We start from the raw sequence: 57,171 nt of genomic DNA on the forward strand, positions 1-57,171 counted from the left end.
ATCGGGTCATCCAGCTCCAGCTTGTCTGGATAGACGTAGCTGTCGTAAGTATCTCCGCCACAACCGGCAACCAGCGCCAGCAGGCTAGCGAGCGCCAGAAATCTCAATGCATTCTTCAAGAACATCATAGGATTGCTTTATCGAATGGTAAGCATGAATTTTAGCTGCTAATGGATAACTCGACAGGCGGGCTGACAATTATCGGCTGCATTCGAGGGGCAACTCCTGCTCTCTGCCCAGTCCAAATTCCACTAGGGATTGCAGTACGCACAATGCGCCGGATCTGCCAGCGAGCGCTCTGCCAGGGGGATGATGTCCCGATGATCACAGCGCAGGCAGGCCCAAACCTCGCTATGCGCGAGTGAAGTCGGCCATTGGCAGGCTGCACACGGCAAACCCGGCAGGCGCTCGCTGATCCAGAAGCCGGGCGTATCGCATGCCGGGCATAGGGATTGCAGGCGGCGCAGCAGGTCGGCTGTTGCTTCCTGTATGCGTTGCATGCGGGTCGGGTTGGCAAAGGCGCGCAGGTCGCGCTCGACAAAAACCTGGCCGCTGGCAGATTGCGCCAGGCAGTGCTCAAAGGCTTGTTGCAGGCTCGCCCAGTCTGTAATGGATTTGTGGATGCGAGGATCATCCTGACCATCGGGCCGTAATACCAAATGTTGTTTGGGAAAGCCTTCGCGCTCGGCAAAGGTGGCGATGTCCTGCCAATGGCCGCTCAGTATGTGTCCCTTGCGGTCCGCGCCCTGCGCGATGCCTGTCACTTCAATGCCTAGCGCGTCGTCTATCCAGGTCACCAGCTCCACATTCCACGGCAGCATGCCGGAAAACGGATCAGCAGCGAAACTTCCCTCACTGGCGATGCCCAGACTGGTGCTCGCCAGCTCCATGCCTTTGCGCGCCTTTTGTCTTGCCGCCTGCAGTTGGGTGCCAGTGCGCGGCGTTTCGCGGGTAAAGGTGCCCAGCTGGTCGGTATCAAACCCCGTCACCAGTTCGATGCGGCATCCCAGCGCGGGCTCCAGCATGGGGGCGATCACCTTTTCCTTGCCGTGCTGGGTGAGCAGGGCGACCCGGCAGCCGTCATAACGCGATCGCCCTGCCATCAAGCCTGTTCCAGCTCCACTGTGCACCACGTGCCATGGTCGTAACGTTGCAGATGCGATGATTCAACATGCCACAGGTGGAGCCAGCCATTGTCCACCAGCTGCTTCACCACCGCGTGTTTGGCAATGACCGCTTCAATGGCGGCTTGAGGGGCCTCGATCACCACGGTGAGGCGCAAAGGCTCATGAATCCAGCGCTTGCCATCGTGCAGCGATTGCCGCGAAAGGCCTATCCGCAAATCGCCGCCATTACCTTCAAATACCCCAAGGTTGCCACCTACCACGTTGTGCAGCAGCTTGTTGCCACTGCCCAGCCGCTGCGGATCGCAGGTGGAGGCGTGGTATTGCCAGTTGATCCAGTGCGTGACCAGCATGGGCGCCGTCATCAAGAGCTCCAGCACGCTACCGTCTGGGTCCTGGCTGGCATCGTAGTCATGCAGAAAACTGCGACCTTCCAGCCCGATGCCCAGGCTGCGTTGCCGTGGCGCGATGATAAAGGCCGCGTTGCCAGCAAGCCCCCATTCGGGGCGGGTTTGGGCGCCATCGTTGGCGCGGCGACGCAATTGCTCCAGCAATGCATCATCTGAAGCTTGCGCATCCAGCTGCAAGCCGGGCGCACGTTCGCGGCGCACCTGGTCGCCTGCCTGCGCAAACACCTGCTGCAGCGTTTGCCAGCGGGCACGGGCTTCTTCTGGCAGCAGGTCCAGATCAAAGCCCTCTATCTCATCGGTGGTGGTGTTATGCAGCGCCGCGACAAATACCGTATGTGAGGGAACGGCGATGCCTTTCGCCTGCAAGCCTTGGCGCACTTCGGGTTCATTCAGCAGCAAGGCCAGGCTGCGTGCGTTGACTTCGCCGGTCTGCCCGCAACATGCGCCGCAATCCAGCCCAGCGGCATGGGCATTGTTGGCAGACTGGCTGCCATGCCCCACCAGTAGCACCATGGGCGCAAGCTCGCGGGTCAATCCCATGCCTTGCAGCACCCGGGCGGCCAGATCAATCTTGGCTTCCAGCCCCACGCCGATGAGGTGCGGGCGGCAAATGGATTGGTGACGCGCAGGCAAGCCTGCCAGATCATCCCGCGAGCGGGGCTGCAAGCCTGGCCATAGCCACTGGCCGATCTTGCCCAGATAACCCAGGCCTGCCGCTTCCACGAAGGAGAAGGCGGCACCCGGCCAGCGGCTGCCTGCTTTCCACTGATCCGTCACGGCAAAGCGGTATTGCCGACTGCGGACAGAGGCGCGTTGCAGGGCGGCATCGGCATCGCGTTTTTCCGGCTCTGCGCTGATGATGCTATCGACCACTTCCATCGCGGGTGCCAGCAAGCCAGGCAACTGCGGGCGCCGCGCTTGTGTCGCCAGCGGCGTGTAGGCCACGGGCAGACCAAAGAAACCAGCGAACCCCAGCGTCTGAATGCCCGGCCATGCGGTTTCCAGCGCCCGGCGCAAGGGTTCGCTCCGCACATCAATACAAAAGGCGGCTTGCACTTCAATGGCTTGCGAGCCAGGCGCAGTTTTGCCAGCCGAGATCAGCTTGGCCGCCAGTTCGCGCTGATAACCTATCTCCAGCGCCACTTGCCACACTTCATCCACCAGCAAGGCCCGCTCGGCGGCCAGCAGGAGCAGTGGCGCATGCTCCCAGGCGCGTTGCAATGTTACAAAAGCCTGATCATTGGCCTTGTCATCCTTGCATTCCAGCAACAGGGCGCCCCACGCCAGCCGGATCGCCAGCAGTTCGCTCAGGTGGGCATCTTCGCCATTTTCAAGCTTGGCCTGCCAGCCGAGATAGGCGCACCACGAGGCCCAGCCATTCACGGTCAGCAGCACCGATTCCAGATAATCTGCCCATACCGCCTGCGGCAGGCCCAGCCGTTCCAGCACCCAGTGTTCTGCATCCTGGGCGGTGACGGGCAGCGCATCGATGGCTTGACCGATGTGCGGCAGGCCCATCAGCAAGCCGATGCCATGGTCATGCTGCAGGGTCTCGCGCCAGAAGGCATACAGGCCCTGCGTACGCTCCGGGTGCCAATCCGCCTGATGCTCGTCAAAATACGCGGCGCAGGTCTGGCTCACCTGATGCGTAATCGCTTGCCGCCAGGACAAGCGAGTATGGCGATTCGGGTCGTTATCCAGCACATCAATCAGCAGGGGCAAATGTTCCAGCGCTGGCTCGCTGTGCAGCGCAGCGATGCAATCGCTAGGGCTGAGGCCCGCTGCTTGCGCCTCGGGCAGTTGCTGCAGCGCCTGTGCCAGGTCAGCCTCGCTAATGCGCCCCTCGTCCCAGGCTTGCCGTTGCAAGTTGCGCGGCGGGAACACCTGAATCCCCCCCAGCACCGCCATGCGGGCGGCCACTTTTCTCACTGGCATGCCGATGCGCGACCAATGCGGGTTAACGGCAATGGCGCGGTCCAGCGGCCAGGTGGGCGCGATAGCCTGGCAAGCCTGTTCGCAGGCCTGGGCAATCTGCGTATGCAATATGTCTTTGTCGGCTTTGGCTTTTGAGGTGCTCGGATGCGCGACTGCTGTATTCATCATGGTTTCCTCAGAGTTAGCGTGAGACATCAGTGATTGCCTCCTGCTTGATATGGGTGCCCGCATGCGGTATCCACCGGGTGGGCCACAGCTGCAAGGCCAGACGCGTGTAGGCCTCGTCAACATAAAAGCCGGCATAACTCCACCGCCGCCAGCGGGAGAGCAGGTGCGGCCAGCGCTGCAACATGGCCTGGCAGAGATACAAGGTGGCCATGCCGGTGAGCGCGATCAACCCCAGCAACGGGTGCGGCGCATTATGCAAACCCAGGGGCAGGGCATGGGCGAGCATGGCGGCCATGGCAAGGCCAAATACCATCAATAAGCCAGTCAGCAGCTGACTCGCGCGAAAAGCAAACCCGGCAGGTGCCGCTGGCTGCCAGATCATGGGTGCCCAGGCCAGGCCCAGCACCGCACTCCACCACCATGGCCAGGCCTCATGTGCCGAGAGGCCCGTGGTCAGCTGCACGGCAGAAATCGTCAGCAAGGGCGCCCAGAGCAGGCTAAGCGCATTCGGCTTGCTGTCGCCATGCAATGCCTGCAGACGGGTCTGCCGCACAATGCCCGATGCCGAAAGAAACGCATGCGCCTTATAAAGTGAATGCCCCAGCAGATGCAGGGCCGCCAGCGTGTAAAGGCCAAGCGCGCATTCCATTAGCAGAAAGCCCATCTGCGCGACCGTGGACCATGCCAGCCGTACCTTGATGCTGATGCGGGTGAGCATCACCATGCCCGCCAGCACCGCGGTGGCAAGGCCTACTACCAACAGCAGCAGGCGCGCCGGTGTTGCCTGCTCAAGCAAAGGCGCAAACTGGATCAGCACCACGCCACCAAGATTCACCACCCCGGCATGCAGCAGGGCGGAGACGGGCGTGGGGGCTTCCATCACCTGTATCAGCCAGCCATGCACAGGCAACAAAGCCGTGCGCAGGATAACGGCAAGCACCAGCGCCACGGCGCTGACCTGCAATGCCGGTGAGATGGTGTGCTGGCTCAGGTGCGCCATCAGCGCGGAGAGCGAGCCGCTGCCCACTTCCACCCATGCCAGCGCAGCCGCGACGATCAGCATGACATCGGCCAGGCGATCCGCGATGCGTTTCTTATGGGCGGCGAGCAGGGCAAACGGCCGGTCAGGATAAAAGCACAGCAGCGACTGCAACGCCACGCCGACGAAGGCCCAGGCGCCTATCAGCAGCACCCAGTGATCTGCCAGCACCAGCAGATGCACGGCCGCCAGCACCGCCGCCAGGGCAGCGACATAACGTGCCTGACCGGACTCCCCCTGCAGATAGCGGCTGGAAAACCCGCCAATCACCGTGCCCAGCATTTGCACCAGCGCGGCCATCACCATGCTCAGGCCCGTGGCCTTGATCACGCCCGGCCACAGCATGCCCTGAGAGCTCGTGACGATGGCAAGCCCCGTCATCGCCAGCGCGGCAAACGAGCCCACGCGCAATATTCGCCACAATGTGGCATCTGAAAAGCGCCCCAGCCATGCCAGCAGCGCCACTCCAGCCATTAGCACCAGTGGCGCCAATGCACTGACCTTGTATAACACCTGGAAAAATCCCATCCCATAAACCTTCAAAGTTGATGGGGCGTATCATGCTTGACACTGCGTGTTCTGTTAAATACATTGATAAGAACGATTTGATATTAAAAATAAAACAATGAAGCTCGACCAACTCAATTTTCATCATCTGTTGTATTTCTGGCGGGTGGCAAAACTCGGGCACCTCACCCGCGCCGCTGAGGAACTGCATACCTCGCAATCCGCCGTCTCGGCACAGATTCGTCAATTGGAAGAGCGCTTTGGCGATGATCTCTTCACGCGCAAAGGCCGCAAGCTGATCCTCACCGATACCGGGCAGCTGGTGCTTGCCTATGCCGACAATATTTTTGGGCTGGGGGAAGAAATGCTCGGGCGCCTGCAAGGCCGCACCGCCGGGCTCACCCGCCTGCGCGTGGGCAGCGTGGGTACCCTATCGCGCAACTATCAGGAAAACTGGATACGCCCGCTACTCGCCGACCCCGACGTAGTACTCACCCTGGAGTCCGGCCTGCTGAATGACTTGGTCGCCCGCCTCGTGCAACACCAGCTCGATGTGGTGCTGAGTAATGAAACCGTGCCCGCCGACCCGGACCGCCCCATGCATTGCCTGTTCCTGGGCAGCCAATCCATCTCGCTGGTCGGCCCCGCCAGTCGCTGGGCATCGCAGAGTTTGCGCATCCCCGAAGATCTGGATGGCGTCGATATCGCCCTGCCTGGCCCCCGCCACGCCCTGCGCGCCCAGTTCGACGCCCTGTGCGCCACCGCAGGCATCGCCCCCCGACTAAGAGCCGAAGTCGACGACATGGCCATGCTGCGCCTGATCGCCCGTGATAGCGGATGGCTGACATTGCTGCCAGAAGTGGTGGTGCAGGATGAATTGCGCGCAGGGGTGCTAGTTACCGTAGGCCACTCTGCGGCATTGCAAGAGCGGTTTTATGCGATTACGACAACCCATCGGCATCGGATTGAGGCGTTGGAGAAGTTGTTGGCGGGGAGGCCGGAGTATTTGACTCCGGACTGAGCTTGCGGCGCAGCGGCTATCCGTGATTTGGGAATCATGGGCATAAGCGGAATATGGGATATTCATGACACTGATTGCCACGAGACCCCAAGCAGCTTATGGCAGCGTTAAGGGACTTATATGAACGGTATATACTAAGAAGGTTTAAAGAGAGGCTGCTTTATAGGTCATAAGCGCCCAGTTGGCGCTCGTCTTGCTCCGGGTTTGATGCTTTCACACAAGTCGGTGTAGTGGGAGATTCTCTATTGCCAGAGCCAAGCCTCCCGTAAAATAAAAAAGCGTTACAACGTCTTAAATTACCGCTCCCTTGTAATTACGTATTGATATTGGAAAGAAACAAATGACAAGTGCCCAACAACGCGCAGCACTGCAGCGCCAGATTTGGCAAATCGCCAACGATGTGCGTGGCGCAGTCGATGGCTGGGATTTCAAACAATATGTTCTCGGTACACTGTTTTACCGCTTTATCAGCGAAAACTTTGCTAACTACATTGAAGCCGATGACGACAGCATCCAATATGCTGAGCTGCCCGATAGTGTCATCACCCCCGAAATCAAAGACGATGCCATCAAAACCAAGGGCTATTTCATCTACCCCAGCCAGCTGTTCGTCAACGTGGTTGCCAATGCTAATACCAACGAGAAACTGAATACTGACCTCGCCACCATTTTTGCAGCCATCGAAAGCTCAGCCAACGGCTACCCTTCTGAGCTGGACATTAAAGGTTTGTTTGCCGATTTTGACACCACCAGTAACCGCCTGGGCAATACCGTCAAGGACAAAAACACTCGCTTGGCGGCTGTGCTCAAAGGCGTTGCTGGCCTGAATTTTGGTGATTTTCATGGCAACAAGATTGACTTGTTTGGCGATGCTTACGAATTTCTCATCTCTAACTACGCCGCTAATGCCGGTAAATCGGGTGGCGAGTTTTTTACCCCGCAGCATGTCTCCAGCTTGATAGCCCAGCTTGCCATGCACAAGCAAACCAGCGTTAACAAGATTTACGATCCCGCGTGTGGCTCAGGCTCCCTACTGTTGCAAGCTAAAAAGCACTTTGATTCGCATATTATTGAAGATGGTTTTTTTGGTCAGGAACTCAACCACACCACCTACAACCTGGCGCGGATGAACATGTTCTTGCATAACATCAACTATGACAAGTTCAACATCCAGCTAGGCGATACCCTCACAAATCCACACTTTCAGGATGATCAACCCTTCGATGCCATCGTCTCCAATCCGCCATACTCGGTGAAATGGAAAGGCTCAGACGACCCCACCCTGATCAATGATGAGCGCTTTGCACCCGCTGGCGTGCTAGCACCGAAATCGAAAGCTGACTTTGCCTTTGTGTTGCACGCACTCAGCTATCTTTCCAGCAAAGGCCGTGCTGCGATTGTCTGCTTCCCAGGTATTTTTTACCGGGGCGGTGCCGAGCAGAAAATTCGCCAATACCTGGTAGATAACAACTACGTCGAAACCGTGATTTCGCTGGCGCCCAATCTGTTCTACGGCACCACCATTGCTGTGAATATTCTGGTGCTGTCCAAACACAAAACCGACACCACCACCCAGTTCATTGACGCCAGCGGCTTATTCAAAAAAGAAACCAACAACAACGTGCTGCTGGACGCACACATTGAACAGATCATGGCAGCGTTTGACAGCAAGCAGAGTATTGAGCACTTTGCCAAGTCAGTGCCATTTGAGCAGGTTGCTGCCAACGACTACAACCTGTCAGTCAGCAGCTACATAGAGGCAGAGGACAAACGTGAAGTCGTGGACATTGCAAAGCTGAATGCGGAGCTGAAAACCACGGTCGCCAAGATCGACCAGTTGCGCAAAGACATAGATGCCATTGTGGCGGAAATCGAAGGCGAGGAGCTGGACGCATGAGTGATCAACCCATCGCCCTGACACCAACCCCTGCAGGGTATACTGACTGGCTGGTTGAGCTAAAAGCACGCATACACAGCGCCCAACAGCGGGCCACATTGGTCGTCAACCGCGAGCTGGTGCTGCTGTACTGGCAGATTGGCCGCGATATTCTGGCGCGGCAGGCCGAGCAAGGGTGGGGCGCCAAGGTTATAGAGCGCTTGGCACATGACTTGCGCACGGCCTTTCCCGAGATGAAAGGCTTCTCGCGTGCCAACCTGATGTATATGCGCGCTTTTGCCGCAAGCTGGCCAGATGCTGAAATTGTCCAACAGGCTGTTGGACAATTGCCCTGGGGTCATAATCTGGTGCTACTGACCAAGCTGAAAACCCAAGCAGAGCGCGAGTGGTATGCCGCCAAGGCGATTGAAAACAACTGGTCGCGCAATGTACTGGTCATGCAGATCGAAACCGGCTTGCACGAGCGCAGCGGCACCGCCGTCACCAACTTTGAAGCTAGCCTGCCCAAGCCACAGTCAGACCTTGCGCTGGAGTCCATCAAAGACCCCTACCGCTTTGACTTTTTGGGGCTGACCGAGGAGGCGCAAGAGCGCGAGGTTGAGCATGCTCTGGTCAAGCATGTCACTGAGTTTTTGCTAGAGCTGGGGGCGGGGTTTGCTTTTGTCGGGCGGCAGGTGCTGCTGGATGTGGGCGGCGATGAGTTCTTCATCGACCTTCTGTTCTATCACCTCAAACTGCGCTGCTATGTGGTGATCGAGCTCAAGGCCGGCAAGTTCAAGCCTGAGCATCTGGGCCAGCTTGGGTTTTACCTCACGGCAGTGGATCGCCAGGTCAAAAGTGAGCACGACAACCCCACCATAGGCCTGCTGCTGTGCAAGAGCAAAAACAAGGTGGTGGCTGAATACGCGCTGGGCGACAAAACCCAGCCCATGGGCATTGCTGAATATAAATTGGCCGAATCGCTGCCAGCGGGACTGCAGACCTGCTTGCCCAGCATTGAACAGATTGAGCGGGAACTGCAGGGAGACGAGGCATGAGTGGCGTACGCTTTTTGGAAAAGTTGCTGGATGGGGTGGCAGTGGAGTGGCTGCCACTTGGCGACCTCACGAACTATGAACAGCCAACCAAATACATTGTGACTGCAAAAAACTACAATGACGACTTCGAGACTCCTGTTCTGACGGCTGGCAAGACATTCGTTCTTGGGTATACGGACGAAGTTGATGGCATCTATAAGGCTTCAGAAAGTCCCGTAATCATCTTTGATGACTTCACGACGGCCAATAAATGGGTTGACTTTGACTTTAAGGTCAAATCATCAGCCATGAAGATGATCACATCCAGCGATAAAGGTAAGGCCCTACTTAAATATATTTATTATTGGCTGAACACATTGCCAAGCGAATTGGTTGATGGCGACCACAAACGTCAGTGGATCGGTAGCTACACAAGCAAAAAGGTTCCCATCCCTTGCCCACAAAACCAAAAAAAATCGCTTGAAATCCAAGCCGAAATTGTCCGTATTCTGGACAATTTCACGGAGCTTACAGCGGAGCTTACAGCGGAGCTTACAGCGGAGCTTACAGCGCGTAAAAAACAATACAACTACTATCGCGATCAGGTGCTGAGTTTTGAAGACGATGAGGTGGAGTGGAAGACGCTTGGGGTTCTTGCAGAGAATCTCGATTCAATGCGAAAGCCAATCACTGGTGGACTAAGAGAGCCAGGTGATATTCCGTATTACGGAGCCTCGGGGATCGTTGACTATGTTAAAGACTACATCTTTGATGGCGACCTTTTACTTGTTTCCGAGGATGGGGCGAATTTGTTGGCGCGAAACACGCCAATCGCATTTAGCATTAGCGGAAAGAGTTGGGTGAATAATCACGCTCACGTACTGAAATTCAAAACATATGCTGAGCGCAAGTACGTTGAATATTACTTGAACAGTATCGACTTGACGCCCTACATATCGGGAGCAGCGCAGCCAAAGTTGAATAAGAAGAGCCTCGAAAGCATTCGCATTCCGAATCCATCTCCAGAAGATAAGAAGCGAATCGTCGATATCTTGGATAAATTCGATGCCTTGACTAGCTCCATCAGCGACGGCTTGCCGCGCGAAATAGAACTGCGCCAGAAACAATACGAGCATTACCGCGATCTGCTGCTGACCTTCTCGAAACCGGACGAGGTAGAGGCATAACATGGGCAATACGCTACCTGAAATCGCCGAGCAGCTGAAAGGCGCCAACAAAAAGGTGCAGCTGATCTACGCCTTCAATGGCACAGGTAAAACCCGCCTTTCACGAGAGTTTAAGCAGCTTTTCGTTTCCGAGAGTGATGGCAATGAAGAGTATCCGCCGGAGTTGTCGCGCAACAAAATCCTGTATTACAACGCTTTTACCGACGACTTGTTTTATTGGGACAACGACTTGGCGAATGACGCAGAGCCTAAGCTTAAAATTCAGCCTAATACCTTTACGGATTGGGTACTGAAGGATCAAGGTCAAGATATCAACGTCATCACGACTTTTCAGCGTTATGCCGACAATAAGTTGACGCCTCACTTTAACGTTGAGCGCACAGAAAAAGGTGAAGGTGAAAAACAGATAACGATAAAGGCCTTCTCTGAAGTCACATTTACAATGGAGCGGGGCGATGCGAACAAATCGGGAAGTCTGAAAATTTCCAAAGGCGAAGAGAGCAACTTCATCTGGAGCATTTTTTACACTCTGATTGAGCTGGCGATTTCTACGCTTAACGATGTGCAACCTGATTATCCTGAATCAACCTCATTTGATAATTTAGAGTATGTGTTCATTGACGATCCTGTTAGTTCACTAGATGACAATCATCTAATCGAGTTGGCTGTGGATTTGGCGCAGTTGGTAAAATCAAACAAATCTGATGTCAAGTTCATCATTACAACGCACAACCCACTTTTCTTTAATGTGCTCTGCAACGAGTTTGGTAGTGATGAAAAAACCGAACGCTACAGCTGGAAATCAAAATGGTTTAGCAAGTCACGCTTGGAGAAAAGTGGTGATGGGAGTTTCAGTTTAGTCGAGCAACCAAATGATTCACCATTTGCATATCACCTTCACTTGATCGCGCAGCTTAAACAGGCAATAACAAACGATCAGATTGAAAAATATCATTTCAATCTGCTCCGAAATATCTTGGAAAAGACAGCAACATTTCTTGGATACAAAAGGTGGGAGCATCTTCTACCAGAAACTGACGATGGTTTGCCTAATTCATATGCAAAGCGAATTGTGAACTTTTCAAGTCACTCTAAGCATGCAGCAGAAGAAGTAGAACCTCTTAAGCCAGAGGAAAAACAGCTTCTGGATAAGTTGGTAAAGCACCTTATCAATCGTCATCAATTTTGGCAGGAATAAAATATATGATCGAATACACCCCCATCGCGGAGTCGAAAAACTTTATCGTGCTGGATAGGTACGCTCCAGAATGGAAGGTCGCAGAAAGTTACCAGAGTGAGGGTGATCTAGAGCGTGAGTTTATTCAGGATTTGGTTAATCAGGGTTATGAGCAGCCTAGCCTGAACACGCCTGAAGCCCTGCTGGGTAATGTGCGTATGCAGCTGCAATTGCTCAATAATGTGCAGTTTGCGGATGGCGAATGGTTGCGCTTTGTGGAAACGTTTCTGGACAAGCCCAGCGATGGCATAGTCGAAAAAACGCGAAAAATACACGATGACTACATTCACGACTTTGTGTTTGACGATGGTCGCATCCAGAACATCTATCTTCTAGACAAGAAAAATATCGCCCGCAACAAGGTGCAGGTGATCAAGCAGTTTGAGCAGGCCGGTAGCCATGCCAATCGCTATGACGTGACAATACTGGTAAATGGTTTGCCGCTGGTGCAAGTGGAGCTGAAAAAGCGCGGTGTAGCCATTCGTGAGGCGTTCAACCAAGTGCATCGCTACAGCAAGGAAAGCTTTAACAGCGAGAATTCTTTGTTCAAGTATTTGCAGTTGTTTGTAATATCCAATGGCACCGATACCCGTTACTTTGCCAACACCACGCAGCGCAATAAAAACAGCTTTGACTTCACCATGAACTGGGCCAAGGCGGACAATAATCTGATCAAAGACCTGAAAGACTTTACCGCCACCTTCTTCCAGAAAAACACGCTGCTGAATGTGTTGCTGCATTATTCGGTGTTTGATGCTAGCGACACCTTGCTGGTAATGCGTCCTTATCAAATCGCGGCCACCGAGCGCATTCTGTGGAAAATCAACAGTGCTTTCCAAGCCAAAAACTGGAGCAATACGGAAAGTGGTGGATTCATTTGGCACACCACCGGCAGCGGCAAGACGCTGACCAGCTTCAAGGCCGCGCGCTTGGCCACCGAGTTGGATTTCATCGACAAGGTGTTTTTCGTGGTGGACCGCAAGGATCTGGACTACCAGACCATGAAGGAATACCAACGGTTCTCGCCGGACAGCGTGAATGGCTCTGACAGCACCGCTGGACTTAAGCGCAATCTGGATAAGGATGACAATAAGATCATTGTCACGACCATTCAGAAGCTAAATAACCTGATGAAAAGTGAAAACGACTTGGCTGTTTTCAACCAGCAAGTCGTGTTTATTTTCGATGAGTGCCATCGCAGCCAGTTTGGTGAAGCGCAGAAAAACCTGAAGAAAAAATTTAAGAAGTTCTACCAATTTGGCTTTACCGGTACGCCTATCTTCCCCGAGAACGCACTGGGCGCCGAAACTACCGCCAGCGTGTTTGGCCGTAAATTGCATTCGTATGTGATTACCGATGCGATTCGAGATGAAAAAGTGCTCAAGTTCAAGGTGGATTACAACGATGTGCGTCCTCGGTTCAAGGCCATTGAAACTGAGCAGGATATTAAAAAGCTCAGCGCGGCGGAAAATAAGCAGGCCTTGTTGCACCCTGACCGCATCCGTGAGATTACCCAGTACATCTTGAACAGCTTCCAGCAGAAGACCCACCGTCTGCAAGCAGGCAACAAGGGGTTTAACGCTATGTTTGCAGTTAGCAGTGTGGACGCTGCCAAGCTGTATTACGAGTCGTTCAAGGAGTTGCAAAAGGATAGCGACAAGCCTTTGAGAGTTGCCACCATCTTCTCGTTTGCCGCAAACGAGGAGCAGGATGCCATTGGTGATATTCAGGATGAAAGTTTTGATGTTTCTGCCATGAGCAGCAGCGCCAAGGAGTTTTTGAGTGCGGCCATTGAAGACTACAACGCACTTTTTAAATCCAACTTCAGCGTGGATAGCAATGGCTTTCAAAACTATTACCGCGATTTAGCCAGACAAGTAAAAGCTAAAGAAATCGACCTGCTAATTGTCGTGGGCATGTTCCTCACGGGCTTTGATGCCCCCACGCTGAATACCTTGTTTGTCGACAAAAACTTGCGCTACCACGGATTGATGCAGGCCTATTCACGTACTAATCGTATTTATGATGCGACAAAAACCTTCGGCAATATTGTCACCTTCCGCGACCTGGAGCAGGCGACTATTGATGCCATTACCTTGTTTGGTGATACGAACACCAAGAATTTGGTGCTGGAAAAGAGCTACAAGGAATACATGGAGGGCTTCACCGATGTGGCCACCGGTGAAGCTAGACGCGGTTTTGTAGAGGTGGTAAATGAGCTGGAACGACGCTTTCCTGATCCCGCCTCCATTGAACGGGAAGCTGATAAAAAGGCTTTCGCCAAGCTGTTCGGCGAGTATTTGCGCGTGGAAAATGTGCTGCAGAACTATGACGAGTTTGCCAGTCTGAAGGCTTTGCAAAACCTTGATATGAGCGATCTTGCAGCAGTTGAAGCATTCAAGGCCAAGCACTATTTGAGTGATGACGATATTGCAGCGCTGCAGGAGGTCAAGATTCCGTCTGAGCGGAAAATTCAAGACTATCGTTCAACTTACAACGATGTTCGCGATTGGCTGCGTCGGGAAAAAGCGTCTGCCGAGAAGGAAAAGTCCACTATTGACTGGGATGATGTGGTCTTTGAGGTGGACTTGCTTAAGTCCCAGGAAATTAACCTGGATTACATTCTGGAGCTGATTTTTGAGCACAATAAGAAAACCAAAAATAAATCAGACCTTGTAGATGAAGTTCGCCGGGTGATTCGTGCCAGCTTGGGGAGCCGTGCCAAAGAAGGCTTGTTGGTTGATTTTATAAATCAAACTGACTTGGACCAGATTGGCGATAAGGCCAGCGTGATTGACGCATTCTTTACCTTCGCGCAAGCGGAGCAACAACGTGAGGCAGAGGAACTTATCAGCAGCGAAAGCCTGAATGCAGAGGCTGCCAAGCGTTATATTGCGACCTCGCTAAAGCGCGAGTTTGCCAGCGAGAACGGGACAGAGTTAAATGGCATTCTGCCGAAAATGAGCCCTTTGAATCCGCAATACCTGACTAAAAAGCAGAGCGTGTTTCAAAAGATAGCTGCATTCGTTGAGAAGTTTAAAGGGGTGGGTGGCCAGTTCTGATATGTAAACCACACGCTAGTCGATAATGAAAAAGGCCTCCCGATTGGGAGGCCTTTTTCTTTATTTGGTGGTGATGGGGGGACTTGAACCCTCGACCCCAGGATTATGAATCCTGTGCTCTAACCAGCTGAGCTACATCACCGGGTACTGTTGAAACAAGCCCGCTATTGTATTTTCTGAGCGGGTCTTTGTCAAAGCCAAACTGCGCTTTTTTATTGGCCTGGCGGCGAATTACACGTTAAAGCGGAAGTGGACGACGTCGCCATCCTGCATGATGTATTCCTTGCCTTCCAGGCGCATTTTTCCGGCTTCCTTGGCGCCTTGCTCGCCTTTGTTTTTCACAAACTCTTCGTAGGCGATGACTTCGGCGCGGATGAAGCCGCGTTCGAAGTCGGTGTGGATGACGCCTGCGGCTTGCGGGGCGGTGGAGCCGCGTTTTACGGTCCAGGCGCGCACTTCTTTCACACCGGCGGTGAAGTAGGTTTGCAGGCCGAGGAGGCTGTAGGCGGCGCGGATAACGCGATCCAGGCCGGGCTCTTCCAGGCCGAGTTCGGTGAGGAACATGGCTTTGTCTTCGTCTTCCAGATCGGCGATTTCGGATTCGATCTTGGCGCAGATGGCGACCACGGGGGCGTTTTCTGCTTTACCGAGGTTCACAACCTTGTCCAGCAGCGGGTTGTTCTCAAAGCCGCTTTCGTCCACGTTTGCCAGATACATGACTGGCTTGACGGTGATCAGGCACAGAGGCTTGATCAGTTGCAGCTGGTCGGCATCCAGGCCCAGGGTGCGCACGGGCTTGCTTTGGTCCAGCCATTTCTGGATTTTTTCGAGTACGGCGCACAGGGCGATGGCTTCTTTGTCGCCAGATTTGGCTTTTTTGCCTTCGCGCTGCAGGGTTTTCTCTACGGTTTCCATGTCGGAAAGGGCGAGCTCGGTGTTGATGGTTTCGATGTCGTCCAGCGGGTCTACCTTGCCTGCGACGTGCACGACGTTGCCATCGTCAAAGCAGCGCACCACGTGAGCAATGGCGTCGGTTTCGCGGATGTTGGCGAGGAACTTGTTGCCCAGGCCTTCGCCTTTGGAGGCGCCTGCCACCAGACCGGCGATGTCGACGAACTCGACAATGGCGGGTTGTACTTTTTGCGGGTTGACGATGTCGATCAGCGGTTTGAGGCGCGGATCGGGTACTTCCACAATGCCGACATTGGGCTCAATGGTACAGAAGGGGTAGTTTTCCGCAGCAATACCGGCACGGGTAATGGCATTGAACAGGGTGGATTTACCAACGTTGGGTAGACCGACAATTCCGCATTTCATATGGCTCGCCTTTTTTGCTTAAACTGCTTTGGGTTTGGTGTGTAACTTGAGCATGGCTTGTTCAAAACTGCCGGCCAGCAGCTGGTCGAGCAGGGCCACGCTATCTTCTATGGTGGTTTCTATCAGGCTCATTTCGGCCTTGGCTGGCGCATGCAGCACAAAGTTGACCACGGCTGCGCGTTCGCCGGGGTGACCAATGCCCAGGCGCAAACGCCAGAATTCATTGGTGCCGAGGTGTGCGGCAATATCCTTGAGGCCATTGTGCCCGCCGTGGCCGCCGCCTTTTTTCATTTTGACCTGGCCGGGCGGGATATCCAGCTCGTCATGGATCACCAGGATCTCATGCGGCTCTATTTTGTAAAACTTGGCCAGCGCGCCTACCGAGCGGCCGCTGGCGTTCATGAATGTGGTGGGCTTGAGCAGCCAGGCTTCTGTGCCGCTGTGCTTGAGTTTGCCTGCCAACCCGTGAAACTTGGCTTCATTGGCGAGCTTGCTGCCGGATAATGCCGCCACGCGGTCTATCCACCAGAAACCGGCATTGTGGCGCGTGTCTTCATACTCGCTACCGGGGTTGCCGAGGCCAACAAAGAGTTTGATGCCGTTCATGGGTTAAATCAGCTTGGGTTGTCTGTGCAGCAGTATAAATAAAGACGCGCGGTCCGAGTGTGCCAGTGATGGGCTCGGAACGCGCGCTTTAAGCCGCTTGCAGAAAAAACTTATTCTGCTGCTGGTGCGTCAGCGGTTTCTTCTTCAGCAGCTGCACCGCCACGTGGCACGGAGATGGATGCAACAGCTGCATCGTTTTCGTGTGCCAGTTGTACAAATTCAACGCCCTTAGGCAGCTTGATTTGTGACAGGTGGATGCTGTGGCCGGCTTCCAGGGTTGCCAGGTCAACTTCGATGAACTCTGGCAGGTCTTTTGGCAGGCAGCTTACGTCAGCTTCGGTCAGGATGTGGGTTACCACACCGCCAGACAGCTTCACGCCAGGAGCGATGTCCTGGTTGATGAAGTGCAATGGCACCTTCACGTGCAGCTTTTCAGTAGCGCTTACGCGTTGGAAGTCGATGTGCTGAATGGTGTTGCGTACGGGGTGCATCTGGTAGTCACGCAGAACTACTTGTTCCTTCTTGCCATCCAGGTTCAGAGTCAGGATGGAAGCGTGGAAAGCTTCGTGACGGAATTCCAGGAACAGCGCCTTGTGGTCAAACTCAACGCTAACTGCGTCTTTGCTTGCACCGTAGACGATGCCAGGCACCTTGCCTGCGCGACGAAGGCGGCGGCTCGCACCCGTACCTTGGTTTTCGCGCTTAACGGCGGTAATTTCGATTTGCATGGTACTACTCCTTAATTAACTGCTATCCGCGACCAGATAACAGGGTTGTGAGTGCAGGGCCTTGTGGGCTCTGCGCTCGAAACTTAATCCATAAACAGCGAGCTGACCGAGTCTTCGCGGCTAATGCGGCGGATGGTTTCGGCAAACAGCTCAGCGGTTGAAAGCTGGCGAATCTTGTGACATGCAGCGGCATCGGCGCGCAATGGAATGGTGTCGGTGACAACCAGTTCATCGAGTTGCGAGCTGGTGATGCGCTCTACAGCCGGGCCGGACAATACCGGGTGGGTGCTGTAGGCGACCACTTTGGATGCGCCTTGCTCTTTCAGGGCAATGGCGGCTTCGCACAGGGTGTTGGCGGTGTCGACCATGTCGTCCATCAGCACACAGGTACGGCCGGCAACATCGCCGATAATGTTCATGACCTTGGCCACATTGGGCTTGGGGCGGCGCTTGTCGATAATCGCCAGGTCGGAACCCAGCTGCTTGGCGGCCGCACGGGCACGCACCACACCGCCAACATCGGGCGATACCACGACCAGATTTTCGTGCTTTTGCTTCAGCAGATCATCCAGCAGGATAGGGGTCGCGTAAATATTGTCGACGGGAATATCGAAGAAGCCTTGAATCTGGTCAGAGTGCAAATCCATGGTCAGCAGGCGGTTAACACCTACGCTGGTGAGCATGTTGGCAACGACCTTGGCGGTAATGGCAACACGTGCGGAACGCGGACGGCGATCCTGACGTGAGTAACCGAGATAAGGAATCGCTGCGGTGATGCGGCCAGCAGAGGAGCGACGCAGCGCGTCGACCATCACCATGACTTCCATGAGGTTGTCGTTGGTGGGCATGCAGGTGGATTGCAGAACGAAGACATCCTTGCCGCGCACATTGTCGAGCAGTTCAATCATGACTTCGCCATCGCTAAAGCGATCTACCGTGGCACGGCCAAGGCCGATACCCAGGTGGCTGACTACTGCTTCGGCTAGCTTGGGATTGGCTGTGCCGGTAAATACCATCATGTCGCCATTGGCCACAGTCGGGATTCCTTGTAGGTCAAAAAAATAAAAAAGCGTGTATAGCTACACGCTTTTAATGCATTCTGGCTGGGGAAGAAGGATTCGAACCTTCGCATGCCGGAATCAAAATCCGGTGCCTTAACCAGCTTGGCGACTCCCCATTTGATCTTAAATCTACACGTTTTTTACAAGGTCATAAAGTGGATGCTTTTCCAACCCTTTTGCCACACATGAAAACACCGGAAGACCCGCTATTTTCGATGGCACCTGAGCAAGAATTGCTTCTGCTTCTGCCTGGCTATCAACGCTGATGAATACTGAAGCGCCTGATCCGCTCATGCGTGCCGGTGAGAATTGATTTAACCAACTCAGACTGGCGCCGACTGCGGGATGCTGCTGGCAAACTACAGTTTCAAGGTCGTTGTGAACCATGCCCCTTGAAAAGTCCGCTATTGTCGTGAGTTTTGTATCCCTTGTCAATTCCTTCGACGCAAAAACTTCAGCAGTCGAGACGTTGACTTGTGGCGTCAACAGCACATACCACGCTGGATTCAAGGAGATAGGTGATAATTTTTCTCCTACACCTTCTGCCCAGGCATTCTCTCCAAAAACAAATACCGGCACATCGGCGCCGAGTTGCAGGCCGAGGGTGATCAGGGTCTGGCGATCGAGCTGCAAATCCCATAGGTGGTTGAGCGCCAGCAGCATGGTGGCGGCATCCGAGCTGCCACCGCCGAGACCGCCGCCCATGGGGATGCGCTTTTCAATCTTGATATCGACACCGCGCTTGCAGCCGGTGTGCTGTTGCAGCAGGCGGGCGGCGCGCACGCACAGATCGCGCTCTGCCGGCACGCCGGGGACGTCGGTAATGCGGTTTACCTCGCCATCTTCGCGCACGCGCAGTTGCAGCGTGTCGGAAAAATCCAGCAGGCGGAATACGGTCTGCAGCAAATGGTAGCCATCAGCGCGCTGACCGGTAATGTGCAGGAAGAGATTGATTTTGGCCGGGGCCGGATAGGTGTGAAAGTCGGTCATGGCGTTATGGATTGGATTGCAATGCACTGTTGTCATTGCTGTCATCGATATTCCAGCGCTCGACGATCAGCTTGAGATTCAGTTGCAGGCTTTTCATGTAAATTTTGTGGGGCAGGTCGTACTGGCCAACGCGCTGATACTGGCTGTATTCAATGTCCCAGCCATCCTGCTTCAGGCGGGTGAGGCGGCCCTGTTCATCCCATATCGCTTCATGGGGCGCGGCGGTGGGGCGGCCCAGCGCCCAGTCATGCAAACCTTGCATGGGCAGGCGCCAGCCCAGGTTTTGTTCGGTCAGGGTTTCGGCATCCTGCGCGCGCAGGGTTTTCTGGTCGCTGGTCACCAGCGTGACGCCGCCTGGGTTTTTATCTATGGTCGCGACTTGCGATCCCAGTGGCGAGAATAGCGCCACCTGGTCAGTGGCGGGCTGGTGATTCCAGGTAAAGCCGCCGGAGAAGCCCTGCTTTTGCGTCTGCACGCCTATGCGGCCTTTCAGGTCGAACGCTTGCAGGGTTTGCAGGCTGGCAAGGTGCAGGCGATGCACCTCTTCATTGGCCACCGGGCGCGATGGCGTGGTGGTACAGGCAGAAATCAAGAGGGCCGCCATAAAGAGCGGCCCCCGCAAAAGGACAGGCACGTTCATTTAGTTTTTAAATTTCTGCGCCGTCTTGATCAGGACTTCATTATCGGGAAATACCTTGAGGGCAGATTCCCAGGTTTGCACGGCTTCGTCCTTCTTGCCCTGGTGCCACAACACTTCGCCCAAGTGCGCGGCAATTTCGGGGTCAGGCTGCTGCGAGTAGGCCTGGCGCAGGTAATTGCTTGCAGCATCCAGCTTGCCCATGCGGTATTGCACCCAGCCCATGCTGTCGAGGATGTAATGATCATCCGGGCTCAAGGCGAGGGCTTGCTGGATCAGCTTGTGGGCTTCATCCAGCTTGAGGTTGCGATCTGCCAGGCTGTAGCCAAGTGCGTTGTAGGCTTGGGCAAAATCCGGCTTCAGCTTGATCAGCTTGCGCAGTTCTTTTTCAGCAATATCAAACTGACCGATGCGCTCGGCGGCCATGGCGTAGTCGTAAATGATCTCGGGGGTGTTAGGCAGCGTTGCAACGGTTTGCCCCAGAAGATCGTAAGCTTCCTGATAGCGTTTCATCTTGCCGAGCAGGCTGGCCTGCATCTGCATGGAAAGCGCTTCCTGCTCGTTGGTCAACTCGGGAATATTGCGCAGTACCTGCAAGGCGGCATCAATGCCCTGAGTGCGAGCCACAATGCCGGCAATGTTGAATTGCGCATCCAGATAGCGATCACCCGGCTTCACGCGGTTGTACCAGGCCAGCGCCAGCTTGTCGTCATTCTGTTTCTCGGCGATTTGGCCCAGGTAGATAAACACCTGATCCGGGTTTTTGAAACCAGCGGCCAGCGCATCCTGAAAGTATTTTTCCGCATCGGCCAGTTCATTGGCCTGAATCGACAGCAGACCAACAACAACCATGATTTCAGGATTGTTCTTGGACGCGGAAATCAGCTTGATGAACTCAGGTTTGGCTTCGTCAAAGCGTTTCTGGTTGATCAGCAGGCGTGCCATGGTCAGCCGGACTTCGTTGGCATTTTCATTGGCGCTGAGGAATTGCTTGTAGAAATTGATGGCAGCGTCTGGCGACTGCAAATACAGGATCTGGCCTTTGAGCAGCGCGCTCATTTCCCAGCCTGGGCTCAGCTTTTCTGCGGTATCAAGCTCGCTCATGGCAAGCTCTACCTTGCCAGCAGCAAGTGCCGAATTGGCAATAGTGAAATGGGCTTCGGGCAGGTCAGGGTAGGGCGCTGCCAGCTCTTGCACCAGCGTCAGCACCGCGTTTTTGTCGGTCTGCTTTGCCAGGAGGCTGTTCAGGTAAAGAAAGCCATTGGCGCGGGTGTCTTCTTTCGCCAGCAGTTTCTGCAAGAAAGGCTTGGCTTCATTGAGCTTGCCCGCATTCACGAATAATTCGGTGCTGGCTTGCTGCGCTTCGGTTGAACTGGGGTCCAGCTCGCTCCACAGGCTCACCGCTTGTGTGACCAGGCGCGGCTTGTTGCCGTACACGGCGGCTTTGGCAGCGCGCTCAGCCAGGCGCGGGTCGCGGCTGGATTTGGCCAGATCGAGAAAAATCGAGCTGGCAAGTTCGAGATCGCCCCGTTGCCCGGCGACTTCGCCAATCAGATACTTATAAACAAAGGCGCCCGTCAGCTCGGTTTGTGGAGCGGGGGCAGGCTTGGACTTGGCAGATTCTGATTTGGATGGCTCGGCTGCCTGAGCAGAGAGGCTGGCAATGGAGGCCAGACTTAACAAAACAGCTAGCGTGAGTTTGCGGGGATTAGGCATGAGTGAAAAGTGTTCTCGATACTCGGTGTGGTTGCGATAAATTCTGGCTGATGGCTTAAATGCTTAGTCCGTGACAGTGTTTGCAAGTTCATCCATAATGATTTCTGACTATAGCTTTTTGGATAGAACTTTCCAATAGAATTTAATTCTATTTGCATGTACTTTGACTATATGACCCCTAACGCTTGACAGTTGTCAGGCGTTTTTTTAATTTAGCAGCCCTTCACCCGGAGTGTATCAACTTCAATTATGACTACTGTAACCGTTGAGGCCCGCGAGCTTACGCGCATTTATGGGGGGCGCGAAGCAGTTCGCGATGTGAGTTTTACCCTGAACAAAGGGGAAGTCTTGGGTTTTCTCGGGCCGAATGGTGCGGGCAAGTCCACTTCCATGAAAATGCTGACAGGCAACCTGGCACCGAGCAAGGGTAGCGTCAAGATCTGTGGTATCGACATGATCGAGAACCCCAAGGAAGCCAAGGCGCTGATTGGGTATTTGCCAGAGCAGCCACCGCTTTATCGCGAGCTGACCGTCGATGAGTTTCTGGCGATTGCGGCGCGGTTGCACCGGGTGAGTGGCAGTCATGTCAAAAAGGCCGTGCGCATTGCCAAAGAGCGATGTGGTCTGACAGAGATGGGTGGCCGCCTGATTGAAAATCTCTCCAAGGGTTATCAGCAGCGCGTTGGTATTGCCCAGGCCATCATCCACAATCCCATGGTCGTCATTCTGGACGAGCCTACCGTCGGTCTCGATCCGATCCAGATTCGTGATATTCGTAACCTGATCAAGGAATTGGGTGGCGAGCACAGCGTTATTCTCTCTACACATATCCTGCCTGAAGTTGAAATGGTCTGTGACCGCGTACAGATCATTCACAAAGGTCAGATGGTGTTCAATGGCTCCATTGATATCCTGAAACAGCAGCGTCATGGCAACCGCCTCCTGGTGGGTCTGAGCCGCGCTCCTGCCAATGAAGAATTGCTGAAAATCCCCGGGATCACATCGGTGGAAACCCTGCCTAGCGGCCTCTTGCGTGTTCGTCATGCCGAAGGCGGCGCCCCGGCCGAATTGCTGGTGCAGGCGGCGGTTAATCAGAACTGGGGTCTTTACCAGATCAATCCTGACCAGACCAGTCTGGAAGAAGTCTTCGTTCAACTCACCTTCCAGGAGCAGGCTACTTAAGCCCGCTCTGCTGATAGAAAGCGTTTGTCATGATTTTCAATATCACCAGAAAAGAATTGAAGAGCCTGTTCTCCTCGCCCATGGGCTGGGTGGTGCTGGCCTTGTTGCAATTCGTCTTCGGTACCTTCTTCCTGAATGGTATCGAACAATACTTCCAGACCATGTCCGGGGCTATTCGTCCTGAGCAGCGGATTGGCGTGACCGAATTCGTCGGCGGCAGTATTTTCGGCATTGCTTCGTTTGTGATGCTGTTTGCCGTGCCTTTGTTGTCGATGCGCCTGATCAGTGATGAGCGTCGCCAGCAGACGCTGACCTTCCTGTTCAGTGCCCCCTTGTCGCTGACGGAAATCGTGGTTGGTAAATTCCTGGGCCTGGTTACGTTTCTGTCCATTGTGATTTTTTTCCTGGCGGCCATGATGTCCACCCTGAATTTCTGGGCTGAGATTGACTTTGGGTATATTGCTGCCAACGTGATAGGCCTGTGGCTGCTGGTGGCCAGCTTTTCTTCGCTGGGCCTGTATGTTTCCAGCCTGACGCAGCAACCGATAGTCGCCGGCATCATCAGTTTTATTGCCTTGTTTGCCTTGCTGCTGCTGGATAACTTCATGGCAGGCGATCCTACCGGCACCATGTCTTACCTGTCGCTGATGCGCCACTTTGAGCCGTTCTCTCGCGGCTTGCTGGATACACGTGATGTGGCTTATTTCCTGTTGTTTATTGTCACTTTCCTGACCTTGACAGTGCGTCGCCTGGACGCTGATCGTCTGCGCGGCTAACTGGGTACCCCTATGAAAACGAATCGTAAACTCCGCTTCCAGTTGTTCATGCAAAACAGTGTGTTTGTTTTGCTGTTTCTGGCTCTTATTTTCCTGTTGGGCTATCTGTCGCATGAATACCATGTGGCGCAGGACATCACACAGAGTTCACGCAACACCCTGACCGAAGGCAGCGTTAATGTCCTGAAGCAAATGAAGGGTCCGGTGGAAATCACCGTGTTCGTCTCCAAGGACGAGGCCTATCGCAAGACCATCAATGATTTCATTTCGCGTTATCAGCGCTCCAAGCCTGATATCAAGATCACCTGGGTAAACCCGGCCGAAGAGCCCAAGCTGGCGCAGGATGCCGGTATCAAGGCCGAGGGCGAACTGGTGGTGGACTTCAACAAGCGTACCGAACACCTGACGCCACCTTATGTTGAGCAGGACATGACCAATCTGCTGGTGCGCCTGTCGCGTACCAACCAGCGTGCCGTGATGTATCTGGATGGGCATGGCGAGCGCAACCTGATCGGCATCAAGAATCATGATCTGGGCGAGTTTGGCCGTCAGTTGCAGAAGAAGGGCTTCAAGCTGGCCAATCCTGATCTGACCATTGCGCAGGGCGTGCCAACCAATGGCGCCATGCTGGTGATTGCCAGTCCGCAGGTGGATGTATCGGAAGTTGAAGCCAAGAAGATCAAGGAATACCTGGATGCAGGTGGCAATCTGCTGTGGTTGCTGGACGATGAAAACACCCATGGCTTGCAGAATATTGCCGAATACCTGGGCCTGGAAATCACGCCGGGCATGGTGATTGACCTGACGTCTGCCCAGTACGGTGCGGATTCCAAGATCGCCTTTGCCAGCCAGTACGGTGAGCACCCGATTACCAAGAACTTCATGCTGCGCACCTTGTTCCCCGAGGCGCGCATGCTGGATGCGCGTGGTACCGATGAGAATGGCTGGCAAGTCAGCCATCTGGTGGAAGTGGCCCCGAACGGCTGGCTGGAAACCGGCAAGATCGATGGCAAGGTGAGCTTTGATGACAAGAAGGACATCCATGGCCCGATCAATGTGGCGGTCGCCATGGAGCGCAAGTATGGCAAGAAGGGCCAGCGCGTAGTTGTGGTCGGTAACGGCAACTTCCTGTCCAACACCTTTGTTGGCAATGGCGGCAACCTGGACCTGGGCATCAATATCGTGAACTGGCTGGCCGGTGACGATAACCTGATCACCATTCAGCCCAAACCCCTCAAGGACGTGAATATCTCCATTCCCAAGGAAGGCTGGGGTCACTTTGCTGCACAAGTGGTGTTTATCCCTGTGTTTGGCGTATCGCTGGGCCTGTTCCAGTTCATCCTGCCGCTCGCCTTGCTGGTGGCTGGTGTGAGCATCTGGTGGCGGAGACGCAAGGCATGAAATCGCGCTGGATAGTCAATCTGATTCTGCTGGCACTGGTTGCCGGTATCGTGAGCTTTCTTTACCTGCGCCCCAAGCCGGTGGAGGAAAAGAAAGCCCAGCAGGCCATTGCCATTTCCAATCTCAAGATTGGTGGCTTCAGCCATGTCAGCATCGAGTTTCCGGCCCGGGCTGGCGTGGAATTCGAGAAGATTGATGGCTACTGGCATATCGTCAAACCATTCAAGGCTCGCGCAGACCAGATGGCGGTGCAACGCATTCTGGCCATCGTGGCAGCTGAGAGTAACGATAAATTTCCGGCGACCGATCTCGGGCGTTATGGCCTGGATCAGCCCAAGATCAAGGTGAAGCTGGATAACGAAGAATTCCTGTTCGGCACTTACAACCCGGTCAGCAGTGATCAATATGTGGCTTACAAGGATGCGGTGTATCTCGTCTCCAGTTCTTACTCCGACTTTGCGTCTGTGCAGGTGGAAGAGGCCATCGACAAGAATCTGCTGAAACCTACCGAGAAAGTGGCTGGTTTTGATTTTTCCCGTCTGGAGCAATGGGAGTCTGTGCGCCTGAATGTGGACATCAAGGACGGCAAGTGGACGACCTCGGTACCGGATGCCAAGCTCACGCAGAACGACATGAACGAGTGGTTTGATACCTACTGGAAAAATGTGGATGTCAAATCGGTGGAGCCATATACCCCTGATCGCAAGGCGAGCTATGCCTCGTTCGAGGTGAAGCTGCAGGATGGCTCCAAGGTGCATTTCGACCGCATCCAGGAGGCGCCTGAGGTCATCCTTGGTCGCCCGGATGAAGGCATGATGTATCACCTGCCTGCCGACTTTGGCTTTACGCTGCTCAACCCTCCTGTTACCACCAACAGCAAGTAAGCAGCTTCATGCCTGAACTACCGGAGGTCGAAACTACCATGCGGGGCCTGGCCCCGCTGGTCGGCCAGCCGGTAGCCAAGGTTATCATCCGTCATCCCACCCTGCGTTGGCCCATCCCGGCCGATCTGGTGCATACCCTTCCGCAGCAGACCCTGAAATCGCTCACGCGTCGCGCCAAATACATTCTGGCGCAATTCGATACCGGTTATCTCTTGCTGCATCTTGGCATGTCGGGCCGCATCTGCCTGCTCGCGCAGGATGAGCCTGCCGCCAAGCATGATCACTTTGACCTGCATTTTGCCGATGGGCAGGTGCTGCGGTTGCGGGATCCGCGGCGTTTTGGGGCAGTGTTATGGGCAGGAGCAGACCCTGCGCAGCACGCGCTGTTAAATGTGCTGGGGCCGGAGCCGCTGGAAGCCACCTTTGATGGTGACTGGCTGTATCGCCAGTTTCGCACGCGCAGCGCCCCGGTTAAAAATGCCATCATGGATAGTCATCTGGTAGTCGGCGTGGGCAATATCTACGCCAGTGAATCGCTGTTTCGCGCGCGCATACATCCGCAAACGCCTGCCAACCAGCTGAGTCGCCAGGCATGTGACCGACTGGCCGCGGAGATCAAGGCTACCCTGACCGATGCGCTGGCAGCCGGAGGCAGCAGCCTGCGCGATTTCTTTGGCGCAGATGGTAATCCGGGGTATTTTCAGCAGGAGTACTTCACTTACGCACGCACAGGCGAGGCCTGCAAGATATGCAGCACGCCTATCCAGAACGTGCGGCTGGGGCAGCGCTCCACCTTCTTCTGTCCGCGCTGCCAGCCCAAACCCTAGTTTTTAGTGACCTGGCAGATGCCCGGATTGGCCAGCATGGCCTGCTGGCGTGTGCGGGTGAGCCGCATGCCGATGCAGGTATTCCGCTTCCGTGTGGCCAGGTTTGCCTATCTTCTGAGGTAACAGGGAGCCTACGACCATGCCGATGGCGCTGACGGCCAGCCCTATCATCTGCGGCGGTATCAGGCTGTCTTCTCCCAGCAGCACTTCCAGCAATATCCAGCTGCTGACGCCGCCGATAATCGCGGCCAGCGCGCCCTGACTGTTGGCCCGCTTCCAGAAGGCGCCGAAGAATAGCGGCACAAACGCGCCTGCCAGGGTGATCTTGTACGCGGATTCCACCATGCCAAAAATCGATAGCTCTGAATTCAGCGCATAAAACAGCACGCAGCCTGCAAAACCGATCAAACAGATACGCATGACTTTCAGGAAGCCTCGATCGGTGAGGTGGGGCAGAAATCCACGCACGATGTTCTCGGCAAACGAGATGGAGGGCGCCAGCAGCGTGGCTGACGAACAGCTCATGATGGCCGACAGCACGGCGCCAAAGAAAATCACCTGTGCCAGCAATGGCGTGTGCTGCAGGACCAGCGTTGGCAGTACACGCTGCGAGTCCTCGGCGATCAGGCCATTAAAGAAGGCGGGATCGATAATGGTGGCCGCATAGGCAATAAACATGGGCACAAAGGTAAAACAGAAGTAGACCGAGGCGCCGAGTACCGAACCCCAGATGGCGACCTTGGCACTTTTGGCCGAGGTGATGCGCTGGAATACGTCCTGCTGGGGAATGGAGCCCAGCATCATGGTCATCCATGCACCGAGGAAGCCTACCCATTGCCAGATATCCAGTGGCGGGAAAAACTCGAGTTTGCCAGCGGCGCGGGCGTGATCAATCACCGGCGCCACGCCACCTGTCATGCCAGATACGATGTAGCCGATGTAGAGCAGGCCGCCGATGATGACGGTCATCTGCACAAAATCGAGAATGGCGACGGAGAGCATGCCGCCGAATGTAGTGTAGGTCAGCACAATGGCGGTGCCGAGTATCATGCCCGCCTCTTGGCTGACGGCACCTTGCGTGATCATGTTGAAAATGAGCCCCAGTGCCTTGATCTGCGCGGCAACCCAGCCGAGGTAGGACACCACAATGGCAAGCGTGGTCAGCACTTCTACCGTGCGGTTGTAGCGCATGCGATAGAAATCGCCCAGGGTGATGATGTTGAGTTTGTACAACTGGGTAGCGAAGAAGAAACCGGCGATCACCAGACACAGACTGGAGCCGAAGGGATCTGCCACCACGCCGCGCAGACCTTCCTGTACAAAGGTGGCGGAAACGCCGAAGACGGCTTCGGCGCCGAACCAGGTGGCGAATACGGTTGCCATGACCACGGGTAATGGCAGGTGCCGGCCGGCGACGGCGTAGTCCTTGGTATTCTTGACGCGGGTGGCTGCAATGAGACCGATGCTGATGGAAACCAGCAGATAAAGAACCACAAACCAGATCAGCACGCTTTCATGTCCTTATTCCTGATAAAGCCGTCATTCAAACTGACGGAAGTAAAGGCATTCGCCACTCAAAGTGCGCCGTCTCATGTCGAGTTCAGGCTGGTTTTTCGAGGGCTGTTTTTCAACATGGATTCTAGCAAAAACTATGCTTGGGCGAGTATTTTGCGCGCCTTAATTGATGCGGTTTCCCCATCTATTTTATGAAATGTCAGGGCGCGGTCTGCGGTATGCTAATGAATTGCATGGATCGTAGTCTAAACTGTGCTGAAAAAACGTCGTTACAGGTATATGAGGAGCCCACGACATCATGCCAAACACGAATAAATCTCTGAGCGAATGGGTAGATTTTCTCAGCCACGCGGATATCCCGGTGCTGAAGTACACCTCGCGAGAGCTTGCCAGACTTCAGCTGGATGAAGATTCTCTGAGTGGCCGTGCCATTTTTTCTGTGGTGATTCAAGACCCGATGATGGTGTTCCGCCTGCTGCGTTATATGCAAATGCACAAGCACAAAAGCCAGCTGCAAGATCTGGTGCAGATTGAGCATATCGTCATGATGCTGGGCACCGAAAAGTTTTTTCAGGATATTCCGGCCAAACCCATCGTTGAAGAAGTGCTGCACGACAACTTGCCAGCCCTGACGCATTTGCTGCGTTTGGTGCACCGGGCCCATAAAGCCGCGCATTATGCACTGGATTGGGCCGTGCGCCTGTACGACCTGCACGCCGAAGAAATCCGTACCGCTGCCTTGCTGCATGATCTTTCCGAAATTCTGATGTGGTGCTTTGCCCCGGACAAGATGATGGAGATTTTTGAACGGCAGCAGGCCGATAAAACCCTGCGCAGCCAGGCTGTGCAACAGGAGGTACTGGGTTTCCGTCTGCTGGATTTGCAACTGCAGCTGGCCGAAGTGTGCGAATTGCCCCCGCTATTGCTCAGGCTGATGAAAGATGGCGCCAGTGGTGAACAGCGGGTGCGCAATGTCACGCTGGCGGTCAATCTTGCCCGCCATGCTGCGCATGGTTGGGATGATGCTGCCTTGCCGGATGATTATCGTGATATTGCGGAGTTGCTGCGGGTGGATGTACCCAAGGTGCGACATTGGGTGGGAGCCCCGGCCATCGGCGCATCGTCTTGATTGGCTGGGTCATTTAAATCGGATTCATCACAGCGGGCCTGGTAGTCATACCAGGCCCGCTGCGTATTCTGTCTGTTATAAAAAACCTGTTAGAAAAACCGAACGGCTTCCAGTACCAGCAGGCCGACAAGCGCCAGTGCCAGCAAGCTAAGCACCCACGTCTGACGCTGCTGCTGACGGCGCAGTTGATGCAGCTCCTTGACCAGATGCGGGTTTTGCTCGCGTTGCAGAAAATCATCAATGCGACGCGGCAGCATGGGCAGGATGGCTCCCCAGGTTGGGGCCTCCTGTTGTACGCGTTTTAACACACTGCGCCAGCCTATCTGTTCCGACATCCAGCGCTCAAGATAAGGCTGCGCTGTTTTCCAGAGATCGAGTTGTGGGTCAAGATCGCGCCCCAGGCCTTCCACATTCAGCAGGGTTTTTTGCAGCATGGTGAGTTGCGGCTGAATTTCTACACCAAAGCGACGCGAGGTCTGAAACAGGCGCAACAGTACGCGGCCAAATGAAATCTCGCTGATCGGTTTATCGAAAATCGGCTCGCACACCGCGCGGATGGCGGTTTCAAATTCTTCCAGCGGCGTATCTTTTGGTGCCCAGCCGGATTCGATGTGGGCGCGCGCTACTTCACGGTAATCCCGGCGGAAAAAAGCCAGGAAATTGCGTGCCAGATATTGCTTGTCTATTTCTGTCAGGCTACCCATGATGCCGAAATCGAGCGCCACATAGCGTCCATCCGGTGCCACCTGGATATTGCCGGGATGCATGTCGGCATGGAAAAACCCATCGCGGAATACCTGGGTAAAGAATATCTCCACGCCATCCCGCGCCAGCTTGGGAATATCCACGCCTATGCTGCGCAAATGGGCTATCTGACTGATGGGGATGCCGTTCATGCGATCCATCACCATCACTTGTTCGCGACACCAGTCCCAGTAAACATCCGGTACCAGCAGCAGGCGTTTATCCTTGAAGTTGCGGCCGAGCAGGCTGCAATTGGCGGCTTCCAGCATCAGGTCGAGTTCGCTGTGTATGTGCCTGGCGAACTCGGCGACCACTTCGCGCGGTTTCAGGCGGCGGCCATCGGAAGATACTTTGTGGAATAGCCATGCCGCGCTATCCAGCAGGGCCAGGTCTTTTTCAATGATCGTGCCTATGCCAGGGCGCAGAATCTTGACGGCAACCTCGCGACCGCCGGGCAGGCTGGCAAAATGCACCTGCGCCACCGAAGCACTGGCGATGGGGGTAATGTCAAAGCGCTCAAACACCTGCGCCACCGGCATGCCATAGGCTGCTTCCATGATGGCGGCGGCTTGCTCATAAGGGAAGGGCGGCACGCGATCCTGCAGTTTGGCGAGCTCGTCGGCAATATCCAGCGGTATCAGGTCACGGCGCGTGGAAAGCATCTGGCCGAACTTGACGAAAATAGGCCCCAGCGCTTCCAGTGCCAGTCGCAGGCGTTCACCGCGCGGGGCGCTTATCGGGCGCCAGAACAGCAGGGCGCGAATCAGCGTTTGTGCCGGGCGCAAGCGGCTGTGGCCGAGGATGAATTCATCCAGGCCGTAGCGCAGGGTGATGACGATAATCTTGAGCAGTCTGAAAAAGCGCATGCCGTTATTCTTGAGGTTGGGTTGGGGTAATGAGCGTGAAAGATTGACCCGCTCAGGACTGCTTTTGCAGCAAGGCATCCAGCCGGGCGCTGAGTTTTTCGATGTGCTTTTCCAGGCGGCCGACGTCGTCGCGCAGGGTGTCCACATCACGGTTAAACGCTTCCACATGGCGCTTCTTGGCGATCAGCGGTTGTTCTTCCTGCCAGAATTCAGCCGCCATTTCGGTGAGATTCACCGCCTGCTTGCGCGTGGCAGCGACGCCTTCCTGCAGGCGCTGGCTGATCTGGCTGGCGGCCACATCGCCCACGACGTGGCTCAGGTCTTCTTCGTAATCCCACGACATGGCTTGCAGGACTTTGCCCAGCGCGATGGCAAATTCGGTGTCGCCTTCCAGCACGATTTCGCTATGGGCAGAGGCATCTTTTGCCAGCAGGCGCAAAGCGAGGGAAGGGCTGATGCGCATGCTGGCATCATAAATCGCAGTGTCACCAGCCATGGCGAGACCGCCATCCTCCAGCACCACGAGCGTGGCGCTGACCGGAAACAGCTGCAAGCGGATATGCTTGCCGGCGTAAGGTTGCAGGTGCGGCCGTGCCCAGCTGTTCTGCTTGATGAGATGGCCCAGCAGACGTGTCAGCAGCGGTTTGATCATGCGGTTTTCCATCCTTTGTGCAGGGCGACCACACCGGCGGACAGGTTGTAGTAGTCCACCTTGCCAAAACCGGCATCCAGCATCATTTGCTTCAGGGTTTCCTGATCGGGGTGCATGCGGATGGACTCGGCCAGATATTGATAGCTTGCGGCATCCTGCGCCAATAGCTTGCCCATCAGCGGCAGCAGCTTGAAAGAGTAGGCGTCATATAGAGGGGCCAGCGGCTTCCATACTTGCGAGAATTCCAGCACCAGCAGACGGCCGCCGGTTTTGAGTACACGGTGCATTTCGGCCAGGGCACGGTCTTTGTGCGTCATGTTGCGCAGGCCAAAGGCGACAATCACACAGTCAAAATGCTGATCAGGGAAAGGCAGTTTCTCGGCATCGCATTGCAATGCAGGAACGGCAACGCCTTCATCCATCAGGCGGTCGCGACCTACGCCCAGCATGGAAGCATTGATGTCGGTCAGCACCACGGTGCCTTCGCTACCGACCTTCCGCGAAAAGAGGCGTGACAGATCGCCACTGCCGCCGGCGACATCCAGCACACGGTCGCCTGCCTTTACACCACTGATCTCGACGGCAAAACGCTTCCAGGTGCGGTGCAAACCCGCTGACATCACGTCGTTCATCAGGTCATATTTGCGCGCCACGGAGTGAAACACTTCGCCTACCTTGCGGGCTTTTTCGTGTTCTTCCACCGTCTGGAAGCCAAAATGGGTTTTATCGGTCATTGTGTGTTCCTTATGCGTTGCTGTCTGTCTTGCGTTTTACGCCGGCCATCTCAAGGCGGCCTATGTAGTCGCGCCACAGGGCTTCGTAGTGGCTGGCGAGTTCGTAAAGGTAATCCCAGGAGTAAAGCCCGGTGTCGTGGCCATCCGAGAAAGTCAGTTTGACGGCGTAATTGCCGACCGGGCTGATGGCGGTGATGTTGACGTCTTCCTTGCCGATTTGCAGGGTTTCCTGCCCGGGCCCATGTCCGCGAACTTCAGCGGAAGGGGAGTAAACACGCAGAAATTCGCAGGACAGCATGCAGGTCGTGTTGTCATCGAATGTAATCTCGAGCAGGCGCGATTTCTGATGCAGGCGAATGTCGGTTGGTCGCGGGGAATCCGGGGTTAATCCACTCATGAGACGTGTGACTGGGCTAAAAAGTTGATGATAGCAGAATCATCGAATCTGGATTCAGATATCTCCCCTTTCAAGCCCGTGCATAAGCACGCCAGATAAGGGCTTTCGTGTTGCGGGAGATTGGCAGGAACTGACAATATACGCCTGATTTGTTTGACTTAAAAATCGGGCATGCTAGAGTGGTGTGAATAATAAAGTGTGGTGGGGGTACCATGGCAGAGAGTAAATTGGCGCATCAGTTCGCGGCTTATAGCGAATGGCGCAAAGCCCTGATGAATACGGTGCAGGATTACCGCCAATGGCTGAACGAACAGGAGCTGAACGACGCCCAGATTGATCAGCGTTTGCAACAGCTGCTCGAGCGTCTGCGTGAAGACAAGCTGAATGTCGCGTTTGTTGCCGAATACTCCCGTGGCAAGTCTGAACTCATCAATGCCGTTTTCTTTGCCGATTATGGACAGCGCCTGCTGCCATCCAGTGCTGGCCGCACTACCATGTGCCCGACCGAACTGCTTTACGACCCCGCCAAGCCCGCTTGCCTGCAGTTGTTGCCGATTGAAACGCGCGCTTCTGACGCGACCACCACCGAATACAAGCGCTACCCTGAAGAGTGGCGTGTGATCGAATTCAAGATTGACGATAGCGACAGCATGATCGAGGCCTTCAAGGAGGTCAGCACCACCAAGTCGGTGAGTCCCGAAGAAGCCGAGCGCTATGGCCTGTTTGACCGCAATAACCCGGAAGATGCGCTTAACCTGAATGCTAATGGCACCGTAGATGTGCCTTGCTGGCGCTATGCCGTGATCAACTTCCCGCATCCCTTGCTGGAGCAGGGCCTGGTCATTCTGGATACCCCTGGCCTGAATGCGATTGGTACCGAGCCGGAACTGACGCTCAATATGCTGCCCAACGCGCATGCCGTGCTCTTTATTCTGGCGGCAGATACCGGTGTCACCAAATCGGAAATCGACGTCTGGCGCCAATACATCAGCGGTACCCGCTGGAAGCAGAAGGGCCGTCTGGCGGTGCTTAACAAGATTGATGGCTTGTGGGATGAACTCAAGGATAGCCAGAGTATCGAAGATGAAATCAAGAAGCAGGTGCAGACCAGCGCAGAATTGCTTGGGCTGGACGCAGGCCAGATTTTCCCGATCTCGGCGCAGAAGGGTCTGCTTGCCAAGGTGAATGGCGACGCGGCGCTCTTGCAGCGCAGTCGCTTGCCTGAGCTGGAAAAGGCGCTGTCGGATGAGCTTATCCCTTCCAAGAAACAGATTGTGCAGGAATCTACCCAGAGCGAGATTGATGATCTCTTGGGCAATTCGAGCCTGATTCTGGATTCGCGTCTGCAAGGGCTCAGCGAGCAGCTCGATGAACTCAAGGGCCTGCGCGGCAAGAATGAAGATGTGGTTGAGCACATGATGAACAAAGTGAAGGTCGACAAGGAAAACTTCGAGAAAGGCTTGCAGCGCTTTCAGGCTCTGCGCAGCGTGTTTTCGCAGCAGACCAATCGGCTATTCAGCCTGCTGGGCATGGAGGCCTTGCGCGAGCAGGTGACCACCACCCGCAACAAGATGATTGCCGCGACCTTTACCAAAAACATCCGCAGTGCCATGGATGAATTTTTTGCGGATCTGAAAACCCGCATGCAAAGCTCGGAAACGCAGATCGAAGAGATCAAGAAAATGATGGACGCGATGTACGAGAAATTCAATCAGGATCATGGCCTGCGCAAGTCCGATGCGCCGTCATTCTCCATGCTACGCTACCAGAAAGAGCTGGCAAAGCTGGAACGTGCGTACAAGGAGCAGTTCAATACCACGCTCAACATGATCACCAATGAAAAAATGACGCTCACCTCCAAGTTTTTCGAAACGCTGGCAACCCGCGTTATTCACGTCTATGAAATTGCCAATCGCGATGTGGAAAACTGGCTGAAGGCCGTGATCGCGCCCATGGAGTCGCAAGTGCGCGAGCACCAGCTGCAACTCAAGCGCCGTCTTGAGAGCATCAAGCGTATTTATAAAGCCACGGATACTTTGGAAGACCGCATCGGTGAGCTGGAGAGTATTGAAAGCGGTATCCGCCAGCAATTGGCAGATCTGGAAAACCTGCGGCAGCAGATGTATGCTGCGCTCGCATCCGTGCAGGATGATGCTCCCCTGACGCAAGCGGCATGAACGTCACCACGCTCCTTTTCCTGCTTGGCATGACCGTGGTGTTCATTGTGATCGCCGCGTTTGGTATTCTGTGGGCAATCAAAAGTGGCCAGTATGATGATATGGAAGGGCCCGCCCAGCGTATCCTCATGGACGATGACGATCCCATGATTCCATTTAATCGCTTGAAGCAAGCGCCTAAAAATACTAAAATCGACGAATAACAATACAACTTGTGAGGTTTTTGAAATGAAGGATTACAAGTCCTGGTTCACCTTTGCCAATCTGCCGCTGACCATTGTTGTTTTGCTCATTACATGGTCCTGGATGAGCGCTTTGTCGGTTATGATTTTCGGCTAAGACGGCACTGATTCAGAATATAAAAAAGCTGCTCTCGGGCAGCTTTTTTATTGCGTGTTGTTACGAAACTGGATCACCATGCATGGCCCCGTCGGCCAAGAAAAAACCCGGCACGAGGACGGGTTTTTTAAGTCAGCATTTTAAATGCCTGGCTCAGGCTGCACTCAGCATGCCCTTCATTTTTTGCATGGCTTTCTGCTCAATCTGACGAATACGTTCTGCCGATACACCAAACTCGGCTGCCAGATCATGCAGCGTTGCACTATTGTTTTCCTGTAACCAGCGGGCTTGCACAATCCGGCGGCTACGATCATCCAGGCTTTCCAGTGCGTGAGCCAAGCCTACGGTCTGGTTATGCTCCGCTTCGCGTTCGGCCAGCAGTTCTGAAGGCTCAGGCTGTTGATCTTCAAGATACGCAATCGGGCTGAAACTGTCTTCGCTGTCATCATCGCTATTACCTTCCAGCGAAATCTCATGGCCGCCCATGCGCGATTCCATCTCCACGACCTCTTCTGGCTTGACCTTGAGTTCACGGGCGATATCCGCTACTTCGTCTGGGCTCAGGGTATGGCTGTTTTTCTTCATGCTGCGCAGGTTGAAGAACAGCTTGCGTTGAGCCTTGGTGGTAGCGACTTTGACCAGGCGCCAGTTGCGCACGATGTACTCGTGTATCTCGGCTTTGATCCAATGCATGGCAAATGAGACCAGACGCACGCCACGATCAGGATCAAAGCGACGCACAGCCTTCATCAGGCCGACGTTGCCTTCCTGAATCAGATCAGCTTGTGGCAGGCCGTAACCAGAGTAGCCGCGGGCAATGCTGGCGACCAGGCGCAAATGTGACACGATGAGGCCTTTGGCAGCATCAATGTCATTGTCCTTGCGCAGGCGCGTTGCCAGATCGTACTCTTCCTCGGCGCTTAATACAGGAAACGCCTTGATCGTACGCAGGTACTGATCAAGACTGTCCAGTGAAGACACTGAAGGAATTGTCAGGGCATTTGTCATAGGGTTAATCTCACTCATGAAATTGATTTTAGCACTCCCTCTTTGAGAGTGCTAGTGGTGAAAAGTTTCCTTATTTTCGATGGATTGTTTATCGATGATTTCGCCGCCAACGCATGGGTCTCATGCAGAGGTGTGGCAAGATTGATAAGAATCCAAATGAGTGAATTTCCATCTCTTTTTTTGAATGAATGCGGCATTCATACTATTTGAAAAAGCATACTAAACAGTATAGTATTTGTGCATGGAAATACTGAACAGTTCATGGTTGCTACGCATGCTGGATAGCAGCGCGAAAAAACCTGCCGATAAGCTTCTCTCGCTGTTTTCCTGTTTGGAAACATGGCTTGGTGCGCCTGGCATCAGGGAGCAGTTTGTTTCCGAGTTTAAAGCCGAGCATATGCTTAATCAGCAATGCCCAGCGCTCGCGGCAAGGCTCACAGAGCTTGCCAGCCAGGCCAAAATAGCAAAGCCGGATGTGTTCGTGGCGCAAGTGCTGATTCTTCTGCAAGGGGCATTGACGGAGGAGGTTCGTAACCCGGGCCTGGGAGCGCTCAATGCGGCCAGAATTGCGGCAAAGGCAATACTTGAGGATGCCGTCAAACGACCGAAGTTGAAATCAACATGGACGTACTGGAGCGGTGGCGCTGTGGCGGGCGTGCTGATCGCCGTGGGGGGCTACCTGGTCGGGTCGCAGATAGCGGTGGAAGCTTCTGCGGATTATCAAGCTGCATATAACAGAGCCATGTTGGAGACCTCGCCCATCAGTCCCGATTTGCTTGCCAAAGTGATGGCTCTGCAAGCGGAGATCGATTCCGGGCATTGTCCTGCTCCCCAACTCTTTGCCATGCCGCAGGATCAGGCGGCTGCCTACATGAATACCATTACCTATCGAGCATCCATGCATCCTTTGCAGGATAGTGAAAGGCTCACCAAATTTCTGGTTTGGTATAAACAGAATCGTGAATGGGAGTGTTACTTCCCTCCGTCAAACGGCCATACGGCTGTCTCTTGGGTTCCCAGAGGAAAACAATATGGCTACTAAGATGCGCGAATATATTCTGGAGGTCGCTTCGGATCTCTTTCTAACGCAAGGGATCAATGCCACGAGTGTGGATGCGATCGTCGCCAAAGCCGATATCGCGAAGGTAACCTTGTATAAATATTTCAAATCCAAGGAACAGCTCATACTTGAGTACCTGAAGGATTATGACGATAAGCTATGGAGTATCCTCGCCAAAGGCGATGAACACGCCGATGCCGAGACGCAATTGACTAATCTGGTCAGCAATCTTCTGGATTTGATCGGAGATCCTGATTTCAAGGGGTTTGCGTTTATCAACGCTGGCGTTGAGTTTCCGCAAAGTGATAGCGCGGTGCATCAGACATCGGTCGAATTTTCACGCAATTTGCGAAACCAGCTTGCCAAGTTGGCGAATGCCGCCGGTAAAAAGAATGCCGATGTTCTGGCCCTGCAACTACAGATGGTGATCGAAGGTGCTTCGGTCAGTAGTGAAGTACAGATCAAGACAGAGGCCATCACGCATGCCAAAGACATGGCCAGGATACTGATAGCATCTGCCCCCTAGATAAATGACGCCTCGATAGCCGGAGGCGCCATTTACTAGCGATTACTTGGCTTCGCTGATTTTCTTCAAGTTATCCAAGCCGCCTTTGTAAACACCGTTAATCGTCTTGACTGCATCGGCGTTGCTTGCTCCCGCCGCATTGAATGTGCCTTTCCAGGTGACCTTGGTTTTATTGGCACCGACGGCATGCACGGTGTAAGTAGAGTGATAGTCACTGACGGGAAGCACACCCTCAAGAATGGTGTAGGAGTATGTGTGCTTTTTCGCATCATAGGCTTCGAGCTTTTCCTTCAGCTTTCCGCCATCTGGCAAGGTAATCACACGCACCGCACCGACCTGATTGTTCGTACCTTCTACGATTTCGGTTTTGGTTGCGGCAGGGTGCCATGCACCCAAGTCCCCAAAATTACTCGATGTTGCCCAGACATCGTCTGTCTTTGCATTGATCTCAATGGATTGTTCCGCTTTCAGACTACCTGCTGCAAATGCGATTCCGGAAGAAAGACCGCCCAATACCAGAGCTGCTAATACTGCATGCTTCATCTTGTTCTCCTGTAGTTGTTTTTTAGTGGTGCATACTAGTTAGTATGCTATTTACCATACTAACTAGTATGTTTGTATTTGGCAACATCTGGATGAGTCACTGAATAAATTTGAATGCATAAGCCCATACGGCATTTCCCAAACTAGAGCGTAACCCCAGCATTTTTCAGACTGAAGCTTGGTAGCCAAGCCATAGTGCCGCCTCGTTACCTCCTTGCTATCGCCCTTTGGGGTAATGTTTAAACTTCCCATTCCTGTGCATCATCGCTCACTAATTAAATTTGCCGGGGCATGAAGTGCTCATGCTGACGAGTGGCGCGGCTTTGACAGCGTGCGAAATGACACAGGGAACGGGTAGTTAATAATGAAATTGGCAAGCTAGGTATGGTGGAATGCCGGAATATCACGGTGAGCGCTCATGGCAACATTAGCCCCTGCGTTCACCACATAGATCAGGCCATATTGAATCTTGTGAGCGCAACTTCTGTAGTCATGCACCGTAAGCTGGCTATTCAGGGATCAACACAAGCGTATGCCTGCCGTTACCGCTTACTCAAGCGCGTGTTGTGGCGCAAGGTCGCCAAATCGCTCTTAATGCCTTTATTTCTTTTCTCAAACACGGCAGTGGCGGAAGTTGATGTGAATGAGTCACTGTTCGGTTTGCAGCAATTGCGCTTGTTTGTAAATTCGCCAGATGGTTATGTGCCGATCTCTCAGCCAGCGGCGCTTGCCGAGCTGATGGGGGAGGAGCAGGTCGATAGTCTGACCTTGGAAGACGCTCGTCGCAAAGCCCATGAATCCAGTTACTCCCTGGGAGCCTCACGCTCTAAAACCAGTGCTGCAGCCAATCTCGCGCGGGCGGCATATTCCCCCCAGGTTTTTTTGCTGGACGAGCCTACCGCCGGGGTGGACGGCGAGACAGAAGCGAAGCTGGTCGACGCGGTCGATCAATTAACCCGGGGGAAAACAGTCATCCTCGCCACCCACAGCCTGGCTCTTTTGAAAAAGATGGACCGCATAGTGGTACTGGAGCGAGGAAAGGTTGTCGCCTCTGGATCTCCCGAGCGGTTGTTGCAGCCTGCAACAGGGCAAGCTTGAGCCAGTGGCTATGCTGGCTTGAAAGTCGAAGTCGTAAGGCGCGAGTTTACGACTGCAGCAGCGGCAATCGAGATATTCACGCTAAGGCTTGATGTCATTCATGGGCAGTGTTATCCATCCCGGATAACGCTGCCCATGCCGTCAAATATCATTGCTGCTGTTCAAGCCCGGATTCAGGGTTTCTTCTTCCTCGGTTTTTTCAAGATCGGCATGCGCGTGCGTGGCTGGCTCATGGGCTTGCAAGTCTGTGGCGATGCGATGTTTGGGCAGATTGCCACTGGCCAGCACAATCTGGCAGATATGCTCCAGTCGCTCAATATGTTCAAAAGCTCCCCAGGGATCGCGCGCCAAGGCAATCACCCCGTGCCGGTCCAAGCCCACAATATCCGCCGAGACATGCCCATCCGGCTGCAAATCTAGTGCCTGGCAGGTTGCCATCGCCAATTCCAGGCTGATCGCCGGTACGTTCGGCACATTGGGCGCCACGCGCGTGTAACGATGGATTTCGGGAAAATCCAGTGACAATGCCTGCAAGTCCAGCCCGGCATACATGGCGGCGATGGTATAGGTGGGATGCACGTGGATAATGGCACGGGTATCCGGAATCTCTTTCAGCAACCTTCTGTGCAGCTCGATTTCGCCGCTGGGTTTGCCGCCATCCTCAGGGTTAAGTCGTATCAGCGAGTGGTCAGGCTGAAACTCAAGCTTGATCAGGCTTTCGGCTTCCAGCCGGTGCTTTTTGGAACCCGATGGCGTGACGTATATCCAGTTCTCGTTTTTGCGGCGAACAGATCCATTACCATCCCGTGTCGATATCCATCCGCGGCTATAACATTCCTTCAATACATCACATATGGCAGTAATCATGAGCTTATCCGGTCAAATTCATTTGACTGAAAAGCGAAGGCGAGTTCAGTTTTATTTTGCTGTGATCATGTTGCATGACGTGGCCTTGGCCTTACGAGAAAAGCAGCCAGCCTGATAGACAGTATTCATAAGGTTGCAAGCATGGCCACCACCGTTAATGCCATGGCCGCCGTTGCTGCCCAGCCCAGCCACCGCAGCCGCAGGCTGATGACATGAGGCCCCATGATGCTGCCCCGGGATGCCAACAGCATCATGACCACCATAATGGGGACAGAAATCACGCCATTGATGACTGCAGCCCAGAACAATTCCTTGACGGGGTCCATGGGCGTAAAGCAGAAAATCACGCCACCCAGGGTCGCGGCGGCAATCACGCCGTAAAAACCACGTCCCTCGTTGCGGTCCAGTCTGGAATTCAGACCTCCTTGCCATCCTGCTGCCTCCGCTACCGCATAGCCTGCTGAGCCCGCCAGTATGGGAACTGCCAGCATGCCAGTGCCGATGATGCCCATGCTGAACAGGATAAAGGTAAATTCTCCAGCAAGAGGTCTCAAGGCCTCTGCCGCTTGTGCGGAGGTCTGGATGTCCGTTATTCCGGCGGCATTCAGCGTGGCAGCCGTGCTGAGGATGATGAAAAACGCAATCAGATTCGAAAAGCTCATGCCGATAATGGTATCGAGCCTGATGTGTCGCAGCTTGCGCTTTACCTCCTGCGTGGTGGGGGAGGGAAGGTCTGCCGTATCTTCCATTTCCTGGGCGGCCTGCCAGAAAAAAAGATACGGACTGATGGTGGTGCCAAACACCGCCACGATCATCAGCAGCATGTCATGGTTGACGGAGATGCCCGGATGGATCACTTTCCCCACGACCATGCCCCAATCCAGATGCAGCGTGAAAACGACCGCCACGTACGATAACAATGCCAAGGTCAGCCATTTGAGCCAGCGCACATAAGTACGATAAGGCAGAAACACCTGCAGCAGCAGGCAAATGAGCCCAAACGCCACGGCATAGAGATGCGCTGAACCGCCTACAAGAAGGCGCAAAGCCTCTGCCATGGCGGCAATATCGGCGGCCACATTCAGCGTATTGGCGATCAGCAACATGCTGACCACCGTCAGCAACACCCATCGCGGGAAACTGGTCTTGATATTGGCCGCCAGGCCTTGCCGCGTGACATAGCCGATGCGGGCGCTCACCATCTGGATGGCGACCATCAGCGGCAAGGTAAAGATCATGGTCCACAGCATGGAGTAGCCAAACTGCGCGCCGGCCTGGGAATAGGTCGCGATGCCGCTTGGATCATCATCCGCGGCACCTGTCACCAGTCCTGGTCCAAGCTTGCCCAGGCTACGTTGCAGTTTGTTGATCATGTGCTACGGCTCCCTATACGCTGCTGTGACGGTGTGGCCATGAAAGCTTGGTGGCCGATCCGCTGTTGGGCGATGTTGCCGATATCGGCGATGCCGCTCATCGCTTCAATGCCAATAACACAACGCCTGCCGCTACCAATGCAATGCCTGCCCATTCGCGGGCAATGGGGCGCTCCCCGAGGAAAGCAAAGGCAAAAATAGCCACCAGCACCAGGCTCAGTTTATCCACCGGCGCCACTTTGGAGGCATCGCCTATCTGCAATGCCCGAAAGTAGCATACCCAGGATGCCCCTGTTGCCAGGCCGGACAATCCCAAAAATACCCAGGTTTTGCCAGACAGGGTCAAGGGATTCGTCCACTTGCCCGCCATGACAACAAAAAGCGACATAATCACAACGATGAACCCGGTTCTCACCAGCGTTGCCAGATCACTGTCGACGCCCTGTATGCCTATTTTTGCAAAAATGGCTGTCATCGCGGCAAACACCGCGGAGAGCAAAGCCCAGACTAGCCAGTTTGAGGATGAGATCATGATGGGGTTCTCGTTAAACGTTAAATAAGCGCGTCAATGTCACATGGTGCTGATCATGCATATCAGCAGCGCGCCACCTTCCATGAATATAGCCTATGCAAGCGCTTCCGGCTTACATCGCCCGTTTCTTCACATGAATGACCATCATGAGACCGGCAAATCATGTCTTTAGAACTGCCGATATTTGTGGATGCCAGGCCAGAAATCCTTCAGGCATCACATCATGTGAGTTCCCGGGAAATTATCCCGAATTAATTCGGGATTTTATCTGTACGTATTTTGTGAACCTTCTCTGACAATCCCTCCGCTTTTCGTAATAAGTAAACCTATAAAAAATCAGTGGAGAACAATCAGTGCAAAACAATCATGATCGTGGAGTAAAACCTAAGGGGATAGCGCTGGCAGTAGCCATGGCATTGCCCATGATGGTGTTGGGTAATCAAGCGTTTGCCGGCTGTACAACGGGCTCTGCACCGTCTACAGATGCGAATAATGTCACCTGTACCGACGGCAGCCGGTATAACAATGCGGCAGGTTCGACGCTCAGCAATACCGCCACCATTTCGACCACAGGAACCACGACCAGCGTGGTGCAGATGGAAGGGAACGGTAATACATTTGTGAATGCCGGTACCCTGGTCAATGATTCTGTCTATACCAATACCACGGCCAATGCCTCGCAGAAATATGGCGTATATATCGGCTCTGGCTCGGCCACTGGGGATGAAGTTAACCGCATTACCAATAGCGGCACCATTAGTGCCACCATCAGCGATGCCAATATGCTGACCAACAAGACCCGGCTGAATACAGCGGCAGTCGTCGGTGTCGGCACCGATGTCGAAGGCGAATACACGCTTAAAAACTCGGGCACTATTACCGCGACTCATAACGGCGTTGGCCGGGTCAATGGTGTCGAGGTGGGTGGTGATGTTGAGAGCATGGTCATTACCAATAGTGGCACGATTGCAGGTGTGCAATCGCATGCCATCACCAAAACAACCAGCACGGCAACCTCATTCCAGGGCACGGTTACCCTTAGCGATTCCTCCACGACTTCGGCTGCCAATATAGGGGTGGCCGCAGGTATCTATTCCGAAGAAGAGGCTGTCAGCGTCACCATCAACAACACCGGCACCATCAGCGGCACTGGTACCTATGCCAGTGGTATCTATACCCGCGCGGCTGAATCCGTGATTAACAATGATGGTGTTATTTCCGGAACGGCAATCGGTGTTGCTCATGTATCCGACAGCGGCGAAGTCCGCAGCATGACACTCAATAACGGCGGCACCATCAATGGCGATATCCTTTCCGTCAACGGCGCGGCCCTGCGTTGGTGGTCTTTGTCCAATGGCGAAGCGACCGGTAGTGCGACCATTGATTCGCGACTTAACATCAATAGCCAATGGGGTCAGGCTGACAGTGCGATTACCAATAGTGGCACTATCAACGGTAATCTTTACTACAGCAATGGCACGCACACCCTGGTCAATACGGGCACCTTGTCAGGAAACATTGATCTTGATCAGCGGGATACCACATGCAGCAGCTGCAACACGTCTAGCGCTGGTGAAAATACCGTTGGCGGGACAGCGGGTGTTAGCAGCAACTGGACCGTGGTCGGCACCAAGCAATTCACCTTTGAAAATGCAGGCGATTTTGACGGAGACCTGGTGATCCATACTGCATCCAGCAGTGCATCCGGTAGTCTGGTAGAAAGCAGCATTACCCTGATACCCACCATTCTCGGCAGTGGTGCTGGCAGCAGCCTGCTGAACCCTTCCGGTAATATCGCTGGCATGGGGGACACGCTCAATATCGTCACCACCGCAGGCGGCGATGAATCTGACATCACGCTGGCCCCCAAAGTCGCAAGCGGTGTCGTGGTGAAGAATGGCGAGTTCTTCACCGTTGCCAATACCTATCAAATCAATGGCTCCACAGTGAGCGCAGGCGCTACTACCCTACCTGAAGTCAGCAGCGCAAACAGCTTGATCAACTGGACGGCCGAGGTGAATGCGAATGGCAGTCTGGTATTGGAGTCCTCTACCAGCACAAGCGGTATCACCGGTATTTCCCAAGGTGCGCGTAGCGCATTGAACAACCTGCTGACCTTTGACAGCACGCTGGGTAGCCAGGTACAAAACCTGGAAGGCGATGCGGCGGTACAAAAGGCAGCGGAGCAACTGAAGCCTGAGGCCAACAACGCAGGCTACCAGGCCGTAGTATCGGCAACCGACAAGGTGTTCGGGCTGATTGGTCAGCATCTGGAAAACCTGAATATCGCCCAGCTCGGTGGCAAGAGCGGCGTGGCCACAGGTGAGCAGGCGACGTCTTCTGGCATCTGGTTCCAGACCTTTGGTTTCCGCGGCGATCAGGATAAGCGCAAAGGGGTGGATGGTTATGATGCTGATGCCTTTGGTTTCGCCGCTGGTGCTGATACCTTGGTGGGCGATGGCAATACGCGCGTCGGTGCTGCGATCAGCTACGGTAATTCCGATGTCAGCGGCAAGGGCGTGACCTCGTCCAACCGTCTGGATATCGATAGCTATCAGGCTACCCTGTATGGCACACGCCTGATGGATGGCTGGTACCTGAATGGCGCAGTAGGTCTTGGCCGCCATGAGTATGACAGCCGTCGTGTCATCATCAACAACACTGTCAGTGGCAGCCATGAGGCATGGCAATATACCGCCAAGGTGGATGCTGGCAAGCCGATCAGCATCGGCAAGTCTTCGCTGATTCCGGTAGCTTCGCTTGCTTATAGCCGTCTGGATGAAAATGGCTACACCGAACATGGGGAAGGCGCATTGCGCATCAGTGGTCGTGACACAGATTCCTTGCGTTCTGGCCTGGGCGTCAAAGCCGTTGTGCCTCTGGAAATCGACAGCCTGAAGTCTGGCATCGAACTCCGCGCCCTGTGGCAGCATGAGTTTGCGAATACGGATCAGGACACGACCGCTCGCTTTGCCGCGGGTGGCAGCACCTTCCGTACTTCGGCGGTGAGCCAGGAGCGTGATAGCGCTAATCTCGGCATCAGCTACCGCATTGTGGGCAACAATACCCTCAAGCAAAGCTTGCTGTTGAGCTACGATGCTGAAATCCGCAATCAATATCTCGGCCAAACTGCATTGTTGCAGGCGAGGTTTGATTTTTAATTAGCTCGGACTCAAGTAAAGTCAGCAAAGCGGGGTGGCAACACCCCGCTTTTTTTTGGATTGCGCCATTTGGATGACGCCATGTTGAAACCCCTCAGCCTCGCGTGCTGCTTCTTGATACTGGCATCCTGTGCCATGAACCCTCCTCAACCGGTGAGCCCCGGCATGTTGCTCGCTGCGCGCATGACGCCCGTGGAGCTGGAGAGCGATGGTTTTGTCTTGCAGAGCTATAAGCGCATGGAGCGTCCCGATACTCCGATACGCGTTTACATTGAAGGCGATGGACATGCCTGGTCGACCCGCTGGGAACCTGCTGCAGATCCTACACCGCGCTATGCCGTGGGCTTGCGGCTCGCGCTGCTTGATCCTCTGCCGAATGTGGTCTACCTTGCCCGGCCTTGCCAATATACGCGGGAGAAAAGTCCTGCCTGCAACGAGGCTTACTGGACGGATAAACGCTATTCTGCCGAAGTGGTGGCAGCCATGAATCAGGCGCTGGACCAGTTGCTCAAGGGCATGCCATCCCCGCGTCTGGAACTGGTGGGCTACTCCGGAGGCGCCGCGATTGCCGTGATGCTGGCAGCCCGGCGTCATGATGTCATCAGCCTGCGTACGGTGGCGGGTAATCTGGATTCAGAAGCGGTCAATCAATATCACCATGTCAGCGCCATGCCCTTGTCGCAAAATCCCATTGCCTATGCCAGCGCGCTGGCCCATCTGCCGCAGCGGCACTTTATCGGAGGGCGTGATCGCGTTATTCCGCCGTCCATCAGTGCCGCTTTTATCACACACACCGCATGCAGCCCCGATAACACCATAGTCAATGTGGCGGATGCGGATCACCAGAACGGGTGGGAGGCCGTGTGGCCCGGCCTGCTCGCCATGATGCCGCAATGCGCCTCAGTGCTCGATACCACCGGGACAGCAAAATAAGCGGTTGCCGAGCTTGAGTGATCATTCTAGAATGATCACTCAAGCTGAGTGGCAGTGAGTAAAAATGGCGCGTTGCAGAACTGAGGCCTTGAAAAACGGACATACTGCACAATGCCGTGTGCTGGCAGAATTGCTTTGATGCCGTCCCAAGAAAACACCATGCGCTTGCCCCTTCATAAGGAAAACACGATCACGATGATGCTTTTACCCCTGATGCACTGGACCCGCACGCGCTAATGAAAACTTACCGTCATCTGGTGGCTTGCGAGCATTGCGACAGCATTTACACGCGTGCCCCATTGGCAGCCGGGCAAGTCGCACGTTGTGAGCGCTGCGATGCGATTCTTTATCGCGCCAGCCGGCTGGATGTGGATCGCTGGCTGGCACTGACCATCGCCGCAGCCATCGTGTTTGTGATGGCTAATGTTTGTCCGGTGATCTACATCAGCTTCAAGGGATTGCATAACGAAGCCACGTTATGGGCATCCGCAGCAGCACTGGCGCATGGCCCGGCGGCGCCGATTTCGGTGCCCACGGCCATGTCCATCATTATCGTGCCGTTTTTGCAGATCAGCCTGCTGGGCTGGGTGCTGTCGTATGCGCGCTTTGGAAAACGTGCCCCGGGCTTTGAGCGCGCCATGCGCATGCTGGTGGCATTGCGGCCATGGAGCATGGTCGAAGTCTGCCTGCTGGGCATACTGGTGGCGGTCATCAAGCTTTCCGGCTTTTTGCAGGTGGCGCCGGGCGCGGGTATCTGGGCGACCGCCTTGCTGATGATCTTGCTGACCATCATCGCCAATCGCGATATTCACTGGCTATGGGACATCACCGAACCGGCACGTGCCGCCGAGGAAGCAAGGGCATGACAGGCCCGGTATCCGCCCATCGCCTGGGTGTTATCACCTGCCATGCCTGCGGGCTGGTGTGCGAAGATACGCTCACCAAGGCGATTGCGTCATCCCGTCTTGCGCCCGAGACAGACCTCCATGTGGACTGCCCGCGCTGCGGCGCCCCCTTGCACCGGCGGCGCCCCAACAGTATTCCGCGGGCATGGGCTTTGCTGCTGGCGGGCCTGATTTTTTACATCCCGGCCAATGTGCTGCCGGTGATGTACACCAGCCTGATGGGCAGTGGCAGCGAGAACACCATCATGCAAGGGGTGATCGAGTTCTGGAAATCCGGTTCCTATGGCATTGCCCTGGTCATTTTTATTGCCAGTGTGCTGGTGCCGTGTACCAAGTTTGTGGTGCTGGGCGTGCTGTTTGCCACATCGCAACGCCGCAGCCGCTGGGCCATGAAGGAGCGTGCCAAGCTTTACAGGCTGGTGGAGCTGGTTGGCTACTGGTCGATGCTGGATGTGCTGGTCGTGGCCATTGTGGCGGCCCTGGTCAAGTTTCAGGGCTTGAGTGACATTGAGCCGCGCATCGGCATTCTTTTCTTCGGCATGGTCGTCATCATGACCATGCTTTCTGCCATGAGTTTTGACCCGCGTTTGATATGGGATGGTGACAACGAATGACCAACACAACAGATACACCGCTGCAACCTGGGCACCCCGCCATCCACCGCCGACGTTGGGGGATTTCGCTGATATGGATCGTGCCCATCGTGGCGGCTGCCATCGGCATCTCTATGCTGGTGCATGCCTGGCTGTCAGAGGGGCCCGAGATCACCATCCTCTTTCGCACGGCCACGGGACTGGAAGCGGGTAAAACTCCGGTCAAATACAAGGACGTCACTGTCGGTGCCGTCACCGCCATTACCCTCAGCGAAGATGGCTCGCACGTGAAGGTCAAGGTTGCCCTGATGCAAAGCGCTAAAAGCCTGACCAGCAAGGATAGCCGCTTCTGGGTCGTGCGTCCGCGCATCGGTGCCAGCGGAATTTCCGGGGTGGATACCCTGCTGTCGGGCGCTTATATCGGTGTGGACAAGGGGCAGGCCGAAGAAACCGCCAGTGAATTTACCGGACTGGAAATGCCGCCGCCGGTGGTGGGCGATATGCCGGGCAAATCCTTCATCTTGAAGAGTGAGGATCTGGGCTCGCTGGATATTGGTTCCCCCGTCTATTACCGGCGGATTCAGGTCGGGCGCGTGGCATCCTATCAGTTGGGCGAGACCGGTCAGGACATCAAGCTGCAAATCTTCATTGATGCGCCTTATGACCGCTATGTCACCACGGATACCCGCTTCTGGAATGCGAGTGGCGTCGATGTATCGCTGGGCGCCGATGGCCTCAAGCTCAAGACCCAATCCGTCGCGACCATTGTGGCGGGCGGCGTGGCCTTTGCCTCGCCCATGGGCAGCCAGGCCAGTCCGGCAGACAAGGATACCGAATTTACCCTGACTGCCGATCAGGATACGGCGATGGCGCCGCCTGACGGTCAGGCGCAATACATCCAGCTCAAATTCGATCAATCGCTACGCGGACTTTCCGTAGGGGCGCCCGTGCAGTTTTCAGGGGTGGATCTGGGGCGGGTGGTTTCCATCAACCTGGATTACGACCCGGTCAAACATCGCTTTCCGACGGTAGTCGGGGTGCTGGTGTATCCGGAGCGCATGGGGCGCGTGCTGGACAAGTTGCCGAAACTGGAAGGTGATAATGACAGGCAGGCTGCCGTCTTCATGCACGCCATGGTCAAGCAGGGGTTGCGTGCCCAGGCACGGCTGGGCAACATTCTGACCGGCCAACTCTATATCGCCATGGATTTTGTCCCCAATGCGCCCAAAGCTGAGATGGATGTTAACGCCCGCCCGATCAACTTGCCGACCATCAATGGCAGCTTTGACCGCATGCAGGAGCAGATTGCCAATATCGTCACCAAAATCGAAAAAATGCCACTGGATTCGATCGCCAAACATCTGGATGCCTCACTGGTGAATCTGGACAAGACCCTGACCCAGGTTAATACGCATGTGTTGCCCGAAACCACGCAGACCCTGCAGCAAACACGTCAAACCATGCAGGATGCTGGCCAGACCATGCAGCAAGCCAGACAAACCCTGAGCGGGGTGGATAATGTGCTGGCGGACGATGCCCCCCTGTCGCAGAATCTGGGGCAAACCCTGCAAGAGGTGCAGCGCACCTCCCGCTCATTGCGCGAGCTGACCGATCTGCTGGGGCGTCATCCCGAATCGCTGCTGCGCGGGCGACCGGCTGATCCTGCCCTGGTGAGCAAGCCCGCCGCACCTACCCCACAAGAGGAGTCCAAGCCATGATCCACCGTCTTGCCCTGAGTTGCCTGGCCGCCCTTGCCCTGGGTGCCTGTGCATCTTCGACGCCAGTGCATTACCACACGTTGCTGGCACCAGTGGCGCCCACACAAGTGGCGTCCGCTGCCGCCCCTTTCCTGATTGAAGTGTTGCCCGTGGGCATTCCACCGCAGCTCGATCAATCGCAGCTGGTGGTCAGGCAAGGCAGCAGCCAGGTCGCCGTGGTGGATGGTGAACGCTGGGCGGGACCGCTGGCGGATGAATTCCGTAATGCGCTTTCCGCGCAACTGACCCAGCGCCTGCAGACGCAGGATGTGGCGGGGCTGGCCGCCCCCAAAGATCAGCCCGTATTGCGCATCAAGGTGCAGGTGCGCCGGCTGGATGCCTGGCCGGGCCAATCGGTGCAACTGGAGGCAGACTGGAGCCTGGGTATGGCCCATCAGCCCGGCAATCTGCGTTTCCTTTGTCATGGCCAGTTTCAGGAGCCCGCTGCCGGTGGCTATGCCGCGCTGGTGCAAGCCCAGCAGCGCAGCATTGCGGCCCTCGCTGCCCGTGTAGCCGAGCAGGCGCAGGCATGGGCCAGCAGCCAGACGGCAAGCTGCCGTTAAGCCGGGGCCGAAAGCCAGCCCATGCATGAAGAAAATATCGCCACAGGCAAGGCCGCAGTAAGCCTGCCCGACGTGCTCGAACTCAGCCCCATCGCGCACAACTCGTCAGCCTACACGGCAGCCGTCGCGCTACGCCATGCGATCCTGCGCGCGCCGCTCGGGTTGGTTTTCACCGCGGAGCAGCTGGCGGCAGAGGCCGATGCCTGGCATCTGGGTGCTTTTCTTGATGGTCGCCTGGTTGGCTGCCTGCTACTCAAACCGCTGGCGTCCGGTGAGCTGCAGATGCGCCAGGTGGCGGTTGAGCAGGCACTGCAAGGTCAGGGCATAGGCCGACAACTGGTGAGCCATGCCGAGGCCTATGCCCGCCAGCACGGCTATACCACGATGCGGCTGCATGCCCGTGAAAACGCCGTGCCTTTTTATCAACGCCTGGACTACCGCCTGCAAGGCGAGCCGTTCATGGAGATCGGCATTTCGCACTGGCTCATGCTGAAGCAACTATGATGCTGCCCGCCTGGGCAATTGTTGCCATGGCAACAGTTGCGGTGCAGAAAAACTGTTGCGACAGGAACAGTCATGGCCGTTTTTTTCGGTAATATGCCGAACTCACGTGGGTTTTTCCTCAGGCACGATCTTTGCCATGCAGTTGGGGTTGATCAATTTATTTAGTGGAAACATATATGGCAAACATTATTGGGGTGTCAGGCAGCATTACCAGCCCATCCAGAACCAGGGCATTGGTCGAAACCATTGTCACCAAGGCCACCCAGCGCCTGCACGCATCCGGCGATGTAGTGGATATTGCGCAGCTGATTGATGTACTGGGAACCACCGTCAGTTTTAATGACTTTCCGGTGGCGATTCAGACGGCGCACGACAAATTGCGCAATGCAGAGCTGATCGTGATTGCCAGCCCCGTATACAAGGCTTCATATACCGGCTTGATGAAGCATTTCTTTGATCTGCTCGACCCCAAGGCGCTGAATGGCAAGGTGGCGATTCTGGCGGCCACGGGCGGTAGCGATCAGCATGCCTCCATTCTCGATTACCAGTTGCGCACCCTGGCCAGCTTCTTCGGTCTCTACACCGTGCCCACGGCCATCTATGCCAAGGACTCGGAATTCACCAACTACAAACTGACCAGCGAAGCTATTGAACAGCGCATTGATGTGGCGCTTGATCAGGCGGCTTTATTGCTGGCCCGTCCCGCGCCGCAAGCACTGGTCGCTTAAAAATGCGGGTGGGTGGCTGCGACACTATGCCGCATTCCCAACCGCCGGGGTTTCTATACAATCAATCCCGCTAAAGTAAGGAGAAGATGGCTGGGGGATTCGCCGCCCCCAGCCATTCTTTTTTAGCTTGTGAGGCTGGCCTGATGCGCAGGCAACAGCGCGTCAAATTCGGCAATCGGCACCGGTTTGCTGAGCAGATAACCCTGATACGACAGGCAGCCCATATCCGCCAGAAACTGGCGGTGCTGTTCGGTTTCCACGCCCTCCGCAATCACATGCAGATGCATGGCCTGGCCCAGAGCCACCAGCGTTTGCACAATCGCCACATCGTTGGCATCGGTCAGCATGTCACGCACAAACGATTGGTCTATCTTCAGCTGGTCCAGCGGCAGTTTTTTCAGGTAGCTGAGGGAGGAATAGCCGGTGCCAAAGTCATCCAGTGACAATCCCACGCCTTTGGCTTTCAAGGCATGCATTTTCGAGATGATGTCATTCACATCGTTGACCAGCATGCTTTCAGTCAGCTCCAGCTTGAGCAGGGCCGGGTTGATGCCGGAGCGCTCAATCACCGACACCACCTGGCTGACATAATCCGGCTGCTTGAATTGCAAGGCGCTGACGTTGACCGCGATGGACAGATGCGCGGTAGACGGATGTTTTGACCATGCCATGAGTTGCGCGCAGGCCATGCCCAGCACCCAGTGCCCGATTGGCAGGATCAGCCCGGTTTCTTCCGCCAGCGGTATAAAGTCAGCGGGCGAGACCATGCCTTTGACCGGATGCCGCCAACGCAGCAGGGCTTCGGCGCCGACAATGCGACCATCGTCACCGGCTTGTGGCTGGTAGTAAAGAATGAGCTGGTTGGCGAGCAGAGCTTTGCGCAGGTCCGATTCCAGCGCATTGCGCTCGGCGAGGTTGGCCTGCATGACCCAGACCATGGCATACAGCACGGCGGTGATGATGATGTTGTGAAACCAGGTGCCGGGGATGCGCACATCATTGCCCAGCATATAGGGGGAGGTGATGCCCCAGTTGCTGCTGGCAAAGCAGACAAAGGCGATGAGACCTGCCGTGACCATGCCGTGCCTGAGCCAGGGGCTTTCTCCCTTGAAGGCTAATGATGCGAACAGCGCAATGACGAGAAAGTAGTTCTGATTGGAACGCGGTGCTTCAGCACTGGGTACATCCAGAAACAGGCAAAACAGGCAGAGCACCGTATATACCGAGGAAAACAGCAGGATGGCCGCAACCTTGATGCGTCCAAGATAGGTCAGCCGTGCCGTGATGGCGGAGACCAGAATGGAGAACAGGTTAAGGCAGCAGATGGGCCAGTTTTGATGAAATGCAAAGTAGATGCCCCAGAACACGGAAATGCCGCCTAGCACAGCAGAGCCGAGCAGCAGCGCACGCCGCATGCGCAAAGAATGCCTGATATGTGGCTGTACCTCCATTCCCCAAGCCCCCACCGGATGTTATTTGACGTTATTGATGCCGGAAGATCTTGCTGCCATCTGCCAGGGCAGATGCTTCAGATAATAGCGTGAATTCATGGCCTTGAGTGCAAGCCCCGGGTTTGCATAGGCATGGTCAGGACAAGGGATGTTCACATGACCATGCGCCCGATGATTTGCAGCGGAAATCCTGCAATAAATGCAGGCTTGCCTGGGTGTCTTTCTCTCTTTTTGCGGGATTTTCAGGCAATCTGCAGCCATGATTTTTTACAAGCAGGGTTTTTGTTAACTAAGGTTATGATTTGTAAAGATATTTAATTGGTTCGCTCTCTTGGCGTTCGCGGGCACAGTCCTTGATACATATTGCAGGCTATCAATGGGATAGCGCCTGAAAACAATAAAAACAACTGACCCAAGAGTGATGCATGAACACAATAGCAAGCCCTGACAACACGCACGCGCAGAAGGCCGGGAGTTCGTCTTTCCTGCGCTTTATCAATCTGTACCTGTTCTTTTTCTATTTTTCAGGGGTCACGCATGTGCTCCTGCAAATGACGGATGCGACGATTTTTATCGGCTTCCGCCAGGCGGTGTACATGAGTTTTCTCTGGCTGGTGCCCGTGCTGCTGTTCCCCCGGCATACCAGGGTGATCGCCGCCGTCATCGGTGTTGTGCTGTGGGTGACGTCTTTACTGAGCATCGCGTATTTCTGCGTGTATCACCAGGAGTTCTCGCAGAGCGTGCTGTATATCCTGTTTGAGTCCAACCCTGCCGAATCGTCCGAATATGTCTCGCAGTACTTCAAGTGGTGGATGCCGCTGGTCTATCTGGCGCACACGCTGGTAGCGTGGCTGTTGTGGCGGCGCGTGCAGCCGCTGGAGTTTTCATGGCGGGGCAAGCTGGTGGCTTGCCTGTTGATCATTGTGCCCATACACGTGCTGCCGGTTATACAGGATCGCTTAATCAGCCATCAAAGCTGGGACCAGGTCATCGACCACATGCAGCGCCGTATGGAGCCTGCGGAACCGTGGCAACTGGTCATGGGCTATTTCCAGTATCGGCGCCAGCTCGGCAATATGCAGGCGTTGCTGGAAAAAAACAGCGCCTTGCCGCCACTCGCCAACCTGCATGATCAATACGCAGGCAAGCCTGGCACGCTGGTGCTGGTGATCGGCGAGTCATCCACCCGCCTGCACTGGGGTTTGTATGGCTATCCGCGCGATACCACGCCCAATCTCGACAAGATGAAAGACCAGCTCAGCATCTTTACCCGTGTGGTGTCGCCACGTGCCTCGACCATTGAAGTGCTGGAGCAGGCGCTGACCTTTGCTGATCGCGATAATCCGGATGCCGTCATGACCAAACCTTCGATCATGAATCTCATGAAGCAGGCGGGCTACAAGACCTTCTGGATTACCAACCAGCAGACCATCACCAAGCGCAACACCATGCTGGCTTACTTCTCGCAGCTGGCCGATGTGCAGCGCTACACCAACAACACGCGCTACCAGAACTCGCGCGAATACGACAGCAATGTGTTCAAGCCCTTCGAGTCCGCGCTGGCTGACCCCGCACAGCGCAAATTCATCGTCGTCCACCTCCTGGGCACGCACATGAAGTACGAATACCGCTATCCACCCGAGTTCGATTACTTCAAGGACCGCACCGGGCTGCCCGATTGGCTGGATGACCCCAAGGCGCAGGTCGTCAACACCTATGACAATGCCGTGCGCTACAACGACTACGTGCTGGCCACCCTGCTGAAAACGCTGCAGGCCAAAGGCGAACGCAGCATGCTGGCCTTCATGTCCGACCACGGCGAAGATGTTTACGATACGCCGCCACATGAGTTTGTCGGCCGCAATGAAGGCAATCCTACTCTGCCTATGTTTGCCATCCCCATGTTTGTCTGGACCTCGGATCAATGGAAACAGGACAACCCGCAGGATCTGGGCTTTGCCTTGAATCGCGAATACAGCACGGCGTATTTTGAGCAAACCTGGTCTGACTTGGCTGGCCTGCATTACACCGGCTTTGACCCCAGCAAGAGCCTGGTCAATACCGCCTTTGTGCAGCGGCCGACCTGGGTGGGCGATCCGACTTTCCGCGCCGGCATGCGCGAGATTCAGCAGCCAGCGCTGCCATCGAGCCAACTGGCCGACCATGAGGAAAGCCCTACCTTTATACGCTGATGCAGGATGAGTACAAGGCGGCCATCATGCCGCCTTGGCCCCTGGCGAAAGATACCCACAGCAAGGAGTGTTACGTGCGTTACCCCCGTTTATATATCGGTCTTATCCTCGCAAGCCTTGCGCTGCATGCCTCGGCAGAAGGGCTGCCACTGGTGGTCAAGGTAGAAGGCGTGAAGAATGACAAAGGAAATATCCGGGCGGCTTTATATGACAAGGCCCAAACCTTCCGCAAGGAAGCCGAAGCGGTCGCTGTCGTGCAGCAAGCTGCCAGCCCCGGCGAAGTCATCTTGCGCTGGAATGATCTCAAGCCCGGCCGCTACGCCGTGGTGGTGTATCACGACGAAGATGCCAACGGCGAACTGAACCGCCGCTTTGGCATGTTCCCCACCGAAGGCTATGGGCTATCGAACAATCCCAAGGTATCCGGCCCGCCGCCGTTTGAGCCCAGCGCATTTGAGTTGAGTGGCGCGACGGAAATCTCCGTGGAGCTGCATTACTAACTGAGGATATGAATCAGAGGTTGCTTTGATTGTGGAATCAGAAAGAGCTCTTGTCAGGGGATATAAAAAAAACCGCCAAACAGGCGGTTTTTTTTATTGCGGCAGGCTTAAGCCGTGGTGTCGATCTGCGTACCTACCGTAGCCGATGGCGCTGGCTTGGGTGGAGGAGGAGCCTCATTCGTTTTCTTGCTGGCTTCGTTTTCGTCTACTGGCGGCTTGGGCTGTGCCTGCTGCGCAGGAGGTGGTGGCGGTGTATAGCTGGTGCTGGTTGAGCTTCCTACGGCGGATGACATGATGATCTCCTGAAAAGTCACTAACTATTATTAGGCCTTGCTGTTTACTGATAACGACAGCATCCACCGAGAATTAAGGGGTGGCTGCCAAATATTTTCTTCAATTTCCCACAGCAGAAAGCAAGGTGCGTTGCCTGCGCTAGCGCGTCGGCGCGGCGTGATCGACAGGCTCCAATGCCTGCCATGCGTCTGCATAAGGCTTGCGCTCAGTCATTCGACGTATGGAGCGCATTTGCCGGAGTCTGTTAGTTTCTTTTCCATGATGAACCGTCCTGCGGGCGGCCTGTTTCATCGTCATTTGAAACTTCCCGTTGAGGCCATGCATGCATCCAGCTACAAAAGAATCCCCCTTGCCGGCTCTGGGCGTTGGCATTGTCGCCGTCGTACTGGTGGCCCTTGCACTGCGACCATCGATTGTCTCTGTCGGCCCGATTTTGCCGCGCATTATCGATGCGTTTGCCTTGTCGCATGCGCAGGCTTCTCTGCTGACGGCGATACCTGATTTGTTGATGGGCCTGCTGGCCTTGCCTGCGCCCTGGCTGGCGCACCGGTTTGGCCGCGACAAAACCATCGTGACAGCCCTGGCGATACTGTGTCTGTCTACCTTGGCCCGTGCTTTCGCGCCGGATACGCTGGCCTTGCTGCTGAGTACTGTTGGTGTTGGCGCAGGCATCGCCGTGACCGGCACGCTGCTCTCGGGCTACATCAAGGTGAATTACCCGACCCGCGCGGCGGGGGTGATGGGGATTTATGTGACGGGTTTGTCCTTTGGCAGCACGCTGTCTGCCGTGATTACCGCGCCCATGGCAGAGAGTGTGAGTGGCTGGCGCCTGCCCGCGGGCATCTGGTCGGTGCTGGGGCTGCTGGCAACGCTGGCCTGGGGCTACGTCTATTGGCAGCATGTGCGCACGCACGATGCCAGCCAGAAGACCGTGGCTGTGCGGGCGCCCTTGCCATGGCGCAATGCCCTGGCCTGGCGGGTTGCCGCTTTTTTTGCCTGCGTTAACCTGATTTTTTATGCCATGGTGACCTGGACGGCGGCGGTGTTTCTGGAGCATGGCCTCTCCAGCAGCATGGCCGGTGTGCTGCTGGGGTGCTTTACCGCGGCCTTCATGCTGGCAAGCCCGGTGTTCGGGGCTTACAGCAAATCACTGGATCGCCGCGTCTGGCTGGTATCCAGCGCCGTGATTACCTTGCTGGGGCTGGTGGTGATGACCGTGGCGCCGCTATGGGCGCCGGTGCCGGTGATCGCCATCACCGCCTTTGGTCTGGGCGGTGCCTTTACCCTGGGCATGACTTTGCC

General features: G+C 55.1%; 52 protein-coding genes and 2 tRNA genes (2 of these 54 cut by a window edge). 29 read left to right on the forward strand and 25 right to left on the reverse strand.

Going from position 1 to position 57,171, the window contains the following annotated elements:
- The 4 genes from ACWWD9_RS04075 to ACWWD9_RS04090 form a co-directional block, all read right to left on the reverse strand.
- A protein-coding gene (locus tag ACWWD9_RS04075; protein ID WP_015830684.1) for a hypothetical protein crosses the window boundary here: on the reverse strand, positions 1 to 128 show its 5' portion. The gene continues 142 nt to the left of window position 1, outside the view; 128 of the gene's 270 nt are visible here — the first part of the coding sequence; the start codon lies at positions 126 to 128; its stop codon lies off the left edge, out of view.
- Between the two features lie 123 nt (positions 129 to 251).
- Positions 252 to 1,103: a DUF6671 family protein gene (locus tag ACWWD9_RS04080; protein WP_455867798.1), complete on the reverse strand. Its 852-nt coding sequence runs from the start codon at positions 1,101 to 1,103 to the stop codon at positions 252 to 254.
- Positions 1,103 to 3,634, reverse strand: coding sequence for a YbcC family protein (locus ACWWD9_RS04085; protein ID WP_455868132.1), 2,532 nt, complete (start codon positions 3,632 to 3,634; stop codon positions 1,103 to 1,105). Before ACWWD9_RS04085 ends, ACWWD9_RS04080 begins: the two co-directional genes overlap by 1 nt.
- 16 nt (positions 3,635 to 3,650) lie before the next feature.
- Positions 3,651 to 5,204: an NADH-quinone oxidoreductase subunit L gene (locus tag ACWWD9_RS04090; RefSeq protein ID WP_455867799.1), complete on the reverse strand. Its 1,554-nt coding sequence runs from the start codon at positions 5,202 to 5,204 to the stop codon at positions 3,651 to 3,653.
- Positions 5,205 to 5,301: 97 nt separating this feature from the next.
- Here ACWWD9_RS04090 and ACWWD9_RS04095 point away from each other — a divergent pair, with 97 nt between their 5' ends.
- The 6 genes from ACWWD9_RS04095 (at position 5,302) to ACWWD9_RS04120 (ending at position 14,603) form a co-directional block, all read left to right on the forward strand.
- Positions 5,302 to 6,204 (forward strand): LysR family transcriptional regulator, encoded by a 903-nt coding sequence (locus ACWWD9_RS04095; protein ID WP_455867800.1) that lies wholly within the window; start codon positions 5,302 to 5,304, stop codon positions 6,202 to 6,204.
- Between the two features lie 340 nt (positions 6,205 to 6,544).
- Entirely contained in the window at positions 6,545 to 8,101 is a 1,557-nt protein-coding gene (locus tag ACWWD9_RS04100) for a type I restriction-modification system subunit M (RefSeq protein ID WP_455867801.1), read from the forward strand.
- On the forward strand, positions 8,098 to 9,138 hold the full coding sequence (locus tag ACWWD9_RS04105; RefSeq protein ID WP_455867802.1) for a PDDEXK nuclease domain-containing protein: 1,041 nt from the start codon (positions 8,098 to 8,100) through the stop codon (positions 9,136 to 9,138). Before ACWWD9_RS04100 ends, ACWWD9_RS04105 begins: the two co-directional genes overlap by 4 nt.
- On the forward strand, positions 9,135 to 10,304 hold the full coding sequence (locus ACWWD9_RS04110) for a restriction endonuclease subunit S (RefSeq protein ID WP_455867803.1): 1,170 nt from the start codon (positions 9,135 to 9,137) through the stop codon (positions 10,302 to 10,304). The genes ACWWD9_RS04105 and ACWWD9_RS04110 overlap by 4 nt, the downstream gene beginning before the upstream one ends.
- A gap of 1 nt (position 10,305) precedes the next feature.
- Entirely contained in the window at positions 10,306 to 11,502 is a 1,197-nt protein-coding gene (locus ACWWD9_RS04115) for an AAA family ATPase (protein WP_455867804.1), read from the forward strand.
- 5 nt (positions 11,503 to 11,507) lie between these two features.
- Complete coding sequence (locus ACWWD9_RS04120) at positions 11,508 to 14,603, forward strand: HsdR family type I site-specific deoxyribonuclease (protein ID WP_455867805.1); 3,096 nt, start codon at positions 11,508 to 11,510, stop codon at positions 14,601 to 14,603.
- A gap of 65 nt (positions 14,604 to 14,668) precedes the next feature.
- Here ACWWD9_RS04120 and ACWWD9_RS04125 read toward each other — a convergent pair.
- From ACWWD9_RS04125 to ACWWD9_RS04165, 9 genes are all read right to left on the reverse strand, one after another.
- Positions 14,669 to 14,745 (reverse strand) — tRNA-Met (locus tag ACWWD9_RS04125).
- Positions 14,746 to 14,834: 89 nt separating this feature from the next.
- Positions 14,835 to 15,920, reverse strand: a complete 1,086-nt coding sequence (gene ychF, locus ACWWD9_RS04130; protein ID WP_159355251.1) for a redox-regulated ATPase YchF — start codon at positions 15,918 to 15,920, stop codon at positions 14,835 to 14,837.
- Between the two features lie 18 nt (positions 15,921 to 15,938).
- A complete protein-coding gene (pth, locus tag ACWWD9_RS04135; protein WP_013442811.1) occupies positions 15,939 to 16,526 on the reverse strand; it encodes an aminoacyl-tRNA hydrolase in 588 nt (195 codons plus the stop codon).
- A 110-nt stretch (positions 16,527 to 16,636) separates the two neighbouring features.
- Positions 16,637 to 17,254: a 50S ribosomal protein L25/general stress protein Ctc gene (locus ACWWD9_RS04140; RefSeq protein ID WP_013442810.1), complete on the reverse strand. Its 618-nt coding sequence runs from the start codon at positions 17,252 to 17,254 to the stop codon at positions 16,637 to 16,639.
- 83 nt (positions 17,255 to 17,337) lie between these two features.
- Positions 17,338 to 18,273, reverse strand: coding sequence for a ribose-phosphate pyrophosphokinase (locus ACWWD9_RS04145; RefSeq protein ID WP_159356154.1), 936 nt, complete (start codon positions 18,271 to 18,273; stop codon positions 17,338 to 17,340).
- 81 nt (positions 18,274 to 18,354) lie between these two features.
- Positions 18,355 to 18,431 (reverse strand) — tRNA-Gln (locus ACWWD9_RS04150).
- 13 nt (positions 18,432 to 18,444) lie between these two features.
- Positions 18,445 to 19,305 (reverse strand): 4-(cytidine 5'-diphospho)-2-C-methyl-D-erythritol kinase, encoded by an 861-nt coding sequence (ispE, locus tag ACWWD9_RS04155; RefSeq protein ID WP_455868133.1) that lies wholly within the window; start codon positions 19,303 to 19,305, stop codon positions 18,445 to 18,447.
- A gap of 4 nt (positions 19,306 to 19,309) precedes the next feature.
- Positions 19,310 to 19,945, reverse strand: a complete 636-nt coding sequence (lolB, locus tag ACWWD9_RS04160; RefSeq protein ID WP_455867806.1) for a lipoprotein insertase outer membrane protein LolB — start codon at positions 19,943 to 19,945, stop codon at positions 19,310 to 19,312.
- Positions 19,946 to 21,658 (reverse strand): tetratricopeptide repeat protein, encoded by a 1,713-nt coding sequence (locus ACWWD9_RS04165; protein ID WP_455867807.1) that lies wholly within the window; start codon positions 21,656 to 21,658, stop codon positions 19,946 to 19,948. It abuts the gene before it with no gap.
- A 249-nt stretch (positions 21,659 to 21,907) separates the two neighbouring features.
- On the opposite strand from ACWWD9_RS04165, the gene ACWWD9_RS04170 reads away from it, so the two are divergent.
- The 5 genes from ACWWD9_RS04170 to mutM are packed head-to-tail and all read left to right on the forward strand — an operon-like array spanning position 21,908 to position 26,728.
- Entirely contained in the window at positions 21,908 to 22,840 is a 933-nt protein-coding gene (locus ACWWD9_RS04170) for an ATP-binding cassette domain-containing protein (protein WP_455867808.1), read from the forward strand.
- A gap of 29 nt (positions 22,841 to 22,869) precedes the next feature.
- Positions 22,870 to 23,616 carry an ABC transporter permease subunit gene (locus tag ACWWD9_RS04175; RefSeq protein WP_015830598.1) on the forward strand — a complete coding sequence of 249 codons (747 nt, stop codon included), beginning with the start codon at positions 22,870 to 22,872 and terminating at the stop codon, positions 23,614 to 23,616.
- A gap of 12 nt (positions 23,617 to 23,628) precedes the next feature.
- Positions 23,629 to 25,017, forward strand: a complete 1,389-nt coding sequence (locus ACWWD9_RS04180; RefSeq protein WP_013442803.1) for a GldG family protein — start codon at positions 23,629 to 23,631, stop codon at positions 25,015 to 25,017.
- The gene (locus ACWWD9_RS04185) at positions 25,014 to 25,901 is read left to right on the forward strand and encodes a DUF4340 domain-containing protein (RefSeq protein WP_455868134.1); all 888 of its coding nucleotides are present in this window, start codon (positions 25,014 to 25,016) and stop codon (positions 25,899 to 25,901) included. The genes ACWWD9_RS04180 and ACWWD9_RS04185 overlap by 4 nt, the downstream gene beginning before the upstream one ends.
- 8 nt (positions 25,902 to 25,909) lie before the next feature.
- Positions 25,910 to 26,728 (forward strand): bifunctional DNA-formamidopyrimidine glycosylase/DNA-(apurinic or apyrimidinic site) lyase, encoded by an 819-nt coding sequence (gene mutM / locus ACWWD9_RS04190; protein ID WP_455867809.1) that lies wholly within the window; start codon positions 25,910 to 25,912, stop codon positions 26,726 to 26,728.
- Positions 26,729 to 26,731: 3 nt separating this feature from the next.
- On the opposite strand, the gene ACWWD9_RS04195 is transcribed toward mutM, so the two are convergent.
- Complete coding sequence (locus ACWWD9_RS04195) at positions 26,732 to 28,237, reverse strand: sodium:solute symporter family protein (protein WP_015830595.1); 1,506 nt, start codon at positions 28,235 to 28,237, stop codon at positions 26,732 to 26,734.
- 304 nt (positions 28,238 to 28,541) lie between these two features.
- Here ACWWD9_RS04195 and ACWWD9_RS04200 point away from each other — a divergent pair, with 304 nt between their 5' ends.
- A complete protein-coding gene (locus ACWWD9_RS04200) occupies positions 28,542 to 29,372 on the forward strand; it encodes an HDOD domain-containing protein (RefSeq protein ID WP_455867810.1) in 831 nt (276 codons plus the stop codon).
- Positions 29,373 to 29,461: 89 nt separating this feature from the next.
- Here ACWWD9_RS04200 and ubiB read toward each other — a convergent pair whose 3' ends face one another.
- The 4 genes from ubiB to ACWWD9_RS04220 are packed head-to-tail and all read right to left on the reverse strand — an operon-like array spanning position 29,462 to position 32,765.
- Entirely contained in the window at positions 29,462 to 30,982 is a 1,521-nt protein-coding gene (ubiB, locus tag ACWWD9_RS04205) for a ubiquinone biosynthesis regulatory protein kinase UbiB (RefSeq protein WP_455867811.1), read from the reverse strand.
- A gap of 52 nt (positions 30,983 to 31,034) precedes the next feature.
- Positions 31,035 to 31,634 (reverse strand): ubiquinone biosynthesis accessory factor UbiJ, encoded by a 600-nt coding sequence (locus tag ACWWD9_RS04210; protein ID WP_455867812.1) that lies wholly within the window; start codon positions 31,632 to 31,634, stop codon positions 31,035 to 31,037.
- Complete coding sequence (gene ubiE, locus ACWWD9_RS04215; RefSeq protein WP_013442796.1) at positions 31,631 to 32,368, reverse strand: bifunctional demethylmenaquinone methyltransferase/2-methoxy-6-polyprenyl-1,4-benzoquinol methylase UbiE; 738 nt, start codon at positions 32,366 to 32,368, stop codon at positions 31,631 to 31,633. The genes ACWWD9_RS04210 and ubiE overlap by 4 nt, the downstream gene beginning before the upstream one ends.
- Positions 32,369 to 32,378: 10 nt before the next feature.
- Positions 32,379 to 32,765: a gamma-butyrobetaine hydroxylase-like domain-containing protein gene (locus ACWWD9_RS04220; protein ID WP_013442795.1), complete on the reverse strand. Its 387-nt coding sequence runs from the start codon at positions 32,763 to 32,765 to the stop codon at positions 32,379 to 32,381.
- 212 nt (positions 32,766 to 32,977) lie between these two features.
- On the opposite strand from ACWWD9_RS04220, the gene ACWWD9_RS04225 reads away from it, so the two are divergent.
- Both ACWWD9_RS04225 and ccoS read left to right on the forward strand, forming a co-directional pair.
- Positions 32,978 to 34,942: a dynamin family protein gene (locus ACWWD9_RS04225; protein ID WP_015830590.1), complete on the forward strand. Its 1,965-nt coding sequence runs from the start codon at positions 32,978 to 32,980 to the stop codon at positions 34,940 to 34,942.
- Positions 34,939 to 35,145 (forward strand): cbb3-type cytochrome oxidase assembly protein CcoS, encoded by a 207-nt coding sequence (ccoS, locus tag ACWWD9_RS04230; protein WP_013442793.1) that lies wholly within the window; start codon positions 34,939 to 34,941, stop codon positions 35,143 to 35,145. The genes ACWWD9_RS04225 and ccoS overlap by 4 nt, the downstream gene beginning before the upstream one ends.
- Before the next feature lie 289 nt (positions 35,146 to 35,434).
- Here ccoS and rpoH read toward each other — a convergent pair whose 3' ends face one another.
- Positions 35,435 to 36,289, reverse strand: a complete 855-nt coding sequence (gene rpoH, locus ACWWD9_RS04235; RefSeq protein WP_015830588.1) for an RNA polymerase sigma factor RpoH — start codon at positions 36,287 to 36,289, stop codon at positions 35,435 to 35,437.
- 241 nt (positions 36,290 to 36,530) lie between these two features.
- On the opposite strand from rpoH, the gene ACWWD9_RS04240 reads away from it, so the two are divergent.
- A complete protein-coding gene (locus ACWWD9_RS04240) occupies positions 36,531 to 37,331 on the forward strand; it encodes a hypothetical protein (RefSeq protein ID WP_455867813.1) in 801 nt (266 codons plus the stop codon).
- Positions 37,321 to 37,875, forward strand: a complete 555-nt coding sequence (locus tag ACWWD9_RS04245; RefSeq protein WP_015830586.1) for a TetR/AcrR family transcriptional regulator — start codon at positions 37,321 to 37,323, stop codon at positions 37,873 to 37,875. Before ACWWD9_RS04240 ends, ACWWD9_RS04245 begins: the two co-directional genes overlap by 11 nt.
- A 42-nt stretch (positions 37,876 to 37,917) precedes the next feature.
- On the opposite strand, the gene ACWWD9_RS04250 is transcribed toward ACWWD9_RS04245, so the two are convergent.
- Positions 37,918 to 38,418 (reverse strand): SRPBCC family protein, encoded by a 501-nt coding sequence (locus ACWWD9_RS04250; protein WP_455867814.1) that lies wholly within the window; start codon positions 38,416 to 38,418, stop codon positions 37,918 to 37,920.
- A gap of 492 nt (positions 38,419 to 38,910) precedes the next feature.
- On the opposite strand from ACWWD9_RS04250, the gene ACWWD9_RS04255 reads away from it, so the two are divergent.
- Positions 38,911 to 39,516 (forward strand): AAA family ATPase, encoded by a 606-nt coding sequence (locus ACWWD9_RS04255; protein WP_455867815.1) that lies wholly within the window; start codon positions 38,911 to 38,913, stop codon positions 39,514 to 39,516.
- A 141-nt stretch (positions 39,517 to 39,657) separates the two neighbouring features.
- On the opposite strand, the gene ACWWD9_RS04260 is transcribed toward ACWWD9_RS04255, so the two are convergent.
- The 3 genes from ACWWD9_RS04260 to ACWWD9_RS04270 form a co-directional block, all read right to left on the reverse strand.
- Positions 39,658 to 40,383 carry a class II aldolase/adducin family protein gene (locus tag ACWWD9_RS04260; RefSeq protein WP_015830579.1) on the reverse strand — a complete coding sequence of 242 codons (726 nt, stop codon included), beginning with the start codon at positions 40,381 to 40,383 and terminating at the stop codon, positions 39,658 to 39,660.
- 125 nt (positions 40,384 to 40,508) lie between these two features.
- Positions 40,509 to 41,756, reverse strand: coding sequence for an NRAMP family divalent metal transporter (locus ACWWD9_RS04265; protein ID WP_455867816.1), 1,248 nt, complete (start codon positions 41,754 to 41,756; stop codon positions 40,509 to 40,511).
- A 97-nt stretch (positions 41,757 to 41,853) separates the two neighbouring features.
- The gene (locus tag ACWWD9_RS04270) at positions 41,854 to 42,288 is read right to left on the reverse strand and encodes an EamA family transporter (protein ID WP_455867817.1); all 435 of its coding nucleotides are present in this window, start codon (positions 42,286 to 42,288) and stop codon (positions 41,854 to 41,856) included.
- 353 nt (positions 42,289 to 42,641) lie between these two features.
- Between ACWWD9_RS04270 and ACWWD9_RS04275 the strand changes: the two genes are divergently transcribed.
- From ACWWD9_RS04275 to ACWWD9_RS04310, 8 genes are all read left to right on the forward strand, one after another.
- On the forward strand, positions 42,642 to 45,449 hold the full coding sequence (locus ACWWD9_RS04275) for an autotransporter domain-containing protein (protein WP_455867818.1): 2,808 nt from the start codon (positions 42,642 to 42,644) through the stop codon (positions 45,447 to 45,449).
- A gap of 135 nt (positions 45,450 to 45,584) precedes the next feature.
- A complete protein-coding gene (locus tag ACWWD9_RS04280) occupies positions 45,585 to 46,382 on the forward strand; it encodes an alpha/beta hydrolase (protein ID WP_455867819.1) in 798 nt (265 codons plus the stop codon).
- A 236-nt stretch (positions 46,383 to 46,618) separates the two neighbouring features.
- Positions 46,619 to 47,248, forward strand: a complete 630-nt coding sequence (locus ACWWD9_RS04285; protein ID WP_013442775.1) for a paraquat-inducible protein A — start codon at positions 46,619 to 46,621, stop codon at positions 47,246 to 47,248.
- Positions 47,245 to 47,901 (forward strand): paraquat-inducible protein A, encoded by a 657-nt coding sequence (locus tag ACWWD9_RS04290; protein ID WP_455867820.1) that lies wholly within the window; start codon positions 47,245 to 47,247, stop codon positions 47,899 to 47,901. Before ACWWD9_RS04285 ends, ACWWD9_RS04290 begins: the two co-directional genes overlap by 4 nt.
- Positions 47,898 to 49,598, forward strand: a complete 1,701-nt coding sequence (locus tag ACWWD9_RS04295) for a PqiB family protein (RefSeq protein ID WP_455867821.1) — start codon at positions 47,898 to 47,900, stop codon at positions 49,596 to 49,598. The genes ACWWD9_RS04290 and ACWWD9_RS04295 overlap by 4 nt, the downstream gene beginning before the upstream one ends.
- Complete coding sequence (locus tag ACWWD9_RS04300; RefSeq protein ID WP_455867822.1) at positions 49,595 to 50,200, forward strand: PqiC family protein; 606 nt, start codon at positions 49,595 to 49,597, stop codon at positions 50,198 to 50,200. Before ACWWD9_RS04295 ends, ACWWD9_RS04300 begins: the two co-directional genes overlap by 4 nt.
- A gap of 21 nt (positions 50,201 to 50,221) precedes the next feature.
- Entirely contained in the window at positions 50,222 to 50,704 is a 483-nt protein-coding gene (locus ACWWD9_RS04305; RefSeq protein ID WP_455867823.1) for a GNAT family N-acetyltransferase, read from the forward strand.
- A 176-nt stretch (positions 50,705 to 50,880) separates the two neighbouring features.
- The gene (locus ACWWD9_RS04310; protein ID WP_455867824.1) at positions 50,881 to 51,432 is read left to right on the forward strand and encodes an NADPH-dependent FMN reductase; all 552 of its coding nucleotides are present in this window, start codon (positions 50,881 to 50,883) and stop codon (positions 51,430 to 51,432) included.
- 122 nt (positions 51,433 to 51,554) lie between these two features.
- On the opposite strand, the gene ACWWD9_RS04315 is transcribed toward ACWWD9_RS04310, so the two are convergent.
- A complete protein-coding gene (locus ACWWD9_RS04315; RefSeq protein WP_455867825.1) occupies positions 51,555 to 52,847 on the reverse strand; it encodes a putative bifunctional diguanylate cyclase/phosphodiesterase in 1,293 nt (430 codons plus the stop codon).
- Between the two features lie 192 nt (positions 52,848 to 53,039).
- On the opposite strand from ACWWD9_RS04315, the gene ACWWD9_RS04320 reads away from it, so the two are divergent.
- From ACWWD9_RS04320 to ACWWD9_RS04330, 3 genes are all read left to right on the forward strand, one after another.
- On the forward strand, positions 53,040 to 53,201 hold the full coding sequence (locus ACWWD9_RS04320; protein ID WP_455867826.1) for a hypothetical protein: 162 nt from the start codon (positions 53,040 to 53,042) through the stop codon (positions 53,199 to 53,201).
- Positions 53,202 to 53,308: 107 nt separating this feature from the next.
- On the forward strand, positions 53,309 to 55,075 hold the full coding sequence (gene cptA / locus ACWWD9_RS04325) for a phosphoethanolamine transferase CptA (protein WP_455867827.1): 1,767 nt from the start codon (positions 53,309 to 53,311) through the stop codon (positions 55,073 to 55,075).
- 26 nt (positions 55,076 to 55,101) lie between these two features.
- Positions 55,102 to 55,575, forward strand: coding sequence for a DUF2141 domain-containing protein (locus tag ACWWD9_RS04330; RefSeq protein WP_244948202.1), 474 nt, complete (start codon positions 55,102 to 55,104; stop codon positions 55,573 to 55,575).
- 107 nt (positions 55,576 to 55,682) lie between these two features.
- On the opposite strand, the gene ACWWD9_RS04335 is transcribed toward ACWWD9_RS04330, so the two are convergent.
- Complete coding sequence (locus ACWWD9_RS04335) at positions 55,683 to 55,868, reverse strand: hypothetical protein (protein ID WP_015830562.1); 186 nt, start codon at positions 55,866 to 55,868, stop codon at positions 55,683 to 55,685.
- Between the two features lie 323 nt (positions 55,869 to 56,191).
- Between ACWWD9_RS04335 and ACWWD9_RS04340 the strand changes: the two genes are divergently transcribed.
- Positions 56,192 to 57,171, forward strand: partial view of an MFS transporter gene (locus ACWWD9_RS04340; protein ID WP_455867828.1) — the 5' portion only. The gene runs 217 nt beyond the window's last position; 980 of the gene's 1,197 nt are visible here — the first part of the coding sequence; it begins with the start codon at positions 56,192 to 56,194; the stop codon falls past the right edge of the window.

Source organism: Methylovorus sp. SPW-M1 (assembly GCF_053848825.1).

Bases quoted from the DNA above. Each gene is read 5' to 3' on its own strand.
- lolB (WP_455867806.1), bottom strand. From the start codon at position 19,945: ATGAACGTGCCTGTCCTTTTGCGGGGGCCGCTCTTTATGGCGGCCCTC.
- ACWWD9_RS04290 (WP_455867820.1), top strand. From the start codon at position 47,245: ATGACAGGCCCGGTATCCGCCCATCGCCTGGGTGTTATCACCTGCCAT.
- ACWWD9_RS04260 (WP_015830579.1), bottom strand. From the start codon at position 40,383: ATGATTACTGCCATATGTGATGTATTGAAGGAATGTTATAGCCGCGGA.
- ACWWD9_RS04265 (WP_455867816.1), bottom strand. From the start codon at position 41,756: ATGATCAACAAACTGCAACGTAGCCTGGGCAAGCTTGGACCAGGACTG.
- ACWWD9_RS04110 (WP_455867803.1), top strand. From the start codon at position 9,135: ATGAGTGGCGTACGCTTTTTGGAAAAGTTGCTGGATGGGGTGGCAGTG.
- ACWWD9_RS04165 (WP_455867807.1), bottom strand. From the start codon at position 21,658: ATGCCTAATCCCCGCAAACTCACGCTAGCTGTTTTGTTAAGTCTGGCC.
- ACWWD9_RS04105 (WP_455867802.1), top strand. From the start codon at position 8,098: ATGAGTGATCAACCCATCGCCCTGACACCAACCCCTGCAGGGTATACT.
- ACWWD9_RS04210 (WP_455867812.1), bottom strand. From the start codon at position 31,634: ATGATCAAACCGCTGCTGACACGTCTGCTGGGCCATCTCATCAAGCAG.
- ACWWD9_RS04115 (WP_455867804.1), top strand. From the start codon at position 10,306: ATGGGCAATACGCTACCTGAAATCGCCGAGCAGCTGAAAGGCGCCAAC.
- ACWWD9_RS04310 (WP_455867824.1), top strand. From the start codon at position 50,881: ATGGCAAACATTATTGGGGTGTCAGGCAGCATTACCAGCCCATCCAGA.
- ACWWD9_RS04305 (WP_455867823.1), top strand. From the start codon at position 50,222: ATGCATGAAGAAAATATCGCCACAGGCAAGGCCGCAGTAAGCCTGCCC.
- ACWWD9_RS04145 (WP_159356154.1), bottom strand. From the start codon at position 18,273: ATGATGGTATTTACCGGCACAGCCAATCCCAAGCTAGCCGAAGCAGTA.
- ubiB (WP_455867811.1), bottom strand. From the start codon at position 30,982: ATGCGCTTTTTCAGACTGCTCAAGATTATCGTCATCACCCTGCGCTAC.
- ccoS (WP_013442793.1), top strand. From the start codon at position 34,939: ATGAACGTCACCACGCTCCTTTTCCTGCTTGGCATGACCGTGGTGTTC.
- ubiE (WP_013442796.1), bottom strand. From the start codon at position 32,368: ATGACCGATAAAACCCATTTTGGCTTCCAGACGGTGGAAGAACACGAA.
- ychF (WP_159355251.1), bottom strand. From the start codon at position 15,920: ATGAAATGCGGAATTGTCGGTCTACCCAACGTTGGTAAATCCACCCTG.
- ACWWD9_RS04245 (WP_015830586.1), top strand. From the start codon at position 37,321: ATGGCTACTAAGATGCGCGAATATATTCTGGAGGTCGCTTCGGATCTC.
- ACWWD9_RS04280 (WP_455867819.1), top strand. From the start codon at position 45,585: ATGAACCCTCCTCAACCGGTGAGCCCCGGCATGTTGCTCGCTGCGCGC.
- rpoH (WP_015830588.1), bottom strand. From the start codon at position 36,289: ATGACAAATGCCCTGACAATTCCTTCAGTGTCTTCACTGGACAGTCTT.
- ACWWD9_RS04300 (WP_455867822.1), top strand. From the start codon at position 49,595: ATGATCCACCGTCTTGCCCTGAGTTGCCTGGCCGCCCTTGCCCTGGGT.
- ACWWD9_RS04140 (WP_013442810.1), bottom strand. From the start codon at position 17,254: ATGCAAATCGAAATTACCGCCGTTAAGCGCGAAAACCAAGGTACGGGT.
- ACWWD9_RS04335 (WP_015830562.1), bottom strand. From the start codon at position 55,868: ATGTCATCCGCCGTAGGAAGCTCAACCAGCACCAGCTATACACCGCCA.
- ACWWD9_RS04285 (WP_013442775.1), top strand. From the start codon at position 46,619: ATGAAAACTTACCGTCATCTGGTGGCTTGCGAGCATTGCGACAGCATT.
- ACWWD9_RS04225 (WP_015830590.1), top strand. From the start codon at position 32,978: ATGGCAGAGAGTAAATTGGCGCATCAGTTCGCGGCTTATAGCGAATGG.
- ACWWD9_RS04180 (WP_013442803.1), top strand. From the start codon at position 23,629: ATGAAAACGAATCGTAAACTCCGCTTCCAGTTGTTCATGCAAAACAGT.
- ACWWD9_RS04330 (WP_244948202.1), top strand. From the start codon at position 55,102: ATGCCGCCTTGGCCCCTGGCGAAAGATACCCACAGCAAGGAGTGTTAC.
- ACWWD9_RS04175 (WP_015830598.1), top strand. From the start codon at position 22,870: ATGATTTTCAATATCACCAGAAAAGAATTGAAGAGCCTGTTCTCCTCG.
- ACWWD9_RS04220 (WP_013442795.1), bottom strand. From the start codon at position 32,765: ATGAGTGGATTAACCCCGGATTCCCCGCGACCAACCGACATTCGCCTG.
- ACWWD9_RS04200 (WP_455867810.1), top strand. From the start codon at position 28,542: ATGCCAAACACGAATAAATCTCTGAGCGAATGGGTAGATTTTCTCAGC.
- ACWWD9_RS04295 (WP_455867821.1), top strand. From the start codon at position 47,898: ATGACCAACACAACAGATACACCGCTGCAACCTGGGCACCCCGCCATC.
- ACWWD9_RS04085 (WP_455868132.1), bottom strand. From the start codon at position 3,634: ATGAATACAGCAGTCGCGCATCCGAGCACCTCAAAAGCCAAAGCCGAC.
- ACWWD9_RS04270 (WP_455867817.1), bottom strand. From the start codon at position 42,288: ATGATCTCATCCTCAAACTGGCTAGTCTGGGCTTTGCTCTCCGCGGTG.
- mutM (WP_455867809.1), top strand. From the start codon at position 25,910: ATGCCTGAACTACCGGAGGTCGAAACTACCATGCGGGGCCTGGCCCCG.
- ACWWD9_RS04090 (WP_455867799.1), bottom strand. From the start codon at position 5,204: ATGGGATTTTTCCAGGTGTTATACAAGGTCAGTGCATTGGCGCCACTG.
- ispE (WP_455868133.1), bottom strand. From the start codon at position 19,305: ATGACCGACTTTCACACCTATCCGGCCCCGGCCAAAATCAATCTCTTC.
- ACWWD9_RS04320 (WP_455867826.1), top strand. From the start codon at position 53,040: ATGACCATGCGCCCGATGATTTGCAGCGGAAATCCTGCAATAAATGCA.
- ACWWD9_RS04120 (WP_455867805.1), top strand. From the start codon at position 11,508: ATGATCGAATACACCCCCATCGCGGAGTCGAAAAACTTTATCGTGCTG.
- ACWWD9_RS04240 (WP_455867813.1), top strand. From the start codon at position 36,531: ATGGAAATACTGAACAGTTCATGGTTGCTACGCATGCTGGATAGCAGC.
- pth (WP_013442811.1), bottom strand. From the start codon at position 16,526: ATGAACGGCATCAAACTCTTTGTTGGCCTCGGCAACCCCGGTAGCGAG.
- ACWWD9_RS04080 (WP_455867798.1), bottom strand. From the start codon at position 1,103: ATGGCAGGGCGATCGCGTTATGACGGCTGCCGGGTCGCCCTGCTCACC.
- ACWWD9_RS04250 (WP_455867814.1), bottom strand. From the start codon at position 38,418: ATGAAGCATGCAGTATTAGCAGCTCTGGTATTGGGCGGTCTTTCTTCC.
- ACWWD9_RS04095 (WP_455867800.1), top strand. From the start codon at position 5,302: ATGAAGCTCGACCAACTCAATTTTCATCATCTGTTGTATTTCTGGCGG.
- ACWWD9_RS04255 (WP_455867815.1), top strand. From the start codon at position 38,911: ATGCACCGTAAGCTGGCTATTCAGGGATCAACACAAGCGTATGCCTGC.
- ACWWD9_RS04185 (WP_455868134.1), top strand. From the start codon at position 25,014: ATGAAATCGCGCTGGATAGTCAATCTGATTCTGCTGGCACTGGTTGCC.
- ACWWD9_RS04100 (WP_455867801.1), top strand. From the start codon at position 6,545: ATGACAAGTGCCCAACAACGCGCAGCACTGCAGCGCCAGATTTGGCAA.
- ACWWD9_RS04315 (WP_455867825.1), bottom strand. From the start codon at position 52,847: ATGCGGCGTGCGCTGCTGCTCGGCTCTGCTGTGCTAGGCGGCATTTCC.
- cptA (WP_455867827.1), top strand. From the start codon at position 53,309: ATGAACACAATAGCAAGCCCTGACAACACGCACGCGCAGAAGGCCGGG.
- ACWWD9_RS04170 (WP_455867808.1), top strand. From the start codon at position 21,908: ATGACTACTGTAACCGTTGAGGCCCGCGAGCTTACGCGCATTTATGGG.